This is a genomic window from Novosphingobium profundi, from assembly GCF_020524485.1.
Taxonomy (GTDB): domain Bacteria; phylum Pseudomonadota; class Alphaproteobacteria; order Sphingomonadales; family Sphingomonadaceae; genus Novosphingobium; species Novosphingobium profundi_A.
The window spans coordinates 798,117-853,203 of record NZ_JAIVLF010000003.1 but is presented as its reverse complement, the minus strand read 5'-3'; the positions used below and the strand labels follow the sequence as shown (position 1 = coordinate 853,203).

General features: G+C 64.9%; 58 protein-coding genes, 1 tRNA gene and 2 pseudogenes (2 of these 61 only partly in view). 35 read left to right on the top strand and 26 right to left on the bottom strand.

Annotation, left to right across the window (positions count from 1 at the left end):
* From LC060_RS10190 to leuC, 5 genes are all read right to left on the bottom strand, one after another.
* On the bottom strand, nucleotides 1-121 hold the 5' portion of the coding sequence (locus LC060_RS10190; RefSeq protein ID WP_213499415.1) for a BolA family protein. Its footprint begins 113 nt before the window's first position; the window shows 121 of its 234 coding nt (coding positions 1-121); the start codon lies at nucleotides 119-121; the stop codon falls past the left edge of the window.
* Between the two features lie 133 nt (nucleotides 122-254).
* Nucleotides 255-590 carry a DUF1476 domain-containing protein gene (locus LC060_RS10185; RefSeq protein ID WP_226635179.1) on the bottom strand — a complete coding sequence of 112 codons (336 nt, stop codon included), beginning with the start codon at nucleotides 588-590 and terminating at the stop codon, nucleotides 255-257.
* Between the two features lie 206 nt (nucleotides 591-796).
* Nucleotides 797-1,399, bottom strand: coding sequence for a 3-isopropylmalate dehydratase small subunit (gene leuD / locus LC060_RS10180; protein ID WP_226635177.1), 603 nt, complete (start codon nucleotides 1,397-1,399; stop codon nucleotides 797-799).
* A 13-nt stretch (nucleotides 1,400-1,412) separates the two neighbouring features.
* Nucleotides 1,413-1,580: a hypothetical protein gene (locus LC060_RS10175; protein ID WP_226635175.1), complete on the bottom strand. Its 168-nt coding sequence runs from the start codon at nucleotides 1,578-1,580 to the stop codon at nucleotides 1,413-1,415.
* A gap of 14 nt (nucleotides 1,581-1,594) precedes the next feature.
* The gene (gene leuC, locus LC060_RS10170; protein ID WP_226635173.1) at nucleotides 1,595-3,034 is read right to left on the bottom strand and encodes a 3-isopropylmalate dehydratase large subunit; all 1,440 of its coding nucleotides are present in this window, start codon (nucleotides 3,032-3,034) and stop codon (nucleotides 1,595-1,597) included.
* A gap of 193 nt (nucleotides 3,035-3,227) precedes the next feature.
* On the opposite strand from leuC, the gene LC060_RS10165 reads away from it, so the two are divergent.
* From LC060_RS10165 to LC060_RS10155, 3 genes are all read left to right on the top strand, one after another.
* Nucleotides 3,228-3,746: a sterol desaturase family protein gene (locus LC060_RS10165; protein ID WP_226635171.1), complete on the top strand. Its 519-nt coding sequence runs from the start codon at nucleotides 3,228-3,230 to the stop codon at nucleotides 3,744-3,746.
* A gap of 79 nt (nucleotides 3,747-3,825) precedes the next feature.
* Nucleotides 3,826-4,785, top strand: a complete 960-nt coding sequence (locus LC060_RS10160) for a formate/nitrite transporter family protein (protein WP_226635169.1) — start codon at nucleotides 3,826-3,828, stop codon at nucleotides 4,783-4,785.
* A gap of 8 nt (nucleotides 4,786-4,793) precedes the next feature.
* Nucleotides 4,794-5,363 (top strand): DUF924 family protein, encoded by a 570-nt coding sequence (locus LC060_RS10155; protein WP_226635167.1) that lies wholly within the window; start codon nucleotides 4,794-4,796, stop codon nucleotides 5,361-5,363.
* Nucleotides 5,364-5,367: 4 nt separating this feature from the next.
* On the opposite strand, the gene LC060_RS10150 is transcribed toward LC060_RS10155, so the two are convergent.
* Both LC060_RS10150 and LC060_RS10145 read right to left on the bottom strand, forming a co-directional pair.
* Nucleotides 5,368-5,727, bottom strand: a complete 360-nt coding sequence (locus LC060_RS10150; RefSeq protein ID WP_226635165.1) for a YbaN family protein — start codon at nucleotides 5,725-5,727, stop codon at nucleotides 5,368-5,370.
* Between the two features lie 31 nt (nucleotides 5,728-5,758).
* A complete protein-coding gene (locus LC060_RS10145; protein ID WP_039390515.1) occupies nucleotides 5,759-6,175 on the bottom strand; it encodes a SufE family protein in 417 nt (138 codons plus the stop codon).
* 313 nt (nucleotides 6,176-6,488) lie between these two features.
* On the opposite strand from LC060_RS10145, the gene LC060_RS10140 reads away from it, so the two are divergent.
* The gene (locus tag LC060_RS10140; protein WP_226635163.1) at nucleotides 6,489-8,567 is read left to right on the top strand and encodes an NAD(+) synthase; all 2,079 of its coding nucleotides are present in this window, start codon (nucleotides 6,489-6,491) and stop codon (nucleotides 8,565-8,567) included.
* 223 nt (nucleotides 8,568-8,790) lie between these two features.
* On the opposite strand, the gene LC060_RS10135 is transcribed toward LC060_RS10140, so the two are convergent.
* The 8 genes from LC060_RS10135 to LC060_RS10100 all read right to left on the bottom strand — a co-directional run bounded on the left by LC060_RS10135 (nucleotide 8,791) and on the right by LC060_RS10100 (nucleotide 12,021).
* A complete protein-coding gene (locus LC060_RS10135; RefSeq protein ID WP_039390519.1) occupies nucleotides 8,791-9,042 on the bottom strand; it encodes a hypothetical protein in 252 nt (83 codons plus the stop codon).
* A 12-nt stretch (nucleotides 9,043-9,054) separates the two neighbouring features.
* Nucleotides 9,055-9,336 (bottom strand): hypothetical protein, encoded by a 282-nt coding sequence (locus tag LC060_RS10130; RefSeq protein ID WP_226635161.1) that lies wholly within the window; start codon nucleotides 9,334-9,336, stop codon nucleotides 9,055-9,057.
* Nucleotides 9,333-9,692: a hypothetical protein gene (locus LC060_RS10125; RefSeq protein ID WP_226635160.1), complete on the bottom strand. Its 360-nt coding sequence runs from the start codon at nucleotides 9,690-9,692 to the stop codon at nucleotides 9,333-9,335. Before LC060_RS10125 ends, LC060_RS10130 begins: the two co-directional genes overlap by 4 nt.
* A gap of 32 nt (nucleotides 9,693-9,724) precedes the next feature.
* On the bottom strand, nucleotides 9,725-10,075 hold the full coding sequence (locus LC060_RS10120; RefSeq protein WP_226635158.1) for a hypothetical protein: 351 nt from the start codon (nucleotides 10,073-10,075) through the stop codon (nucleotides 9,725-9,727).
* A gap of 13 nt (nucleotides 10,076-10,088) precedes the next feature.
* Nucleotides 10,089-10,379: a hypothetical protein gene (locus LC060_RS10115; protein WP_226635156.1), complete on the bottom strand. Its 291-nt coding sequence runs from the start codon at nucleotides 10,377-10,379 to the stop codon at nucleotides 10,089-10,091.
* Nucleotides 10,380-10,422: 43 nt separating this feature from the next.
* Entirely contained in the window at nucleotides 10,423-10,809 is a 387-nt protein-coding gene (locus tag LC060_RS10110; protein WP_226635154.1) for a PspC domain-containing protein, read from the bottom strand.
* Nucleotides 10,810-10,963: 154 nt separating this feature from the next.
* Nucleotides 10,964-11,818: a phage shock protein PspA gene (pspA, locus tag LC060_RS10105; protein WP_226635152.1), complete on the bottom strand. Its 855-nt coding sequence runs from the start codon at nucleotides 11,816-11,818 to the stop codon at nucleotides 10,964-10,966.
* Nucleotides 11,815-12,021 (bottom strand): hypothetical protein, encoded by a 207-nt coding sequence (locus tag LC060_RS10100; protein WP_226635150.1) that lies wholly within the window; start codon nucleotides 12,019-12,021, stop codon nucleotides 11,815-11,817. Before LC060_RS10100 ends, pspA begins: the two co-directional genes overlap by 4 nt.
* Nucleotides 12,022-12,188: 167 nt before the next feature.
* Here LC060_RS10100 and pspF point away from each other — a divergent pair, with 167 nt between their 5' ends.
* The 12 genes from pspF (at nucleotide 12,189) to rbfA (ending at nucleotide 23,247) form a co-directional block, all read left to right on the top strand.
* Nucleotides 12,189-13,250, top strand: coding sequence for a phage shock protein operon transcriptional activator (gene pspF, locus LC060_RS10095; RefSeq protein WP_226635148.1), 1,062 nt, complete (start codon nucleotides 12,189-12,191; stop codon nucleotides 13,248-13,250).
* 208 nt (nucleotides 13,251-13,458) lie between these two features.
* Nucleotides 13,459-13,995, top strand: a complete 537-nt coding sequence (locus tag LC060_RS10090; RefSeq protein WP_226635146.1) for a sigma factor-like helix-turn-helix DNA-binding protein — start codon at nucleotides 13,459-13,461, stop codon at nucleotides 13,993-13,995.
* Nucleotides 13,996-14,107: 112 nt separating this feature from the next.
* Complete coding sequence (locus tag LC060_RS10085; RefSeq protein ID WP_226635145.1) at nucleotides 14,108-14,461, top strand: hypothetical protein; 354 nt, start codon at nucleotides 14,108-14,110, stop codon at nucleotides 14,459-14,461.
* 20 nt (nucleotides 14,462-14,481) lie between these two features.
* A complete protein-coding gene (locus tag LC060_RS10080; RefSeq protein WP_162528440.1) occupies nucleotides 14,482-14,958 on the top strand; it encodes a hypothetical protein in 477 nt (158 codons plus the stop codon).
* Nucleotides 14,959-14,972: 14 nt separating this feature from the next.
* Nucleotides 14,973-15,368, top strand: coding sequence for a JAB domain-containing protein (locus LC060_RS10075; protein WP_226635144.1), 396 nt, complete (start codon nucleotides 14,973-14,975; stop codon nucleotides 15,366-15,368).
* Nucleotides 15,369-15,769: 401 nt separating this feature from the next.
* Nucleotides 15,770-16,342 (top strand): ribosome maturation protein RimP, encoded by a 573-nt coding sequence (gene rimP / locus LC060_RS10070; protein ID WP_226635142.1) that lies wholly within the window; start codon nucleotides 15,770-15,772, stop codon nucleotides 16,340-16,342.
* A 3-nt stretch (nucleotides 16,343-16,345) separates the two neighbouring features.
* On the top strand, nucleotides 16,346-18,028 hold the full coding sequence (gene nusA / locus LC060_RS10065) for a transcription termination factor NusA (RefSeq protein WP_226635140.1): 1,683 nt from the start codon (nucleotides 16,346-16,348) through the stop codon (nucleotides 18,026-18,028).
* A complete protein-coding gene (locus LC060_RS10060) occupies nucleotides 18,009-18,788 on the top strand; it encodes a DUF448 domain-containing protein (protein WP_226635138.1) in 780 nt (259 codons plus the stop codon). Before nusA ends, LC060_RS10060 begins: the two co-directional genes overlap by 20 nt.
* A gap of 24 nt (nucleotides 18,789-18,812) precedes the next feature.
* Entirely contained in the window at nucleotides 18,813-21,677 is a 2,865-nt protein-coding gene (infB, locus tag LC060_RS10055) for a translation initiation factor IF-2 (protein ID WP_226635135.1), read from the top strand.
* Between the two features lie 230 nt (nucleotides 21,678-21,907).
* Complete coding sequence (locus LC060_RS10050; protein ID WP_226635133.1) at nucleotides 21,908-22,441, top strand: DUF1697 domain-containing protein; 534 nt, start codon at nucleotides 21,908-21,910, stop codon at nucleotides 22,439-22,441.
* Nucleotides 22,442-22,521: 80 nt separating this feature from the next.
* Nucleotides 22,522-22,683 (top strand): YqaE/Pmp3 family membrane protein, encoded by a 162-nt coding sequence (locus LC060_RS10045; RefSeq protein WP_226635131.1) that lies wholly within the window; start codon nucleotides 22,522-22,524, stop codon nucleotides 22,681-22,683.
* 147 nt (nucleotides 22,684-22,830) lie between these two features.
* Nucleotides 22,831-23,247: a 30S ribosome-binding factor RbfA gene (rbfA, locus tag LC060_RS10040; RefSeq protein ID WP_226635128.1), complete on the top strand. Its 417-nt coding sequence runs from the start codon at nucleotides 22,831-22,833 to the stop codon at nucleotides 23,245-23,247.
* A gap of 88 nt (nucleotides 23,248-23,335) precedes the next feature.
* On the opposite strand, the gene LC060_RS10035 is transcribed toward rbfA, so the two are convergent.
* Nucleotides 23,336-24,976: a DUF1963 domain-containing protein gene (locus tag LC060_RS10035; protein WP_226635127.1), complete on the bottom strand. Its 1,641-nt coding sequence runs from the start codon at nucleotides 24,974-24,976 to the stop codon at nucleotides 23,336-23,338.
* A 156-nt stretch (nucleotides 24,977-25,132) separates the two neighbouring features.
* Between LC060_RS10035 and LC060_RS10030 the strand changes: the two genes are divergently transcribed.
* Both LC060_RS10030 and LC060_RS10025 read left to right on the top strand, forming a co-directional pair.
* Nucleotides 25,133-25,723, top strand: coding sequence for a thymidine kinase (locus LC060_RS10030; protein ID WP_226635125.1), 591 nt, complete (start codon nucleotides 25,133-25,135; stop codon nucleotides 25,721-25,723).
* Nucleotides 25,724-25,786: 63 nt separating this feature from the next.
* Nucleotides 25,787-26,479 (top strand): site-2 protease family protein, encoded by a 693-nt coding sequence (locus tag LC060_RS10025; protein ID WP_226635117.1) that lies wholly within the window; start codon nucleotides 25,787-25,789, stop codon nucleotides 26,477-26,479.
* Here LC060_RS10025 and LC060_RS10020 read toward each other — a convergent pair.
* The 3 genes from LC060_RS10020 to LC060_RS10010 form a co-directional block, all read right to left on the bottom strand.
* Nucleotides 26,476-27,681, bottom strand: a complete 1,206-nt coding sequence (locus tag LC060_RS10020; protein ID WP_226635115.1) for a sensor domain-containing diguanylate cyclase — start codon at nucleotides 27,679-27,681, stop codon at nucleotides 26,476-26,478. The genes LC060_RS10025 and LC060_RS10020 overlap by 4 nt on opposite strands.
* Nucleotides 27,682-27,860: 179 nt before the next feature.
* A complete protein-coding gene (locus LC060_RS10015) occupies nucleotides 27,861-28,613 on the bottom strand; it encodes a peptidylprolyl isomerase (protein ID WP_226635113.1) in 753 nt (250 codons plus the stop codon).
* A gap of 109 nt (nucleotides 28,614-28,722) precedes the next feature.
* Nucleotides 28,723-29,433, bottom strand: a complete 711-nt coding sequence (locus LC060_RS10010; RefSeq protein WP_226635112.1) for a GcrA family cell cycle regulator — start codon at nucleotides 29,431-29,433, stop codon at nucleotides 28,723-28,725.
* Between the two features lie 95 nt (nucleotides 29,434-29,528).
* On the opposite strand from LC060_RS10010, the gene LC060_RS10005 reads away from it, so the two are divergent.
* On the top strand, nucleotides 29,529-30,407 hold the full coding sequence (locus tag LC060_RS10005) for an ABC transporter permease (protein ID WP_226635110.1): 879 nt from the start codon (nucleotides 29,529-29,531) through the stop codon (nucleotides 30,405-30,407).
* A gap of 107 nt (nucleotides 30,408-30,514) precedes the next feature.
* On the top strand, nucleotides 30,515-32,782 hold the full coding sequence (locus tag LC060_RS10000; RefSeq protein ID WP_226635108.1) for a putative bifunctional diguanylate cyclase/phosphodiesterase: 2,268 nt from the start codon (nucleotides 30,515-30,517) through the stop codon (nucleotides 32,780-32,782).
* A gap of 134 nt (nucleotides 32,783-32,916) precedes the next feature.
* Here the strand turns inward: LC060_RS10000 and hspQ are convergent, their stop codons facing one another.
* Nucleotides 32,917-33,297 carry a heat shock protein HspQ gene (gene hspQ, locus LC060_RS09995; protein ID WP_226635106.1) on the bottom strand — a complete coding sequence of 127 codons (381 nt, stop codon included), beginning with the start codon at nucleotides 33,295-33,297 and terminating at the stop codon, nucleotides 32,917-32,919.
* A gap of 155 nt (nucleotides 33,298-33,452) precedes the next feature.
* Between hspQ and LC060_RS09990 the strand changes: the two genes are divergently transcribed.
* The 5 genes from LC060_RS09990 (at nucleotide 33,453) to LC060_RS09970 (ending at nucleotide 37,426) form a co-directional block, all read left to right on the top strand.
* Nucleotides 33,453-33,542 (top strand) — tRNA-Ser (locus LC060_RS09990).
* A gap of 145 nt (nucleotides 33,543-33,687) precedes the next feature.
* Nucleotides 33,688-34,845: a tyrosine-type recombinase/integrase gene (locus tag LC060_RS09985; RefSeq protein WP_226635104.1), complete on the top strand. Its 1,158-nt coding sequence runs from the start codon at nucleotides 33,688-33,690 to the stop codon at nucleotides 34,843-34,845.
* Between the two features lie 398 nt (nucleotides 34,846-35,243).
* The gene (locus LC060_RS09980; protein WP_226635102.1) at nucleotides 35,244-36,131 is read left to right on the top strand and encodes an ArdC family protein; all 888 of its coding nucleotides are present in this window, start codon (nucleotides 35,244-35,246) and stop codon (nucleotides 36,129-36,131) included.
* Nucleotides 36,128-36,412 (top strand): RNA polymerase sigma factor, encoded by a 285-nt coding sequence (locus LC060_RS09975; protein WP_226635087.1) that lies wholly within the window; start codon nucleotides 36,128-36,130, stop codon nucleotides 36,410-36,412. The genes LC060_RS09980 and LC060_RS09975 overlap by 4 nt, the downstream gene beginning before the upstream one ends.
* 84 nt (nucleotides 36,413-36,496) lie before the next feature.
* Nucleotides 36,497-37,426, top strand: a complete 930-nt coding sequence (locus LC060_RS09970; RefSeq protein WP_226635085.1) for a HEPN domain-containing protein — start codon at nucleotides 36,497-36,499, stop codon at nucleotides 37,424-37,426.
* A 21-nt stretch (nucleotides 37,427-37,447) separates the two neighbouring features.
* Here LC060_RS09970 and LC060_RS09965 read toward each other — a convergent pair whose 3' ends face one another.
* Nucleotides 37,448-37,774, bottom strand: coding sequence for a hypothetical protein (locus LC060_RS09965; RefSeq protein ID WP_226635083.1), 327 nt, complete (start codon nucleotides 37,772-37,774; stop codon nucleotides 37,448-37,450).
* A 706-nt stretch (nucleotides 37,775-38,480) separates the two neighbouring features.
* Between LC060_RS09965 and LC060_RS09960 the strand changes: the two genes are divergently transcribed.
* From LC060_RS09960 to LC060_RS09950, 3 genes are all read left to right on the top strand, one after another.
* On the top strand, nucleotides 38,481-38,885 hold the full coding sequence (locus tag LC060_RS09960) for a hypothetical protein (RefSeq protein ID WP_226635081.1): 405 nt from the start codon (nucleotides 38,481-38,483) through the stop codon (nucleotides 38,883-38,885).
* Nucleotides 38,882-39,091, top strand: a complete 210-nt coding sequence (locus tag LC060_RS09955) for a helix-turn-helix domain-containing protein (protein ID WP_226635079.1) — start codon at nucleotides 38,882-38,884, stop codon at nucleotides 39,089-39,091. Before LC060_RS09960 ends, LC060_RS09955 begins: the two co-directional genes overlap by 4 nt.
* 373 nt (nucleotides 39,092-39,464) lie before the next feature.
* On the top strand, nucleotides 39,465-40,790 hold the full coding sequence (locus tag LC060_RS09950; protein ID WP_226635077.1) for a glycoside hydrolase family 1 protein: 1,326 nt from the start codon (nucleotides 39,465-39,467) through the stop codon (nucleotides 40,788-40,790).
* A gap of 44 nt (nucleotides 40,791-40,834) precedes the next feature.
* Here the strand turns inward: LC060_RS09950 and LC060_RS09945 are convergent, their stop codons facing one another.
* A complete protein-coding gene (locus LC060_RS09945) occupies nucleotides 40,835-42,028 on the bottom strand; it encodes an FAD-dependent oxidoreductase (protein WP_226635075.1) in 1,194 nt (397 codons plus the stop codon).
* Between the two features lie 197 nt (nucleotides 42,029-42,225).
* Between LC060_RS09945 and LC060_RS09940 the strand changes: the two genes are divergently transcribed.
* The 5 genes from LC060_RS09940 to LC060_RS09920 all read left to right on the top strand — a co-directional run bounded on the left by LC060_RS09940 (nucleotide 42,226) and on the right by LC060_RS09920 (nucleotide 49,905).
* Entirely contained in the window at nucleotides 42,226-43,059 is an 834-nt protein-coding gene (locus LC060_RS09940; RefSeq protein WP_226635074.1) for a helix-turn-helix domain-containing protein, read from the top strand.
* Between the two features lie 142 nt (nucleotides 43,060-43,201).
* Complete coding sequence (locus LC060_RS09935; RefSeq protein WP_226635072.1) at nucleotides 43,202-43,945, top strand: cupin domain-containing protein; 744 nt, start codon at nucleotides 43,202-43,204, stop codon at nucleotides 43,943-43,945.
* Between the two features lie 266 nt (nucleotides 43,946-44,211).
* The gene (locus LC060_RS09930) at nucleotides 44,212-45,495 is read left to right on the top strand and encodes an MFS transporter (protein ID WP_226635070.1); all 1,284 of its coding nucleotides are present in this window, start codon (nucleotides 44,212-44,214) and stop codon (nucleotides 45,493-45,495) included.
* Nucleotides 45,495-47,483: a glycoside hydrolase family 3 protein gene (locus tag LC060_RS09925; protein WP_226635068.1), complete on the top strand. Its 1,989-nt coding sequence runs from the start codon at nucleotides 45,495-45,497 to the stop codon at nucleotides 47,481-47,483. Before LC060_RS09930 ends, LC060_RS09925 begins: the two co-directional genes overlap by 1 nt.
* A gap of 112 nt (nucleotides 47,484-47,595) precedes the next feature.
* Nucleotides 47,596-49,905: a TonB-dependent receptor gene (locus LC060_RS09920; RefSeq protein ID WP_226635066.1), complete on the top strand. Its 2,310-nt coding sequence runs from the start codon at nucleotides 47,596-47,598 to the stop codon at nucleotides 49,903-49,905.
* Between the two features lie 705 nt (nucleotides 49,906-50,610).
* Here the strand turns inward: LC060_RS09920 and LC060_RS09915 are convergent.
* The 3 genes and pseudogenes from LC060_RS09915 to LC060_RS09905 all read right to left on the bottom strand — a co-directional run.
* Nucleotides 50,611-51,201, bottom strand: coding sequence for a PIN domain-containing protein (locus LC060_RS09915; RefSeq protein ID WP_226635064.1), 591 nt, complete (start codon nucleotides 51,199-51,201; stop codon nucleotides 50,611-50,613).
* Nucleotides 51,202-51,204: 3 nt separating this feature from the next.
* Nucleotides 51,205-51,663: a helix-turn-helix domain-containing protein gene (locus LC060_RS09910; RefSeq protein ID WP_226635062.1), complete on the bottom strand. Its 459-nt coding sequence runs from the start codon at nucleotides 51,661-51,663 to the stop codon at nucleotides 51,205-51,207.
* Nucleotides 51,664-51,789: 126 nt separating this feature from the next.
* Nucleotides 51,790-52,384, bottom strand: a pseudogene (locus LC060_RS09905) (IS5 family transposase); the annotation flags it as partial.
* Nucleotides 52,385-52,547: 163 nt separating this feature from the next.
* Here LC060_RS09905 and istA point away from each other — a divergent pair.
* Entirely contained in the window at nucleotides 52,548-54,089 is a 1,542-nt protein-coding gene (istA, locus tag LC060_RS09900; RefSeq protein ID WP_413465104.1) for an IS21 family transposase, read from the top strand.
* The gene (istB, locus tag LC060_RS09895) at nucleotides 54,086-54,943 is read left to right on the top strand and encodes an IS21-like element helper ATPase IstB (protein ID WP_226635060.1); all 858 of its coding nucleotides are present in this window, start codon (nucleotides 54,086-54,088) and stop codon (nucleotides 54,941-54,943) included. The genes istA and istB overlap by 4 nt, the downstream gene beginning before the upstream one ends.
* Nucleotides 54,944-55,029: 86 nt before the next feature.
* Here the strand turns inward: istB and LC060_RS09890 are convergent.
* Nucleotides 55,030-55,087, bottom strand: a pseudogene (locus tag LC060_RS09890) (transposase); its annotated part runs 266 nt beyond the window's last position; the annotation flags it as partial.

Here is a 55,087-nt window from a genome sequence, read left to right as displayed (position 1 = left end):
GGGGCGCGACGACATGCGCGGCGTAGTGGTCGCCGTCGCCGGCAAGGTCGGTGATCGTGATTTCGCAGCCGGGCAGGGCCTCTGCAATGAGGCGCTCGATCTCGCTGGCGGGCATCGCCATCTGGGCTTCTCCTATGGCCGTCGTTGGGGGGGCAGGGTGCGGCCGGCACCTTGGTCTTGCGCTTCCCCCTAGCACCGCTGGCGCACGGTTTCGAGCCGTTTCGGGCGCGGCGCTCTTGAGGTGGGCGGGGTGGTCAGGCCGCGCCGAGAAAGGCGCGGCGCGCTTCGACCTGCTTGGCTTCGAGGGCGGCGCGCACTTCGCTTTCGGTCGTGTCGACCCCGGCGGCGGTAATGTCGCCCAGGAGCTTGCGGATCACGTCCTCGTCGCCCGCTTCCTCGAAGTCGGCCTGGACCACCGCCTTTGCGTAGGCTTCGGTTTCGGCCTCGGAAAGGCCCATGCGCGCGGCGGCCCATTCGCCCACGAGGCGGTTGCGGCGCGCCTGGATGCGAAAAAGCACCTCGGCGTCATGCTCGAGCCCGGTCGGCTCGCCGCCATCTGCGCCGTGCCCCTTGCTGCTGAAACTCTTCATCACACAATCCCGCAAAAGCGTGAGCCCGGTGCACCTGCGCACCGTGTCACGGTTCGTTCCCATTGCGATAGGGCCGAGCGGGGCCGGGTTCAATCCCGATTCCGGCATCGCGCGCAGGCTCCAAAGGCAACCGGCCCGGCGGGAGAGTCCCGCCGGGCCGGTAAAACGTATCCGAAATGCCGCCTTGCGGTATTTCAGGGCGGCGCTCAGGCCTCGGCCAGCTTCGGGCTGGCGAGGAAGGGCAGTTCCTCGCGCGCCTTGGCTTCGTAAGTGCCGATCTCGGCGTCCTGCGCCAGCGTCAGGCCAACTTCGTCGAGGCCATTCAGCAGGCAGTGCTTGCGGAACGGGTCGATCTCGAAGGTGAAGCGGTCCTGGAAAGGCGTGGTCACCGTCTGGGTTTCCAGGTCGACGCTGATCGGGTCGGTCGTGGCGACCTCCATCAGGCGGTCGATGGCCTCCTGCGGGATCGCGACGGTCAGGATACCGTTCTTGAACGCGTTGCCCGAAAAGATGTCCGAGAAACTGGGCGCGATGACACAGGTCACGCCCATGTCCAGAAGCGCCCAGGCCGCGTGCTCGCGGCTCGAGCCGCAGCCGAAGTTGTCGCCCGCGATCAGGATCGGCGCGCCTTCGTAAGTCGGGTCGGTGAAGACGTTGCCCGGCTCGGCCTTGACCGATTCGAGGCAGCCCTGACCGAGGCCCTCACGGGTCACGGTCTTGAGCCACTGGGCAGGGATGATGACGTCGGTGTCGACGTTCTTGCGGCCGAACGGGTAGGCCCGGCCGGAAACCTGGGAAATCGGGTTCATGGGTGTGCTCGTCTCAATCCGTCTCGGGGGCCTGTTCGGGGTGCGCAGGCGCGTTCTTCTCGGCGCGCGACTTGCGGCGCTTCACGAAGAGCAGCGCGGCGGCAACCGCCGCCGAGCCAATGGCCGCACCGGCCGCGATCGCGGCGCGTCCGGCGAGCGAGGTATCGGGTTCGTCTGCCATCTTGCGTTCGTCCTTCAGGCGTTCTCGGTCAGCTCGCGCACGTCGGCGAGGCGTCCGGTGACGGCGGCCGCGGCCGCCATGGCGGGGCTGACGAGGTGGGTGCGCGCACCCGGACCCTGGCGCCCGGTGAAGTTGCGGTTGCTGGTAGACGCGCAGCGCTCACCGGCGGGCACCTTGTCGGGGTTCATCGCAAGGCACGCCGAGCAGCCCGGCTCGCGCCATTCCAGGCCCGCCTCGATGATGATCTTGTCGAGCCCTTCGGCTTCCGCCTGCGCCTTGACCAGGCCCGAGCCCGGAACGACGATCGCCCAGGTCACGTTGTCGGCCTTCTTGCGCCCCTTGAGGACCTGCGCGGCGGCGCGGATGTCCTCGATGCGGCTGTTGGTGCACGAGCCGATGAAGACGTTCTGGACCTCGATGTCGGTCAGCTTGGTGCCGGGCGTCAGGCCCATGTACTCAAGGCTGTGCGCGACGGCCTGACGCTTGGAGGCGTCGGTGAAATCGTCCGGCGAGGGGACGACGGCACCGATGGGGGCGGTGTCCTCGGGGCTGGTGCCCCAGGTCACGGTGGGCTGGATATCCTCGGCGCGGATGTGGATCGACTTGTCGTAGGTCGCGCCCGGATCGCTCGCCAGGCTCTTCCACCAGGCGACGGCCTTGTCCCAGTCCGCGCCCCTGGGTGCATAGGGGCGTCCCTTGACGTAGGCGAAGGTGGTCTCGTCGGGCGCGATCAGGCCCGCACGTGCGCCTGCCTCGATCGACATGTTCGAGACCGTCAGACGGCCTTCGATAGACATCTCGCGGAACACGTTGCCGGTGTACTCGATGACGTAGCCGGTGCCGCCGGCGGTGCCGACCTGGCCGATGATGTGCAGGATCACGTCCTTGGGCGAGACGCCCGCACCCAGGGTGCCCTCGACGTTGACCTGGAAGGTCTTGGACTGCTTGAGGAGCAGCGTCTGCGTCGCCATGACGTGCTCGACCTCGCTGGTGCCGATGCCGAAGGCCAGTGCGCCCAGGCCGCCGTTGCAGGCGGTGTGGCTGTCGCCGCACACGATGGTGGCGCCAGGTAGCGAGAAGCCCTGCTCGGGGCCCACGACGTGGACGATGCCCTGTTCGGGATCGGCATCGCCGATGTAGCGAATGCCGAATTCAGGCGCGTTCTTTTCCAACATGTCGAGCTGCTGCGCGCTCTGGGGGTCGGCGATGGGAACGCGGTTGCCGCTTGCATCGCGGCGTGCGGTGGTCGGCAGGTTGTGGTCGGGAACCGCGATGTGCAGGTCCGGACGGCGCACCTTGCGCCCGTTCGCGCGTAGCGCCGCGAAGGCCTGCGGGCTCGTCACCTCGTGCACGATGTGCCGGTCGATGTAGATGAGGCAGGTACCGTCGTCGCGGGTGTCGACAACGTGGGCGTCCCAGATCTTCTGGTAGAGTGTGCGCGGCTGTGTGGTCATGATGCGAGCCGATTAGGCCCCTGCGCTTTGCAATTCAAGCAGTACAGCGCAGGGCATGTGTTCGATTTATCCGGCAGGAGGACGAACGGCGTATTTTTCAACCCGCTAAGGGGGCAAGTTGCGCCACGAAGATGCGATGAACGGGATGAGATCAGGCGCTGACACGCGCGCCGCATCGGTCTAGGAGAAGGGGGTGACTGTTCTTATCGCCATTCTCATCGTTCTTGCCAGCGCCGCCGCCATGGAACTGGTCGCCTGGTCGAGCCACAAGTACATCATGCACGGCTTTGGCTGGGGCTGGCACCGCGACCACCACGAGCCCCACGACAAGCTTCTGGAAAAGAACGACCTATATGCGCTGGTGGGGGCGGCCATGAGCATCTCGATGTTCGCGGTTGGCTCGCCGCTCGTCATGGGCCAACACGCCTGGTGGCCGGGAACGTGGATCGGTCTGGGGATCCTCGTGTATGGGATCATCTATACGCTGATTCACGATGGCCTTGTTCACCAGCGCTATTTCCGCTGGGTGCCCAAGCGCGGCTATGCCAAGCGCCTGGTCCAGGCGCACAAGCTGCACCATGCGACCATTGGCAAGGAGGGTGGGGTCAGCTTCGGTTTCGTCGTTGCGCGCGACCCTGTCCGGCTCAAGCAGGAGCTCAAGGAGCAGCGCCGCCGGGGCATCGCGGTGGTGCGCGAGGCGGTGGAGGACTGAGCAGAAGGTCACACAAACGGCAACCTGCCACGATCTGGCGCGTTAGAGGCGTTCCAGATCTTTCAGGAGACATCCGAACGTGATCGATACCGCCGGCTCCGGTGCAGGGACCTCTTCCGGTCCTGCCGAGGCGGAGCAAACCGAGGAAGAACGCGAAGAGGAACTGCGCCGCGCCGAACAGAAGGCCGAGCGTGAGAACGTCGAGCGTGAAATCGAAAGCGGCAATTCCACCCTGACCCGCCGCGAACGCCGCCGTGTGTCCGCGCACAGCCGCCTGTCCGCACTCACCGTCTTTTCGATCATCCGCAGCGAGGGTGAGGAGGAACTACGCCGTCCGACCTCCTCCCTGTGGTGGTCGGGCATCGCCGCCGGGATCGGCATCTCGACCTCTGTCTTCGCCCAGGCGCTTCTCTACGAGGCGCTGGAAGGCAGCCCCAATCGCTGGGTCGTCTCGAGCCTGGGCTATTCGGTAGGCTTCATCCTGGTCATCCTCTCACGCCTCCAGCTTTTCACCGAGAACACGCTGAGCGTGGTCCTGCCGATGCTCTCCGAGCCAAGCTGGGGCAAGCTGGGCCTCTCCGCCCGGCTCTGGACCATTGTCCTGACTGCCAATTTCATCGGCACCTTCCTCACCGCCTTCTTCGTGATGGTGATGTCCGACGGAGGCGATGCCGAGGCGAGCAGCCATGTGACCGCCATGCTCGAGGTCTCGAAACACGCGGCGCAGTCGCAAGGCTGGACCGCGCTGGTAAAGGGCATTCCGGCAGGCTTCTTCATCGCGGGGCTGGTGTGGATGCTGCCCAGTTCCAAGGGTTTCGAGCTGTGGGTCATCATGGTCTTTACAGCGCTGATCGCGGCGGGCGGCTTTACCCACGTCATCGCGGGATCGACCGAGATGTTCATGCTCGTGATCGACGGGCAGAAGTCCATCGAGGCGGCCTTTACCGGCTATCTCCTGCCCACTTTCGCGGGCAACGTGATCGGGGGCACCGGACTTTTCGCGATGCTCTCCTACGGCCAGATCCACGCCGAGATCTGAGGACGCACATGACGCCGCGCACACCTCCGCTCGACGCCGGGGCGACCCGCGTTCTCGACTTCTGGTTTCGCGAACTGACCCCCGGCGACTGGTTCGGGGGCGGTGCGCAGCTCGATGAAAAGGTGCGCGCGCGCTTTGGTGCGGTCCATGCGCAGGCGCTGGAAGGCGCCTGTGATGGCTGGGCCGAGACCCCTCTTGGGCGTCTGGCGCTGGTGATCGTGCTGGACCAGTTCTCGCGCCACATTCACCGCGACACCGCGCAGGCCTTTGCCGCAGATCGCCGGGCGCAGGAGCTCGTGCTGGAGGGGCTGGAGGCAGGGGTGGACGCGCAGCTCGGGTTTGCCCACCGCCACTTCTTCTACATGCCGCTCATGCACGCCGAAGACACAGTGCTTCAGGCCCGAAGCGTGGCATGCTTTGAAGACTTGAATCGCTTTGCCGGGGAGCTTCTCGCCTTCGCGCGTTCGCACGAGGCCGATATTGCCGCCTATGGCCGCTTTCCCTATCGCAACGCGGCCCTGCAGCGCCGATCGACGCACGAGGAAGAGGACTTCCTGAAGACGCGTCAGGGACCCTGAGAGGCTACTCGGGCCGGGTCCAGATCCACGGGCCCAGCACGGCGAGCACGCCCACCGGGATGAAGGCGAGCGGGAAACCCACGACAAACCAGGTGAAGGGGATGCTCGCGCTCATCGCGAGAATGGCCGAGACCTTGCCCTTTCGGCTGATTGCCCGCCGGTCGCGCCAGGCGACGAGATGGGGGCCGTGCTTGGGGTGGTTGTAGAGCCGCTCCGCCCATTCCGGGTGGCTCTTGGAAAAGCACCAGGCGGCGGCGATGTAGAACACGACCGTGGGCATGACCGGCAGGAAGATGCCGATGGTGCCCAGCGCCACGAACAGCACGCCGCCAAGCATCCAGACCGAGCGCTTGACCTTCTTCAAGCTTGCGCGCCCCGGTCGGAGGAAGGATGGGTCAAGACTGCGGGTCCGCGTAGCGCGCCGCAGTTTCCCGGATCAGCGCGATCATGTTGGGAACGCCTTGCGTGCGGTTCGAGGAGAGCTGGTTCCTGAGGTCGAAGGGCTCGAGCGCGGCGACGATGTCGGTCTCGGCGACTTCAGCGGCGGGCTTGTCCTGCACGCCTGCAATGACCAGCGCCACAATGCCCTTGGTGATCGCCGCGTTGCTGTCCGCCAGAAAATGAAGCGTGCCGCCTTCCGCTTCGGTGGGGTAGACCCAGACCGAGGCTGAACACCCGCGCACCTTGGTCGCGTCGGTCTTGAGCGCGTCAGGCATTGGGTCGAGTTCGCGGCCCAACTCGATCAGCAGGCGATAGCGTTCATCGCCCTCAAGGAATTCATACTCTTCGCGGATGTCATCAAGGCTGCGCATGCAACGTCATTTAGGGCCCTGTCGCCACAGGGCAAGGGGGCTTGGACCAGCGGGGCGGCCCGAAGGAGGTGCAATCGAAATAAAGAGACAGTCAAAGAAGAGGAGGGACTGATTCAAGGGGTCATCACCCCTTGACCCCAAAACGGGCGACCTCACCTTCCGCGCGCCACCCTGGCTGAGAAAGGTGAGGCCGCCCGTTTTGGGGAGCCCGAGGGCGATGGCCCTCGGAATTATCTTCCTGCTTCCTCCTGTTTTTCGCCCTCACGCATCACGCCAATTGCACCTGCGCGCGGTTCCTGTCAGGGAAAAGGCCATGAACGCTTCTGCCGCCGCCGACCGCAGCCATCCCTTCTTCTCGCTGCACGAGCATGGTTTCGTGCGCGTCGCGACCTCGACCCCGCACGTGCGGCCTGCCGATGTCGCCTTCAACCGCGATGCGATCCTGGCTGAAGCGCGGCGCGCGCATGAGGCGCATGTCGATCTTCTCGTCTTTCCCGAGCTGTGTCTGTCGGCCTACGCCATCGACGATCTGCACCTGCAGGGCGCGCTGATCGCGGCGGTGGATGCCGCACTCGCCGAGCTTGTCGCGGCCAGCGCCTCGCTTTCGCCGGTGCTGCTGGTGGGCGCCGCGCTGGTCCACGGCTCCAGCCTCTACAACTGCGCGGTGGTGATCGCGCACGGCAAGCTCCTGGGCGTGGTGCCCAAGTCCTTCCTTCCCAACTACCGCGAGTTCTACGAGAAGCGCTGGTTCGCAAGCGGCAAGGCCGTGCGCGGGCAGTCGATCACGGTGGCCGGACAAAACGTGCCGTTCGGTGTCGACCTCGTCTTTGCGTCCGAAGTGCTCAAGGATTTCCGCTTCTTCGTCGAGATCTGTGAAGATGTCTGGGCGCCTACGCCTCCCAGCACGCTGGGCGCGCTCGCCGGGGCGACGATCCTGTGTAACTTGTCTGCCTCCAACATCACCATCGGCAAGTCGGACGAACGCCACGCGCTGTGCAAGGCGCAGTCCGCGCGCACCTCTGCGGCCTATGTCTATTGCGCGGCGGGGCATGGCGAGAGCACGACCGACTTGGCCTGGGACGGGCAGGGTATCGTTTACGAACTGGGCGAGTGCCTCGCGCAGTCCGAGCGTTTTGCGCTCGAGCCGCAGTTGTGCATCGCGGATATCGACTGCGAGCGCATCGTCGGCGACCGGCTGCGCCTGCCGACCTTTGCCGACGCGGCCGAACTTGCCGGATCGCCCGCGCAGACGTTTCGCACCGTCCCCTTCCGCCACGCGCCGGTGCGCGGCGATATCGGTCTTCAGCGCCCGATCCGCCGTTTTCCCTTCGTGCCCAACCGCCCGGAAAAGCTCGACGCGGATTGTTACGAGGCGTTCAACATCCAGGTCGATGGCCTGATGCGGCGCCTGGAATCGACCGGTTCCAAGTCGATGGTGATCGGCATTTCGGGCGGGCTCGATTCGACCCACGCGCTGATCGTCGCCGCGCGCGCCTGCGACCGCCTGGGCCTGCCGCGCACCTTTATCCGGGGTTACACCATGCCCGGCTTCGCGACGAGCGAGGGGACGAAGTCGAACGCCTGGAAGCTGATGGATGCGCTGGGCATCACGGCCGAGGAAATCGATATCCGCCCAGCCGCAACGCGCATGCTGGAGGACATTGGCCACGCCTTCGCCGACGGCGAACCGGTCTACGACGTCACCTTCGAGAACGTCCAGGCGGGCCTTCGCACCGACTACCTCTTCCGCCTTGCCAGCCAGCACAGCGGCTTCGTGATCGGCACCGGGGACTTGTCCGAACTGGCGCTGGGCTGGTGTACCTACGGCGTGGGCGATCAGATGAGCCACTACGCGGTCAACGCGGGCGTGCCCAAGACGCTGATCCAGTATCTCATCCGCTGGTGCGCGGACGGAGAGGATTTCGCGGCCGAGGCCGGGGCGATCCTCCACGCTATCCTCGACACCGAAATCTCGCCCGAACTCGTGCCCGCCGGCGCGGACGGCGCGATCCAGAGCACCGAGGAGAAGATCGGGCCCTACGCCCTCAACGACTTCTTCCTCCACCACATCATGCGCTACGGCCAGACGCCCTCCAAGGTCGCGTTTCTTGCCTGGCACGCCTGGCACAACGCCGCGCAGGGCCAATGGCCCGATGGCTATCCCGCCGACCGGCGCGTGGCCTATGACCTGCCGGTGATCCGCGCGTGGCTGGAGAAGTTCCTGCGCCGCTTCTTCGCCTTCAGCCAGTTCAAGCGCTCGGCGATTCCCAACGGACCCAAGGTCTCCTCGGGCGGAGCGCTCAGCCCGCGCGGCGACTGGCGCGCGCCATCGGATGCCCGCGCCGAGGTGTGGCTGGCGGAGCTGGATGCGAAGGTGCCTTTGGAAGGGTAAGAGGAAAAGGGAGGTTCCGAGGGCCATTGCCCTCGGGCTCCCGGAATCGGTGAGGTTAGCTTTTGCAGGGATTGCTGCGTTGAAGGACGAAGCCACAGGATAAAAAAAAAGGGGGCTTCGCCCCCAACATCTTGTTCCCGACCTCACCATTCCTACGCCACGTGGCCGCGTGAACTGCCCCAGACAGTTATGGGAGCCCGAGGGCGATGGCCCTCGGACTTATTCAATCCCTTAAACTCTCGATCTCTTTCGCAAGATCCTTGCCCCGGCGTTCGTCGGTGGCGATGCGTTCAAGGACATTGATACGTTCGCGCAGCTGGGCGATCTCGTCCTCGAGTTCCTGTTCGTGGGGATCGCGCCGGCCGATGGTGCGGCCATGGTCCGAGCGTTCGGAGGGCAGGTGCAGCTTCTTGGCGCGCAGCCAGGTAATGCAGCCGATGACGAACATGACCACCACGGCCGTCCAGAAACTCATTGTCGTGATACCTTATGTATGGGCGAGGAGGGGCGTGGCCTGCTCCTCGGTCGGGTGGGTCAGCTGGTGTTGGCTATCCTGCGCGCCGCTGCCGGGCAAGGCAAGGTTTTCGAGGTGGCGCAGGCGCTCTTCGAGGTCGCTTTCCCGGGCCTTGAGGGCGTGCGTGTTCGCGGCCAGTTCCAGCTTGCGTTCCAGGTAGGCAAGGTAGCGTTTGTAGGCGCTGGCGAGCGTTGCGAAGAGCAGCACCACCGTTCCCATGACGATGGTGACGGTGAGAAGGTCACCCAGATTCACTGGCGCGTCTCCACAGGTACGTCCGCGCGGGCGAGATCGCGGGCTTCGCGCAGCGATTCGATCTGGCGCGCCACGTCATAGCCCTTGTCGGTGACGATGCTCTCGACTGCGGCGAGGCGGTCCTTGACCGCGCTCATCTCGGCGCGCAGTTCCGCGTTCTCCTGGGTGAGCAACTGGACGCGAGCCTGCGCCTCGCCGTCAGTCTTGGGGTAGATGCTCTTGCCCCAGGAATTCTCGAGCGGATAGCCGTGGCGCATGCGCAGCCAGTTGTTGAAAATCCAGCCTGCGGTGGCGACGGCGGTGCCCACGATGATGACCGGGCTGAGCATTTCGATGGTGGCGATATCGAGAGCCATGGCAGTGTCCTTTCGGGGAAGGGCGGCTGGTTTCAGCGTACGCGAGGAGCAGGGGCGGGCGTTGCGGCCGGGCTGTGGGCGGTGTCGAGCGCGCTCAGCGCCTCGATCTGGCGGGCGACGTCGTAGCCGCTGTCGGTGACGATGGTTTCAAGCGCGGCGGTGCGCTTTTCGAGGTACGCGACGCGTTCGAGAAGTTTGGCATGGGCTTCCTCCTGCTGGCGCGCGGCGTTGCGATCCGCTTTCTTGGCCTTGGGGTAGATGCTCTTGCCCCCCGAATTTTCGAGCGGGTAGCCGTGGCGCATACGCAGCCAATTGTTGAAGAGCCATCCGCCGGTGGACAGGGCGATGATGCTCAGGATAAATTCGGGGCTTCCCCAGTTCATGGTCGCTCTCCCCTCAGTTCACGCGCTTGGTCGGGGCGGGCGCGCGCTGGGCGTCGGCCTCGCGCTGGTCGCGCAGGGCTTCGATCTGGAGCGCGGTGTCGTAGCTGCCATCGGTCACGATGCGTTCGAGGACACGGACGCGTTCTTCCAATTCGCGCGCGTTCGAGGCGTACTGGGCGGCCTTTTCCGCGGTCGCCTCGACCTGGATCTCGGCCATCTTGCGCTGGTGCTTGGTCCAGACGACGAGGGCGCCGACCAGAAACGGTGCAAGGGGAATGAGAAGCGCGAGTGAGCTGGTGTCCATGATGATCGTGTCCCTGTTTGATGCCCGGTGGAAGTGATGCGCCTTAGCGCAGGCTCTCGATCTCGGCTGCGAGGCGCGAGTTGCTGCTGGAATAGTGCGCTTCCATGTCGGCGACGCGCCGGTCGATGTCGCTCAGCTCGCCGCGCAGGCGTTCGCCGCGGCCGATCCCGGCCTTCTTTGCGCGGCGGCGTTCCATGCGGCGCAGCAGGCGCTCTTCCTCGTGCGCGCTGTAGTCGGACAGCGGGCGCTTGTCGGCGATGAGCGCGACCGCGATGTAGATCGCGATGACGATGGGGAAGCCGAAGAGCAGCAGGAGCACGGCACCGAGCCGGATCCAGAGCGCATCGACATCGGTGAAGTCGGCGATGCCCGCGCAAACGCCTGCAAGCTTGGCGTTCGACTTGTCGAGATAGAAATGTCCACGTGACACTGTGCTGATCCCTTTCCTTGGGTTGTCCCTTGCGGGAGATTTTCGTGTCTCCCGCGCCCCCGGACCATGTCCCCTTGCCACAGATGGCTCCGGGGCCTTGATGACGGGCCGGGCGGCGATCCGGGTGTCTGCCGCGCGGCCTCGTGGCCTTGGATTACTGCCCGGTGGTGTCCGAGCTCTGGCCCATCGTCTTCTTCATCTGCGCCAATTCGGCCTCGATCGAGTCGCCATCGGCGAGCGCGGCAATTTCATCGGCGAGCGTCGGCTGGCGGCTGTCGTCGCCGATGTTCATCGCCTCGGCGCGGCCTTCGGCGTAGTCGACCCGGCGTTCGAGCTGGTCGAAGCGGGCCAGTGCCTCGTCGACGCGCTCGCTGGCGAGCAGGGTGCGCAGCTTCACGCGGTTCTCCGCGCTCTTGAGGCGCGCGGCAATCGCGCTCTGGCGGCTGCGGGCTTCGCGCAGGCGGCTTTGCAGCTTCTCGATGTCCTGCTCGTAGGCGCTGAGCGAATCGTCGAGCACCGCGATTTCGGAGCGCAGCTGCTCGGCCATGTCCGAGGCCTTCTTCTTTTCGAGGAGGGCGGCGCGGGCAAGGTCCTCGCGGTTCTTGCTGAGCGCCAGCTGCGCCTTGTCGGCCCAGTCGGCCTGGAGCGCGTCGAGCTTGTCGGCGTGGCGGCGCAGTTCCTTCTGGTCGGCAATCGTGCGGGCCGAGCTGGTGCGCACCTCGACGAGGGTCTCTTCCATTTCCAGGATGATCAGGCGGATCATCTTGGCCGGGTCTTCCGCCTTGTCGAGCATGTCGTTGAAGTTGGCGGCGATGATGTCGCGGGTGCGCGAGAAGATACCCATGCTGGCTATTCCTTTGTTGTGGCTCGGGCGGCGGGTGGAGGTGGTGAACGAGGCGTGGCTGTCGTTGGCGGCGTGCCAGGTGCGACCGCCCTGGCGTTGTCCGCGATCATCGCACGCATCGCTGGAGGCGTGAAGGATTTCGATTTCGGTGTCGAGGCGGCTCATGCGAGGGGTACTCCGCAAATGGGGGCGGCGTAGGCCTTGGCCGGGGCGAGCTGGTCGGCCATCGCCATCAGGTTGAGGGCGCCCATCGCCAGCAGGCTGGCAATGATCGCCCAGTCGAGCTTGGTGCGGGCAAGGGTCGCACGCGGCTGGCGGGCGGCGAGGTCGGAACCGGTCTGGTCGGAGCTGGCGGTACGCAGCGGCATGGCGAAAAATCCCTGTTGCAGTGTGCCTTTCGGCGTGTTGCCCAAGACATTGCAGGAGGCGTGCCAAATGCGAAAAATGGCTGAATTGCAGGCTTTGCTAACTGTCTGGCCGATGAACCACATCTTACGTGTTGCCAAATAATGGTAAAATGCGCCAAATATTCGCAATGGATCGTGACGTTCAGTTCGTTGGCCAGTCGGTCGCCTTTCTCGATGCGGTGGAGCGCACCAGTCGCGCCGCCCCGATCACCCGTCCCGTGCTCGTCATTGGTGAGCGCGGTACGGGCAAGGAGCTGATCGCCCAGCGCCTGCATCGCCTTTCGCCGCGTTGGGGTGAACCGCTGGTTACGCTCAACTGCGCGGCGCTGCCCGAAACTCTCATCGAGGCCGAGCTCTTCGGCCATGAGGCGGGCGCTTTCACCGGCGCGACGCGTGCGCGGGCAGGGCGCTTCGAAGAGGCGGACGGGGGCACGCTGTTCCTCGATGAACTGGGCAATCTCTCGATGGCCGCGCAGGAGCGTCTCCTGCGCGCGATCGAATATGGCGAGGTGGCGCGCATCGGCGCCTCGCGTCCGATCACGGTTGACGTGCGCATCGTTGCGGCGACCAACGCGGACCTGCCGCGCATGGCGCGCGAGGGGGCGTTCCGTTCCGACCTGCTCGACCGGCTGAGTTTCGAGGTGATCACGCTTCCGCCCTTGCGCGCGCGCGAAGGCGATGTCTTCGAACTGGCGGATTACTATGGGCGGCGCATGGCGGCCGAACTGGCCTGGGAGGGGTGGCCCGGCTTTGCCCGCCCGGCGCTGGACGAACTGGAGGCCTACGCCTGGCCGGGCAATGTGCGCGAACTGCGCAACGTGGTCGAGCGGGCGGTCTACCGCTGGGATATCCCGGAGGAGCCGATCGGGCAGGTCGTCTTCGACCCCTTCGGTAGCCCATGGCGGGTGGAGGACGCGTCCGAGGCAGGGCAGTCCGCGCCCACATCTTCTTCGCAGGTGCTGGCTGCAACTTCAGGCGCGGTGGCCCGGAGCGCCGAGGAAAGGGAGCCCGCCTCCGGTCCGCTCCCGGGCGATCTGCGCGCCGCTGTCGATGCGTTCGAGTGCGATCTGCTGTGCCGGGGGCTCGAGGCGAATCGGTGGAACCAGCGGCGCACGGCCAAGGCGCTGGGGCTCAGCTACGACCAGCTGCGCCACGCGATGAAGCGCCATGCGCTGGCCCCGGGTGCCTAGCGCGGAGCGGTTGTGGGCCGGGGTGGATCGGAACAGGGGGCGAATCCGCGCGCTTTGTCGATAGGGATAGCCGTTTTGACGATGATCGGGCAGGGCTGGCTGTTCTTATTGATGGACCTGTTGCAAAATCGGACACGTGGGGAATTTCGGTCCCGTGGCGATTTTGCTACAGTCCATGCCCCGAAGATGAGCGATTGTAACGTGAGCCATGCCTGTTGAGATGGATGAACACCGCGCCCGGGCGCTGCTGGACGGCCTGACCGCAAAGCAGCGCGAGGTGCTCGATCTGCTGGTCCTGCACCGCACGACCAAGGAGATCGCGCGCGAGCTGGGCATCGCGCCCAACACGGTCGACCAGCGCATTGCCGGGGTGCGCGACAAGTGGGGGACCTCCAACCGTAAGGAAACCGCGCGTTTCTACGCCCGTCTGTGCGACCTATGTGGAAAAACCACATGTGATTTTTCGCGTGTCGACGAACCGGGGGCAGACGTTGAAAGTCTGCTTCAGGACCTGCCGGATACGCCGCAGTTCGTTCTCTCCGATGCCCGCCCCATGATGGGGTTTCCCGAGTGGCTGGAGGAAGAGCGCGAGCCTGTCGTGACCGCTCCGGTGGGCCTGGAGACCCTGGACCAGAAGTTCGGGCGTATTGGCCGCGTTGCCGCGATCCTCGTTCTTGCGATGGTCATGGCGATGACGCTGGCCACCTCGCTGGCAGTAGCCGACGCGTTGGAGCGCCTTATCTGAAAGTTCGTGCCGGGGTCTTCGCCAGACCCTGGTCGACCTCATTTCAGGTCGGCCGCTCGCGCCGCGGCCCTGCCTTCTCGTGTGGCCCCGGCATAGGACCGGAGACGACGACATGACCATGACCCCTGAAGTTGCCAGCCTGCGTATCGGCCGTTCGGTGACCTCGCTTGAGGATGCCATGGACGAACTGCTTGCCCGCTCGGGCGATCTCATGGCCGAAATGGCCCGCGCCCGTGTCGCCACCGCCGAAGCTGCGCACGCCGGTCAGCGCCCGATGATGCGCATTGCCGCCATGCAGAAGAACCTGATGGCCGCCCGCGGCGAACTGCTGCGCGCCCACGGCGACCTCTCGCAGCTTGCAGAAACCATGGGTATTCCGGTAGCCGGGTGCCCTGAAGAGGGGAGCCTTGCCAGCACCGCGGGTGAGGATATGGAAGGCGACGCCGCCGTGGAGCGCGCCGCCTGACACCCACGGGTGCGGCTGTAATGGGGGAACCTGCGATGCTCTCGGGCATCTTCCTGCCTGCTTTCTTCCTGCTTCTGGTCGTCAGTCCCGGACTGGCGGCCTGGAAGGGGGGCGAGCCGGAACGCTGGGGCGGCATGGTCATACTGGCCATGTGGGCGCTCCAGTCGGTCGGAGAATTCGTTCTTCCCAGCCAGTATTACGCGGTCGATCCCGTGGCCTTCCTGACCGACGTCGTCGGCATGCTGGGCTTTGGCATCATCGCGCTCAATGCAAGGAGGGTCTGGCCGTTATGGGCAGCCGCGTTGCAATTGCTGAGCCTGAGCGCGCACTTCGCCCGCTGGGCGGACCTCGACATTCCCGCGATTGTCTACGCGCTGATGCGCGATGGTCCGACCTTCGTGGTCATGATCGCGCTCCTGATCGGCACCTTGTGCCACATGCGCCGTGTGCGCCGCGAGGGGACGGACATCGCCTGGCAGAGCTGGCCGACCAGCTAGCCCAGGTGCGGGTGTTGAGCCGGGATTTCCCGCCGCTCCTCGCCGACCTGATGGGCCCGCTGGCGCGTGAGGTCCTGCTGATCGCCTATCTCGATACCCAGGGCCATGCGCTTGGCCACGTGTTTCTGGGGGGCGAGGATGTGAATGCCGTTCATGGCCGCTACCGCCCGTTGATAGCGCCGGCGCTGCGATTGGGGGCTGCGGGCTTCCTTCTCGCGCACAACCACCCCTCGGGTGATCCGCGCCCGAGCGCCGCCGATATTCGCGCGACTCATGGCCTTCAGGCGCTGGGCCGCGCACTTGAACTGGAATTTGCCGATCACCTGGTGGTCGGAGGCCGACAGGTGACGAGCATGCGGGCCTGTGGCCTGCTGGGAGGACGTATCGAGCGCCGCCGCTGCGCGGCGTAATGGAATTTCGCGATCTTCGCGCAGGGACTGCACTTCAGACGCACAGCACCTGCGTGGAGCACATGGGGGAGTGATGACAGGCCCATTTGGATCGGCTTTGGTCGGTTCGGGTCCGTCTCGCTTCGTGGCGGCGGGAGGCCTTCGGGGCGTCTCGCCGCCCTTTTTGTCCGGCGCATGGGGCACGTATGCCCGGAGCCTGGCGGTGCAGGCCCTGCCTTGGCCCGAACGTGGCCCTTGCATCTTTGCGTGAAAGAGCCTATCTGCAGGCTCATCCCGACATTGGTGAAACATGGATCGGGCTGGCGCCGGACAGGGGCCGGCGCGAAACCGCGTTTCCCGATGCGTTTTATCTCGCGACTCGCCTCAGGGCGAATCGCTCTATTCTGTAGCTGGAGTTCCGCTTGGCCGATCTTGCACGCCTTACCGAAGTCATCGAACCGGAGGTCACCGCCCTCGGCTTCGAGCTCGTGCGCGTGCGCCTGTTCGGCAAGAGCGAGGTCGGCGACGACGAGATTGCGCTGCAGATCATGGCCGAGCGTCCCGAGACCGGGCAGCTCGTGCTGGACGATTGTGTGGAGCTCTCGCACCGCATCTCGGACCGCATGGACGCGCTCGAAGAGGCGGGCGACGTGCTGATCGAGGAGGCCTACCGCCTCGAGGTCAGTTCGCCGGGCATCGACCGTCCGCTGACGCGCCCCAAGGACTACGCCAAGTGGGCCGGTCACGAGGCGCGCATCAACCTGACGGTGCCGGTCGATGGCAACCGCAAGGCCCTGAACGGCGATCTCGTCGGCATCGAGGGTGAGGCGGGCGCCGAAGTCGTGACCATCGAGGACAAGAAGTCGGGCCGGGTTTCCTTCCCGCTCGGTGACATCCATTCCGCCAGGCTTGTCCTTACCGACCGCCTGATCGCAGCCACCCGCCCGCTCGACACCGACGGTGCGGACGACATTCTTGAGGAACAGGAAGACTAAGCCATGGCCAGTGCGATTTCCGCCAACCGCGCCGAGCTGCTCGCGATCGCGAATGCCGTTGCCTCCGAGAAGATGATCGACAAGGCGATCGTCATCGAGGCGATGGAGGAAGCCATCCAGAAGTCGGCGCGCAACCGCTACGGCGCCGAGAATGACATCCGCGCCAAGCTCGATCCGCGCACCGGCGACCTGCGCCTGTGGCGTGTCGTCGAGGTGGTCGAGGAAGTCGACGACTACTTCAAGCAGGTCGACCTCAAGCAGGCGCAGAAGCTCGACAAGGAAGCCAAGCTGGGCGACTTCATCGTCGATCCGCTGCCCCCTGTCGATCTCGGCCGTATCGATGCGCAGTCGGCCAAGCAGGTCATCTTCCAGAAGGTGCGCGACGCCGAGCGCGACCGCCAGTACGAGGAATTCAAGGACCGCGCGGGTGAAATCATCACGGGCGTCATCAAGTCCGTCGAATTCGGCCACGTGATCGTGAACCTGGGCCGCGCCGAAGGCGTGATCCGCCGCGACCAGCAGATCCCGCGCGAAGCCGCCCGTGTCGGCGAGCGCGTGCGTGCCCTGGTCCTGCGCGTCGAGCGCCAGAACCGCGGTCCCCAGATCTTCCTTTCGCGCGCCCACCCGGACTTCATGAAGAAGCTCTTCGCGCAGGAAGTCCCCGAGATCTACGACGGCATCATCGAGATCAAGGCTGCGGCCCGTGACCCGGGTTCGCGCGCCAAGATCGGCGTGATCAGCCACGACCACTCGATCGACCCCGTGGGCGCCTGCGTCGGCATGAAGGGCAGCCGCGTTCAGGCGGTCGTCCAGGAAATGCAGGGCGAGAAGATCGACATCATTCCCTGGAGCGAGGACACCGCGACCTTCGTCGTCAACGCGCTCCAGCCCGCGACTGTCAGCCGCGTCGTCATCGACGAGGAAGAAAGCCGCATCGAGGTCGTCGTGCCCGATGACCAGCTTTCGCTCGCCATTGGCCGCCGCGGCCAGAACGTGCGCCTCGCCTCGCAGCTCACCGGCTCGCAGATCGACATCATGACCGAGGCCGAATCCTCGGAGAAGCGCCAGAAGGAATTCACCGAGCGCTCGACCATGTTCGAGAACGAACTGGATCTCGACGAGACGCTTTCGCAGCTGCTGGTGGCCGAAGGCTTCACCGAGCTGGAGGAAGTCGCCTACATCGACATGAGCGAACTCGCCTCGATCGAGGGCCTCGACGAGGAACTCGCCGAAGAGCTCCAGAACCGTGCCCACGAGGCACTCGAGCGCCGCGAGGACGCCTACCGCGAGGAGCGCCGTGCGCTTGGCGTCGAGGACGGCCTGGCCGAACTCCCGCACCTCACCGAAGGCATGCTGGTCGTGCTCGGCAAGGGCGGCATCAAGACGCTCGACGATCTGGCGGACCTTGCCACCGACGAGCTCATCGCCAAGAAGCGCACCGAGCAGCGTCGCCGCGACGGTTCGGTGAACCGCCGCGCCCGCGACGAGGACAAGGGCGGCGTGCTCGGCGAGTATGGCCTGACCGAAGAGCAGGGCAACGAGATCATCATGGCTGCGCGTGCGCACTGGTTCGAGGACGAGGAGCCGGTGGAAGCCGACGCCACGACCGAAGCCGAAGCGGACACGGCCGACACGGCCGCTGCGCCCGAAACCGAGGAGGCCGCCGATGCGGAATCCTCGCAATGAGCGCGTAAGCTCCGACATCGATAGCACCGGGACGGAGAGGACCTGCATCCTCTCCGGCCGGAAAGGTGCGCGCGAGGACTTCATCCGTCTGGCGATCTCGCCGGACGGCTTGGTCCTTCCCGATATCCACGCACGTGCCCCCGGGCGCGGGGCGTGGATCGGCGTTTCGCGCGACACCCTTGAAAATGCACTCGCGAAGGGCAAACTAAAGGGAGCGATGGCGCGTGCCTACAAGGGCGCGCCCCTGTCGATCCCCGAGGACCTTGGCGCGCGCATCGCGCAGGGGCTCGAGAAAGCCCTGACCGAACGCCTGGGACTGGAATTGAAGTCCGGGCGCCTCCTCATGGGATCGGACCGGATCGCGCAGAACGCGCGTGAGGGCAAGGTGGCCTGGCTGGCCCATGCCGCCGACGCCCGCGAGGATGGATCGCGTAAACTGGACCAGGCCTGGCGTGTCGGCCGCGATGCCGAAGGCTCGGGCCTGAAGGGCACGCGCTTGCCACTGGACCGCACCACACTGTCTGTGGCATTGGGCCGCGACAATGTCGTGCACCTGGCGCTGAATGATCGCGGCGCGGCCCAGAGGGTCGATTCGCTGCTGACGCGCCTCCTGCAATTCCAGGGGCAGGACCCACCTGATGACGGGCCCGATGACGGGGCGCCGACACCAGACGTTGGCGCAGAAATAGATGGCAAGGGGCAGGCCCAAGACGCTGTGCCCACGACGACACCCGACATGGGTCGGGCACACGCAGATTGAGATTTGAAGGGCAAAACGAGAATTATGAGCGAGACCGATAACAAACCGACCCTGGGCCGCAAGCCGCTTGGGCTGAAGCGTTCCGTGGAAGCCGGTGAGGTCAAGCAGACCTTCAGCCACGGCCGCACCAACAAGGTCGTGGTGGAAGTCAAGCGTCGCAAGGTGATTGGCAAGCCGGGCGCGGACACCGCGAGCGAAAGCAAGGCGGCCGAGACCAAGGCCCCCGAAGCGAAGGCTCCCGAGCCCAAGGCCGAGGCCCCGGCGCCTGCGCCGACCCCGACCCCTGCTCCGGCACCCACTCCGGCCCCGGCCCCCGAAGCCAAGGCTGAAGCTCCGGCCCCGGCGCCTGCGCCCGCTCCCAAGGCGGAAGCGGCTCCGGCACCCGAGGCGAAGGCTGCTCCGGAACCTGAGGCAAAGAGCGCTCCGGCCCCCAAGCCCGCTCCGGCACCTGCTGCAAAGGCGGCGCCTGCACCCAAGGCCGCTCCGGCGCCCCGCCCGCGCAAGCCCGCGCCGCCGCGCAAGGGCCCTCCCGGTGAAACGCCGCAGGAGCGCGTGAAGCGTCTCCAGCGCGAGGCCGAGGAAGATCGCCTGCGCATGGCCGAGGAAAACCGTCGCCGTGAGGAAGAAGCCAAGCTTCAGGCGATCGAGGAAGAAAAGCGCCGCGCCGAAGACAACCGCCGCGCCGAGGAAGAAGCCGCGGTGAAGGCCGCTGCCGACGCCAAGGCCAAGGCGGAAGCCGAAGCACAGGCCAAGGCCGAAGCCGAGGCGGCTGCCAAGGCTGCGCCTGCGCAGGACAGCAAGCCCGCCGCCGCAACGCCGGCATCGGGCAACGGCGCTGCCGCGCCCGGTCCGCGCCGCTTCACCCCGGTCAAGCGTCCCGAACCCGCGCGCAAGCCCGATGGGGCCGGTGCTGCTGGCGGTGCCAAGCCGGCGGCCGCCAAGAAGGGCGGCGCGCCTGCACGCGGCGCTGAACGCAAGAACGACCGTCGCCAGTCGGGCAAGCTCACCGTCAACCGTGCGCTGAACGACGACGAGGGTGCACGTGCACGTTCGCTCGCCGCGCTCAAGCGTGCGCGTGAGAAGGAGCGCCGTGCGCAGTTCTCGGGCCGTTCGCAGCCGCGCGAGAAGCAGGTACGCGATGTCATCGTGCCCGAGGCGATCACCGTTCAGGAACTCGCCAACCGCATGGCCGAGAAGGGCGCTGACCTTGTGAAGGCGCTGTTCAACATGGGCATGATGGTCACCGTCAACCAGACGATCGACCAGGACACCGCCGAGCTGCTGGTCGAGGAATTCGGCCACAACATCGAGCGTGTCTCCTCGAGCGACGTGGACATCAACGTTGACAGCGACGTCGATGCACCCGAGACGCTGAAGCCGCGTGCGCCGGTCGTGACCATCATGGGCCACGTCGACCACGGCAAGACCTCGCTGCTCGATGCCCTTCGCGGCACCGATGTGGTGCGCGGCGAAGCTGGCGGCATCACGCAGCACATGGGCGCCTACCAGATCAAGACGAAGGGCGGGGACAAGATCACCTTCCTCGACACGCCGGGTCACGCGGCCTTCACCCAGATGCGTATGCGCGGTGCCAACGTCACCGACATCGTCATCCTGGTCGTGGCGGCGGACGACGGCATCATGCCGCAGACGATCGAGGCCATCAATCACACCAAGGCCGCGGGCGTTCCCATGATCGTCGCGATCAACAAGTGCGACAAGGAAGAGGCGAATGCCCAGAAGGTGCGCGAGCGTCTGCTTGAGCACGAGGTCATCGTCGAGGCCATGTCGGGCGATGTGCAGGACGTCGAAGTCTCGGCCAAGACTGGCAAGGGCCTCGATGAACTGATCGAGAAGCTGCTGCTCCAGGCCGAGTTCATGGAACTCAAGGCCAACCCGGACCGCAACGCGGTGGGCACCGTGATCGAAGCCAAGCTCGACAAGGGCAAGGGGCCGGTCGCCACGGTTCTCGTCAACCGCGGTACGCTCAAGCGCGGCGACATCTTCGTCGTCGGCACCGAGAGCGGCCGTGTGCGCGCCATGAACGATGACAAGGGCAAGCAGGTCAAGGAAGCTGGCCCCTCGATGCCGATCGAGGTGCTGGGGCTTGGCGGCGTGCCGATGGCCGGCGACGTGCTGACCGTGGTCGAGAGCGAACAGCGTGCCCGCGAGGTCTCCTCGTGGCGCCAGGAGCAGGCGACCGCCAAGCGCACTGCCACCGCGCCTGCCTCGCTCGACACGATGTTCTCTGCGCTCAAGGCCAAGCAGGACGTCATCGAGTACCCCGTCGTCATCAAGGCCGACGTGCAGGGCTCGGTGGAAGCGATTGCAGCTGCGCTCCACAATCTCTCGAACGACGAGATCAAGGTGCGCATCCTGCACTCGGGCGTGGGCGCCATCACCGAGACCGACGTCTCGCTGGCGTCCGCTTCGGGCGCTCCGATCATCGGCTTCAACGTCCGCCCGAACGCCAAGGCGCGCGAGCAGATCGAGAAGAGCAAGACCGCGATGATGTACTACGACGTCATCTACGAGCTCACCGAGGAAGTCGCCAAGCAGATGGCCGGCATCTGGGGCCCCGAGAAGATCGAAACCGTCGTCGGCCGCGCCGAGGTCAAGCAGGTCTTCCCGGCGGGCAAGAAGGACAAGGCGGCGGGTCTCCTCGTTGTCGAGGGCGCGATCCGCAAGGGTCTCCACGCCCGTCTTACCCGCAACGACGTCATCGTTTCGGCAACGACCATCGCCTCGCTGCGTCGCTTCAAGGACGACGTGGACGAAGTGCGCACCGGCCTCGAGTGCGGTGTGGTCCTGGCCGATACGAACGACATTCGAGCGGGTGACCAGCTCGAAGTCTTCGAGGTCAGCCATCGCGAGCGTACGCTGGGCTGATAGGCCTTGCCCGTTTCGCGCAAGCGACACAGACAGCCGCGGCCCGCGTCGGACACCACGTCCGGCGCGGGCCGTCGCCGTTTGGGGCGCGGCAAAAGGAGGATTGGGGGAAAACTAGCTGGCGGACTTGCCGATGCAGCTGTCTCCTAGGGGCTGGAACGGCTAGGCTGCGGGTGTTTTTCCGCGCTGGCCTGTCTGGGCGGCGTGGCCCTGTTCGGAGTTCTTCGCTGATGCCCCGCTACTGCGCCTTCTTCAGTTCGCTCAACGTAGGCGGCAATCGCCTGACGATGGAGGAACTGCGCCACGCGCTGCGGCGCGAGGAGATCGACAACGTCGAGACCGTCATCGCCAGCGGCAACGTCCTGTTCGACTACGAGGACCGTCCGACCGAAGGCCTGGAGGAACTGTTCGCCTTCATCATGGCCGAGCGCTTCGACATCGACAGCTTCGTTGCGATCCGCACCAAGGACGAGGTGCGCGCGGCGCTGGAGGAGAACCCCTTCGTGGGCTTTGGCGAGGACGCACAGGTCCACACCCATTTCCTGCAGTCCCAGCCCCCGCAGGAGAACTTCGAGGCGCTTCTGGCCGCCTACAAGGGCCGGGGCGAGGAGAAGTTCGCGCTCGGCGAACGCTGCCTTTTCGTCGATTACGTGGACGGCGTGGGCCGCAGCCGCCTGACCCCGGCCTTCATCGAGCGGCGCCTGGGCTGCCGCACGACCGCGCGCAACGCGCGCTCGCTGGGGCGCATTCTCGCCAAGATGTGATGAAAACCATCCGGGGCCGGTTTCGCAGCTGCGGAACGAGTCGCCGGATGCCGGGTTGTCCCTGCAAAGGAGATACCCCGATGATGTCACTGATAACCCTGGTCGCGACCGTTCTCTTGCCCCCACTCGGCGTCGCCCTGAAGCATGGGCTGGGCAAAACTTTCCTGCTCAACCTGATCCTGACGATCATCCTGTTCCTGCCCGGCTTGCTGCACGGCATCTACGTCAACTACATGCGTTGAGGCCCCTCGCGGGTGGGCGTGATGCCCCCATTGCCGGGGATGTCGGGACAGCGATGAACGGCCAAACCGTCTTTTCCCGGGCTCTGCGACGATCTGGCGCAATCAATTGTTGCAAAATGCCGTGTTCGGCCCACATGGAGGACAACCATGGCTCGACAGCAATTCACTCCCGAACAGCACTCGGTCCGCCTGCTCAAGGTGGGCGAGCAGGTGCGCCACGTCATTTCCGAGATCCTCACCCGCCAGCAGGTGCATGACGCCACGCTGAGCGGTCATTCGGTCTCGGTCACCGAAGTGCGCATGACCCCGGACCTCCGGCAGGCGACCGTCTACGTGAAGCCCCTGCTCGGCGAGGACGAAGAGGCGGTGCTCAAGGCGCTGCGCACGAACACGGCCTATTTCCAGAAGGAAGTGGCCCAGCGTCTCAAGCTCAGGTTTGCGGCCAAGATCCGTTTCCGCGCCGACGAGACCTTCGACGAAGCCAGCCGGATCGACGCGCTTCTCAACGACCCGCGCGTCCAGCGCGACCTTGATGACGAGGAAAAGGACGGCGACGACGACTGATCGCGCCATCGCCTTGCACATACGAAAAGAGGCCCGGACGCTGTGTCCGGGCCTCTTTTCGTATGTGGGGCTGGAATGCCTGAACCTATCAGCTGGGCACGAACAGTGCGCGGGCACGCTCCCACTTGCCCTGCGCGGCGTCCTCGGGCGCGATGCGGATCTGGAAGCGGGCTTCCTCGGGCCAGCACCATTCGATCATGTCATCCCAGGCGAGGTCGACGAGTACGATCTCGTCGCTGTCCTCGGCAGGCACGAACAGGCGGTGCGTGCCTTCGGCGGGGAGGCGGTACTCGGCGTTGAGGCGCGCGAGCATGGCTTCGGGAATCGCCGCGACCGCTTCGGGGGGGCCTGAAATCGCCGCGCGCAGCGAGACGGTCGCCATTTCGCCGAGCGAGCCGGGAATGCTCTGGCCGATCAGTTCGCCATAGCGCTCGTGCGCTTCGGGCAGAAGGTCGCGCACGATCTCGAGTTCCTGCTCGCTCAGCACACCCCAGGGGGCGCGGCCCTCGGTGAAGCTTTCGAGGGCGGCCAGCATGTCGGGCAGCGAGCCGCGTTGCTCCTCGATCCGTGCGAGGTCGGCTTCCAGACCTTCGATGTCCTCGCGCGCGTCTTCCAGCTCGTAGGGGTCGGTGTCGGGATCGTTCTCGATCCGCTTCAGTTCCTCGCGGGCCTGAAGCAGGTTCGCGCGGTGCGCCGCGATCGGCGCATCGGCCTGTTCAAGACCTTCGCGCAGGCGGTCGGCGAAATGCTGGACCGAATGCCACCACAGCGTCTCGACCGGCTCGCCCACGCCCACCGCGTAGAAGGGATGGTCACGTTCGAGCGCGGTGCCGATGGCGTTTCCGGCGTGGACTTCGATGGGCCAGTAGGGAAAGAGCCAGCGGGTGAGGCGCGAGGTGTGCTGCGGGAAGGGCATGGCTGCACCTTCCTCGAAGGCGGGCGGCAGGTCCTGCGGGGGATCGGTGAAGTCGGCGGTGACGTCTGCGGCCAGGGGCACGAGGCCGCCGTCGCCGAGGAACACCGCCAGCGAGCCAGTGCCGGGCAGCGAGCCTTCCGGGCTACAGGCGGCGATGTCGGCCAGGTCGATCTGGGCGAGGAAGGGCAGGGCGATGCCGGAAAGGTCGCGCGGCCAGGGCGTATCGCCAAGGCGCGGGAGGCCGCCGAACCAGCTGCTGTCGCCGAACCAGTCGCGGCCCGGTTCACGCACCTTGCGCACCAGGGTGAGCGGGGTGGCGGTGAAGGGAGCGGGCGTGGGCTGCGCAGGCAGGGGCTCTGCCGGTACGGGCTCGGCGGGGACCGGTGCAGGCTGTACTTCGCGCGTGATCTCGGGGGCGGGCTCTGGCCGGGGAGCGGGCGCGGGCGCTTGGGCAGGCTCGACTTCGTCGTGTTCGTCCTCGATCAGGTCCTGCGCGCCGGGGGCCTGGGGGTAATGGTCGAGATCGAGTTCGTCGGACGGGCTGAAGAAGGGCTCGCCCTCCTCCGCGTAGCGCGTGCGGGTGGGGACCAGCGCCAGGACAAGCGAGAGCGCCAGGCCAATCCCGATCGCGATGAGGGCGCCGGTGCTGCGCCCCACTGCGGCCTCGATGCCGTCGACCAGGCCATCGAGCCCGGCGAGGAAGCCGTTGAGCGCGCCATCCGCCGTCGGCGAGGCGACCGGGGCCATCGCGATGTAGATCGCGACCGCTATCGCCAGTCCCATCAGGACGAAGGCGGCGATCATTCGTTTCATGGCGTGCTCCACTGCCGTGCTGTGCTCTGTCAACGGCCGCGCAGGCCGCCGTGCGGACGCGCGCGCCCGGTGCAACTTGGCGTTGATCCTTCCTGCCGGGGAGAACGCAGGGCAAGCCCGTAGACAGCGGCGTGGGCCCTGTTATCCCCAGCAGCGATGGCCAAGCTCTACTTTTACTACGCCAGCATGAACGCCGGGAAGTCGGCGACCCTGCTCCAGGCGAACTTCAACTACAACGAACGCGGCATGCGCACGATGCTCTGGACCGCCGCGCTCGATAGCCGCTCGGGCGGGCTCGACGATGCCCACGCGATCGAGAGCCGGATCGGCCTTCATGCCAGCGCGCACCGCTTTGCGCCCGAGACCGACCTCTATGCGCGGGTGAGCGCCGCGCATGCGGCCGAACCGCTGTCCTGCATCCTCATCGACGAAGCGCAGTTCCTGACAGCGGAGCAGGTCTGGCAATGCGCGCACCTGGCCGACAAGGCCAATATTCCGGTGCTGTGCTATGGCCTGCGCACCGATTTTCAGGGCGCGCTCTTTCCGGGCTCGGCGGTGCTCCTGGGCATCGCGGATACCCTGGTGGAGCTCAAGGGGGTATGCCATTGCGGGCGCAAGGCCTCGATGAACCTGCGGGTCGATGCCACCGGCGGCGCGGTGAGCGAAGGCGCGCAGACCGAGATCGGCGGCAACGAGCGCTACGTGGCCTTGTGCCGCAAGCACTTCAGCGAGGCCTTGGGGCACTGATTACGCGCGCTTTCGGGCGGGCGTTCAGCGCCCGGCCATGGGGCCGAGGGTAGGGACGGTAATATGGAACTTACGGCCTTGCAGATGGCGGCGATCCCTCTGCCACTGATCCTTGCCATCGTCTTTCACGAAGTCTCGCACGGCGCCGTGGCGCGCCTGCTCGGTGATCCCACGGCGCACGCGGCCGGGCGCCTGACGCTGAACCCGCTGCGCCATGTCGATCCGGTGGGGACCCTGCTGGTTCCCGGTTTCCTGGCGCTGGTCCACGCGCCGGTGTTCGGGTGGGCGCGGCCGGTTCCCGTGAACAAGCGCCAGCTGAACCATCCGCGCCGCGACATGATGCTGGTGGCTGCGGCAGGGCCGGGGAGCAATCTGGTGCTGGCCGCGCTTTCGGCGGTGCTGTTCGGCCTTCTGGCCCGATTCCTGCCCGAAGAGGGTGGCGGCGTGAGCGAATTCGCCGCGCTCAGCCTGTCGCTCTTCATCCAGTTCAACGTCTTCCTCGCGCTCTTCAATCTGCTGCCGGTGCCGCCCTTCGATGGCTCGCACATCGTTGAGGGCTTGCTGCCCCCGGCCGCCGCGCGCGTCTACGCCCGGGCGCGGCCCTTCGGCCTGGGGCTGATGTTCCTGCTCCTGCTGGGCGTGCCCTATGTCTTTCCCGACTGGAACATCGTCGAGCGGGTGGTCGTCCCGCCCTTCCTGTGGGTGATGGAGCAGTTCTTCACGCTCGCGCAGGCGGTGGCGGGGCTGACCGGCTAGGCCGCGGTCCCGGAGGCGGGATCGGGAGGAATGACGCGAAAGCCGTTCCAGTCGTCCTGTCCTGCAGCAATCACCCGGTTGCGTCCCGCCAGCTTGGCGCGGAATAGCGCCTCGTCGGCCGCGCGCAGGGCGCTCTTGCGGTTGGGGTAGGCGTGGACGTCGGCGACCCCGGCTGAGAAGCTGATGCGTCCGAAGGGCGTGTTGGTGGCGCGGTTGACGAGACGGCGGGAGGCGATCGTCTCGCGCGTCTCGTCGAGGATCGTACACGCCGTGGCGAGGTTCGATCCACGCAGAAGCACCACGAATTCCTCGCCGCCATGACGTGCGACATGGCACTTGTCATTGGACAGTTCGGCCAGCGCCTGGGCGACGGTGCGCAGCACGCGGTCCCCGGCCTCGTGGCCGTGGGTGTCGTTGACGCGCTTGAAGCGGTCGATGTCACAGAAGGCAACGCACAGCGGCTCGTTCTTGGCTTGCGCCTGGGCCAGTTCGTCCTCGAACACGGCCTCGAAGGCGCGGCGGTTGGGAAGGCCGGTGAGGTGGTCGATCTCGGCCTCGCGCCGGGCATCTTCGAGGCTGCGCTGGAGAGCTTCTGTTTCGCGCTCGGAGCGGGATATCTCGCGCTCCATGTCGCGCGTGCGGCGCAGCATCTCGCGCGCAACGCTGGTGAGTGCCTCGATGGCGCTGCTGGCCTCCTGGCACGGCGCGATGCCGCCCAGAGCATCGACCTGCTCGGCCAGGGTCTCGTTATAGCTGGTGGTGGCCGAGCGCGCGGCGGTGGCGGTACATCCGAACTGGGCAATGGCGCCCTCCAGCTTGCGGACGAGGGCGTGGATCTGGCGTGCGCCGCTTTCCTCCTCGTCGCAGCGCACCGTCTCCTCGAGCCATTCGACGGTGAGCGGCGCTCCGCTCGCGACATGTTCTCCGACCAGGCGCACCAGCGCGGGGTTGGCGCCGGTCACGACATCGTGCGCGATGGTGAGCGTGTGGGGGCTGACCGGCAATCCGTGCCCCATGAGAAAGCGGGTGATGTCCTCCAGGACATGGCGCCGACGCTTGTCGGCAGGACTTTCCGCAGGTCCCGGCGGTGTGTCCGTGGTCTGCGCGGGTGGGGGAGGAGGTTCCTCTTCGCGCGCAGCGCCGAGGCCAAGCCAGCGGGCCCAGCCGGGGCTTCGGGAGGTGCCGGGATCGTGCGCGTTCATGGGCGAGGCTGACCGATAGCTGCGTTGCTCCAGTCCATTGGCGGGCCTTTGCGGGATCGCCTCCGGGGAGAGGGCAGACTAGCCCGGCACGGTTTCGCCTCAGTTGCGCGCGGGTGCAGGGATTTCCCCTGCGTTGGTGGCGGCGGTGGTTGCGGCGCTGTGTCCCGTGCGGGCGCAGGTTAGCTGGTCGGAGTGGGCGTTTCCGCTTCGGTGGGGGGAGATTGGGGTGTCTCGGGCGCCTTGGGCGGGGCGGAGGTGCGCCGGGCGCTCAGGATGGGCACCTCGTTCTCGAGGATATCGCCCTTCATGACGCCTTCGCCCTTGGTGGCCGAACGCGGCTGCGACCAGATCGCCTTGACCACGTCCATACCCGCAGCGACGTGGCCGAACGCGGCGAAGCCTGCGCCCGGGTCCTCGCCGCTGTTGCCCTCCTCGGCGTCAAGGGCGGGCATGTCCGAAAGCATGATCATGAAGTCGGCCGTGGCCGTGCCGGGCGCGAAGCGGGCCATCGAGATCGTGCCCGTAGTGTGCTTGATGCCGGTTTCGTTGGTGCTCTCATGCGCGACGGGGTCGAAGAGCTTGGCGGCGTTGCGCACGCCGCCCTGGAGCAGGCCCTGATCCTCACCCTCCCCGTAAGGCAGGTGCATGGCGCGGTAGAACAGCGCGCCATCGAGGTTCTTCGCATCGACGTACTTGAGAAAGTTCGCCGAGGTCTTGGGGGCATGGGTGGTGTCGAGCGCGAGGGTGATCGTGCCCTTCGCGGTCTTGAGCGCGACGTAGGCGTATTCTGCCGGTTCCGGCGCGGGCTCGGCCGGGGCTTCGTCCGCAGGGGGCGCCGCGCTGGGCGCAGGAGCGGTTTCCTGGGCGGCAAGGCCCGCCGGCACGAGGGCCAATGCGGCGGCAAGGCTGGCGCAGAAGGTCAGGCGGCCCATGGTCGAACTCCCGGTGGCAGTGATCTCGCTGGCTGGGTTTCGGGCCCGGCCCGACGCTCGGGAGCATGGGGCCGGATCCGGAATTTTTCAGAAGTGGCGGGCGCGTGCCTCAGCGCACGCGCGGACCGCCGAAGGGCAGCGGCGGCGGGGGACGGCGCGAACCGCGCGGCAGCTGCGCCTGGTAGGCCCGGCCGCAATGCTCGACGCAATACGGGAAGCCCGGATTGACCTTGTCGCCGCAGAAGTGGAAGTCCGGCTCGCCCGGGTGCCCCATCGGCCAGCGGCAGATGCGGTCGTTAAGGTCGAGCAGGCTGGTCTTGTCTGCGATCTCGGGGCTCGGCTTGGCGGGCACGAGGCGGCGCGGCGGGGCCGGCGGGATCGGCGGCTGCTGGTCGCCGGGACCCTGGCGCAGGAAGCCGCCGGGGCCGACCGAGACGATTCGCGGCTTGTCCGAAGCGGGCGTGTCGGACGCCTCTTCGGTTTCCGGCTCGGGCGCGGGGGCAGGGGCCTGCGGACGCGCGGCGGCCGGTGCGCGCGGCGGAGCCGCAGGCGCGGGACGCGCTTCGCTGGGCGCGGCCGGGGCCGCGGCTGGCGCAGGCGGTGCCTCGCTCGCCGGTTTCGCCTTCTTGGGCGCGGGCGCGCGGGCGGGCTTCTCGTTGGCCTTCACCGGGGAAGGGCGCGCCTTCAGACCCAGGCGGTGGGCCTTGCCGATGACCGCATTGCGGCTGACGCCCCCGAGTTCTTCCGCGATCTGACTGGCGGTGGACCCGCTTTCCCACATCTTGGTCAGCTTCTCGATGCGCTCGTCCGTCCAGCTCATTCCTGTTCCGTTCCTCACAGGACAACCGCGCGGGTTGTCCGAAATTCAAAAGGTGGCGCTTGCCATGCCAAACGTCAGCCGATAGTCGCCGGGGCATGGACGATCAAACGAATTCGACCGAACTCCACAGTGCCGAGAGGCCCGTTGAGCCCCGCCGTTTCCCGGCCAAGGGCGAGCCCATCATCCACACGGTGAACTGGGTCGGGCTCGGAACCCTCTATATGAAGGAGGTGCGCCGTTTCTTCAAGGTCCAGACGCAGACGATCTGGGCGCCTGCGGTGACCACGCTCCTGTTCCTGGTGATCTTCTCGCTGGCGATGGGCCGCGGGGATCGCATGGTGCTGGGCGTGAACTTTGCGACTTTCGTGGCACCGGGCCTGATCGTGATGGGCATGATGCAGAACTCGTTCGCCAATTCCAGCTTCTCGTTCCTGGCCGGCAAGATCCAGGGCACGATCATCGACTACCTCATGCCGCCCCTGAGCGAAGCCGAGCTGATGGCCGCGATGGTGGGGGCTGCGGTCACCCGTGCGGTGATGGTGGGCCTGGCGCTGTCGATCGCGATGCTGCTCTGGCCCGGGGTCGACCTCTCGATGGCGCACCCCTGGGCGGTCCTGTGGTTCGGCCTCATCGGAGCGGTGTTCCTGGCGCTGCTGGGCCTCCTGTCCTCGATCTGGGCGGAAAAGTTCGACCATAACGCGGCGGTGACAAACTTTGTCATTGCGCCTCTCTCGCTGCTTTCGGGTACGTTCTATGTCATCGACAACCTGGCGCCTGCCTTCCAGGTCATCAGCCGCATCAATCCCTTCTTCTACGTGATCTCGGGCTTTCGCTTCGGGTTCCTGGGCGAAAGCGACATCGGCGATACCAACATGGACGTGCTGCACAGCGCGCTGGGCATGACGCTGGTTGACGCCGTTCTGGCCGTAGTGGTCTACATGATCCTGCGCTCGGGCTGGAAGCTCAAGGGATAGATCTCGTTCATGCCGAATCTGCCACACACGAGGATTTGTTGGGGAAGGCAGAAGGTGGCTTGGGACATTAACCAAATTGCATCCCTTGCGGGGGCAGTCTGGCGCCCGTGAAGGAACGGCGTGCCCATCCCCCCGGGGCAGGTTCGGACCGAAGCGGTTCGGCCTTTGCCTTGTCGCTGGCTCTCGCCATCATGGTTCTGGGCACGATGCTGGTCGCGCTGCTCCAGTGGTCCGGCGGCCAGGTCGACCGGATCGCGCGCGAGCGCGACCAGGCGACCGCGAAGACCGTGGTGGCGCAAAGTGTCGAGCAGATGAGCCATGGCCTCGAGGTCGGCGCGTCCTCCCGTGCGCTGCTGGGCCAGCTGTCCAGCGGCGAGCCAGACCTTGAATGGCTCGACGTTTTCGCCGAGCGCTGGTTTACCGACTACGCGGGCCTCGCCGAGACCTATCTCCTGTCGCCCGAAGGCGCGCCGCTCTACGCGATTCGGGGCAACGCGCGGGTCGCGGCGCGCAGCTACATCGGGATTGAGCAATACGCCGCCCCGCTGGCCGAACAGATGCGCGCGGCCACCATCCGCAACCGCACCCAGAACGATGGTTCGAGCACGCGCACGCCGGTCGTGGCGGATCTGCGTTTCCTGCGCGGCCGTCCCGCGATCCTCTCGGTAAAGCCGGTCCTGGCGGGCCGGGCGTCCGATGGCGAACGCGTGGGCGCGGTGCCGATGGTGGTGGGGGTCGCCTATCTCGACGGCCCCTTTTTCGAGCGTCTGGCAGAGCACTTCGGGTTGGCCGAAATGCGCTACCAGTCCGGTCCCCAGACCGGACCGGGTGAGACCTCCGCGCCGCTGCGCGACCGTTCCAGGCAGGTCATGGGCTATCTCGTCTGGCGGGCCTTCACGCCGGGCCAGCAGGTCGTCTCCGCGCTCGGCCCCGTTTCGATGCTGTTGGTGGTGCTCGTTGCCTCGGTGGTCTTTTTCCTCGCCAACCGCCTGACCCGGCGGACCCGCGACCTGGCCGTCAGCCGCAGCGAAGCCCACTATCAGGCTCTCCACGATCCGCTGACGGGGCTGGCCAACCGCATGATGTTCGAGGCCTGGCTCGATGAGGCGCTGGAGCGCTGCGAGCAGGGGCCGGACGGGACGGGGCACCTGGCGCTGCTGTGCATCGACCTCGATCGCTTCAAGCTGATCAACGACACCCTGGGCCATCCGGCGGGTGATGAACTGATCCGCCAGGTGGCCGCGCGCCTGCGCGCCGAGGTGCGCGACTACGACATGGTTGCGCGCATGGCGGGGGACGAGTTTGCCATTGCCATCTGCGAGCCCGAGGACCGCGCGGCCGTCGAGGGGATCTGCGCGCGCATTGTCGAGCAACTGGCCCGGCCCTTCGACCTGTTCGGCGCGCGCGCCTATATCGGCGGCAGCATTGGCGTCGCTCTCGCTCCCGATGACAGCCGTGAGCGGACCGAGCTGACCCGCCGGGTCGACATCGCACTCACTACGGCCAAGGCCGAGGGGCGCGGGCGTTACCTGTTCTTCACTCCGGCGATGGATGCGGACATCCGTGCGCGCGAAGAGTTGGTGCAGGCGCTGCGCTACGCCGTGCACGAAGACCCGGCGCAATTGCACGTCCATTACCAGCCCATGTACTGTGCCCGGACCGGCGTAATTCTGGCGGTCGAGGCCTTGTTGCGCTGGGAGCATCCCGAGCGCGGTTTCATCGGCCCGGGCACTTTCATTCCGCAGGCCGAGGAATCGGGGCTGATCGAGGCGCTGGGCAACTTCGTCCTGCGCCGCGCGCTCGAGGACGCGCGGGCCTGGCCCGACGTGCGGGTCAGCGTCAACATCTCGCCTTCGCAGATGCGGTGTACCGATTTCGTAGCCCGTGTCCGGGACCTGCTCGAGGAGACCGGAGTCGCCCCGCAGCGTCTTGAACTGGAGATGACCGAGACCGCGCTCATGGCTTCCTCACGCGATGTGCGCAGCACGATCGCGGCCCTGCGTGACCTGGAGGTGGCCTGTGCCCTCGACGATTTCGGGACGGGCTATTCCTCGCTCAGCCACATCCGCGACATGGCGGTCGACCGCATCAAGGTCGACAAGTCCTTCGTTGCGGCGATTTCAACGCCGCAAGGGGCAGGGTTGGTGGAGGCCATCGTCAGCGTGGCGCGGGTGCACGGCATGGCCGTAACGGCCGAAGGGGTGGAAACCCCGATGCAACTGGCATTCCTGCGCGACCTGGGATGCCATGAGTTGCAGGGCTTTCTGCTTTCACATCCGGTCTGTGCGGCAAGCCTGTCCGCGCTCCTGGTGGAAAGCCGGGCCGGAGAGGGCCCGGCGCTGCAATGGGCGGGAAGTGGTAGCTGGGCGATCTGAGATCGCCGGACAGGGCCGCGAACCGCCGCGCTTGGAGCATTTTCCAGGCAGATGGAATCATCTGCTGGTTCAGAAAAAGCGTCAAACCCATGATCTAGAGCGGTTGATCCGATGTAATCGAATCGGAAGCCGCTCTAATGCGCGAGGCTGCGACGAAGCTGGTAGCGGCCGTTGCGGTAGTCTTCGAAGATCTGCGAGAGCGAGGGGTGATCAACCGGACCGCCTTCGTTATCGGCCGTCAGGTTCTGCTGGCTGACGTAGGCGACGTAGCTCGAATCGTCGGCTTCGGCGAGTAGGTGGTAGAAGGGCTGCTCGCGCAGGGGGCGGATCTCGGCCGGGATCGATTCGTACCATTCCTCGCTGTTGGCGAAGACAGGGTCGATGTCGAAGACGACGCCGCGGAAGTCGTGATCGCGGTGGCGCACGATGTCGCCGATGGCAAAACGGGCGCGCATCTGGCGCGGCGCATCGATCACGCGTCCGGCCTGAGGCGAGAAAAAGGACGCTCTGTTCATATATGCAATATAGGCCCCGCGAGGGGGGCGGACAAGCAAGCTGAAAAAATGTTCCCCTTTTTTGTCATTTAGGGGCTTGGCAAGCCCGCAAAGTTGGATTAATGGCGCGCTTCTTCCTGACCTCGCAGGCATATCCTGCAGATGGCACTTCGAGCGGAGAGGTGGCAGAGAGGTCGAATGCGCCGCACTCGAAATGCGGTGTACGGGCAACCGTACCGTGGGTTCGAATCCCACCCTCTCCGCCACTAGCCACTTTTTCTACATCCAGCCGAACACCGAAAAGTCCAAGGGTTTCCTTGGTTTGATTGGTGATTCGCGTCCTTCTGCATCCAGCCCCATCCACCGGTGACCGATTGGAAATGTGGGAAAGAATGTGGGAGAATTTTGGTCATGGGAAAGCTCTCCGCAACGGCTGTGAAGGCAGCCCGGCGTCCAGGCCGGTTGGGCGATGGTGACGGCCTCTACCTCGTCGTCCAGCCTACTGGTTCGAAAAGCTGGGTGTGCCGAGTACAGAAGCATGGAATGCGCCGCGACTTCGGGCTCGGCAGCGCCGCGAAGGTATCGCTTGCCGATGCGCGCGAACGAGCCCGGGAGATCCGAAGTTGGGTTGAACTTGGACTCGATCCGATCTTCGAGCGGCGAAAGGCGCAGGGGATCCCGACTTTTCGCGAAGCCGCAGCCAAGGTTCTGGCCGCACATCGCAAGACCTGGCGCAACGAGAAGCACGAAGCCCAATGGTCGAGTACGCTAGAGGCATATGCCTTCCCCCATATCGGGCATCTTCAAGTCAATGACATCACGGGACCCATGATTCGCGGTTTGCTCGCAGAGATATGGCTTTCCAAGCCCGAGACCGCGCGGCGGGTCCGCCAACGGATCGGAACGATACTCGATTGGGCCTACGCGTCGGGCTACCGCGAGTCAGAGGCGCCCATGCGTGCGGTTACGCGCGGTCTGCCGCGCCAACCCAAGAAGGACGGCCATTTCGCGGCCATGCCCTATGACAAGGTGCCCGCGTTCGTTTTTCGTCTACGAGAGCGCGAATCGTTCAGTCGTCTGGCCCTTCAATTTGCGATCCTGACAGCGGCACGTTCTGGCGAAGTGCGGCACGCGACCTGGGACGAGATCGACTTGAAAGTTGGACTTTGGACACTGCCGAAAGAGCGAATGAAGGCCCAGCGCGAGCATGTCGTGCCACTCACGCGCCCTGCCCTTTGTATCCTCGAACGTTGCCTCGAACTTCGTATAGCCAATTGCCCGCTGATTTTTCCGGGGGCACGCCGCAATGCGCCCTTGTCCGATATGACTCTGACCAAGCTCCTCAAGGAAATGAAAGAGCCTTATACCGCTCACGGCTTTCGCTCGGCCTTTCGCGATTGGGTGAGCGAGACGACCAATCACTCGGGCGACGTTGCCGAGGCGGCCCTCGCCCATGCCGTCAAGGACAAGACCGAGGCGGCCTATCGGCGCGGCAACTTGCTGGAGAAGCGTCGGATCATGATGAACGATTGGGCGTCTTTTTGCACCTCACCACGGATAAGCCGCTAAGGGCGTGCCAGGCCTTTAGCCTTGCCGGGCTCAACCTCCGCTCGCATGCCGGTCGAGCCGCTCTTTAGCGTCTCGGCAGCACAGCCATAACGATCCCTCAGTGCGTTCCGGCCCGCCTTTGGCGGGGCGGGATGCGGCTTGCATCCCTTCAAGTGTCGCCGCGCTGACCCGCGCGGCGGCGTTGGCCTTTGTCGGCTCCAAGGTGACGGGGGGCGTCGCTGCCCGATAGCCCCGCCTCGACGGGGCGCAACCCGTCCGCTGCGCTCCCGGGTCCTTCACGGTGTTACGGCCTTGCCAGGTGCGCCCCGCCTTTTGCCGGCGGTGCTGCTGGTTCGCTCCTGCCGCCCCCCGCCACCCTGGCGCCGGTCAATGGCGGTTGAAGGAAGGAGTGAAGGAGCATGGCCAAGGACAACCGTCAGAGCCTCTATGGAGAGGTCACGAACCGGATCATTGCCGAGCTGGAGGAAGGCCGCGTGCCGTGGGTGCAGCCGTGGGACGCGGCGCGGTGCCCGGTGACGATGCCTCAGAATGGAGTAACCGGGCGAATCTATAGCGGCATTAACGTGCTGATCCTGTGGGCAGCCGGGATCGGAGGCGGCTATTCCTCGCAGCGCTGGCTTACCTACAAGCAGGCCGAGAAGGCAGGCGGCAACGTCAAGCGCGGGGAGAAGGGAACGGTCATTTGTTACGCCGACCGTTTCACGCCCAAGGACGAGGCGCAAAAGGCTCGGAGCGAGGACCGCGACGCGCGCACCGTGGCGTTTCTCAAGCGGTTCACGGTCTTTAATCTCGACCAGTGTGAAGGGCTTCCCATCGAGGCCGGGGTGGCCCCGAGCGTGCCCGATCCGGTCATGACGCGGATCGAGGCCGACCGGATCATAAAGCTTTCGGGCGCAGACTTCCGGATAGGTGGGCGCGAGGCCTACTATGCCCCGGCCGAAGACTTCGTGATGGTCCCGCCGCAGGTCGCTTTCCCCGATCCGATCAACTGGTACCGCACCGCGCTTCATGAACTGGGGCATTGGACCGGGCATCCCACCCGCCTCAACCGGGACCAGTCGGGCCGTTATCGCTCCTCGAAGTATGGCCGGGAGGAACTGGTCGCCGAGATGACTAGCGCCTTTGTTTGCGCCTCGTTGGGGATCGCGCCGACCGTCCGGCACGCCGATTACATCGGGGCGTGGCTTGCCGTTTTGCGCGAGGACGAAAAGGCGATCTTTCGTGCGGCCAGTGCCGCCAGCAAGGCCGCCGATTACCTCCTTGCCTTCGGGGAGGAGGCGGCATGATCCGGCCTCTTGCCTTCCTCGTCCAGCGTATCCGGGAGGTGTCGCTCAGGGGCGCCTTTACCGAGATCACTGATCCCCGGAACCGGCGCTATATGCGGGCGATGGCCTCGCTTCCCGATGCCGAGCACGCGGCCTTTCGTCTGGCCCGCATCGAAGGGTTGAACGTGCCCCGGATCGCGGCCGAGCTTGGCATCTCGAACGTGCAGGCCGAGACCCATCTGGCCCATGCAATCGAAATGATCGCCAGTTCTCTGCGCCGTCAGGAACGCAAGGGATGGTGATATGCGCGCGGCCGGAGCCCACAGGGCCCCGGCCGCCATCATTTTGCACTTGGCAGCAAGGATGTTAGGCGCGAGTCTGTGCCCATGAAAACGAGCCTCGACCATCTCCCGGCGAACAAGCAGCGCGAGCTCGAACGCGTGGTGCAGATCGTCTTCGAGGAATTCGAGGACGCCTTCGCGCTCTCGACGCAGAACTGGAAGAAGAAGGGGCGTATCCTCAAGATCGTGCTCTACGGCAGCTATGCCCGGGGCAACTGGATCGACGAGCCGCACACCGCCAAGGGCTACAAGTCGGACTACGATCTGCTGGTGATCGTCAGCGACAAGCGGCTGACCGACCGGGTCAAGTACTGGACCCGTGTCGACGAGCGGCTGATGCGCGAATACGGCATCACCGAGAGCCTCAAGACGCCGGTCAATTTCATCGTCCACACCATGCAGGAAGTGAACGACGGGCTCGCCCAGGGCCGCTACTTCTTCATGGACATCGCCCGCGACGGCATCGCGCTCTACGAGGCCGACGACAGCGAGCTGACGACCCCCAAGCCCAAGACCCCGCATGCGGCGCTGGATCTGGCGAAGGAGTACTTCGAGGAATGGTTTCCAACTGCAGCTGGCCGCCTCGACACCTCTAGATATACGATGTCTCAAGGTCGATTTCGGGAAGCTGCTTTTGACCTGCACCAGTCAGCAGAGTTTCTCTACCACTGCGTCCTTCTGGTCTCTACCTTCTACACCCCGCACGTCCACAATCTGGCGTTCCTGCGCACCCAGGCCGAGCGTCTCGATCCCCGGCTGGTCTACGCCTGGCCGCGTGAGAACCGCTGGCAGCGCGGCATGTTCGAGAAGCTCAAGGAAGCCTACGTCAAGGCGCGCTACTCCAAGCACTACACCGTCAGCGAGGAAGAGCTGACCTGGCTCGGCGAACAGGTCGAGGAACTCGGCCGCGTCGTCCAGACCGTGTGCTCGGCGCGCATCGCCCAGCTCGAAGAGACCGCCCGCGAAGCCAGCTGACCGGCTGGCTTCCATTCCCCTTTAGACGCTCTCCTCGACCACGATGTCGAGCGTCAATTGCAGCACATCCTCGTCCGCATCGGCGGCTTCCGGCTGTAAGGTTTCCTGGCCGCAAGCGAGCGTGATCCACTCAAAATTCCAGTTCAGATCGACCCCGTCACCGTCTTCGTGACGCGTGATGCGAACCTGGGCCGCACCCTCGACCGCGAGGGCAAAACGGCAGCTGGAAGCATCGTCCAGGAACGCCCCACGCAGCAAGGTTCCATCCGAAAACGCCAGCGAAAACCCCTCGGCAATCCCGCGTGCAGGGACATCGAGACGCGTATCGATATCGCCCGTCAGGACCAAGCTCGATCGGCCTCCAGCCTCCATGTGAACACCCATGCTGTCATGCCTCCATGCGACTCAAGTTCGACCACAAAGACAGAACATATAGCGAGCATATGAAAGATGGAGGGTTTGGGAGGGGGAGGTAATTGGAGGCAAGGCGGGGAAAAGCACGAGGGAAGGAAATGGTGGCGAGGGCAAGAGAAAAGGGTGTCTCGCGCCACCCGTAAGCATCTGTCTGCACATCGTTTTTTAGAGAGATAGTGACTGTTTGGGCGAGACACTTGCGAGACATGGCGTGAAGCCGGTTCACATGGCCCATTCGGCTGTCAGCGATGCGGGCTGATACCGGATATGCGGCAGCGCCCGCGCCTGGAGGTCGATCCGCTTTTGTGCCGGGCCTTTGCGACGGGAGACCCCGTCGATCCGCACTGGTAAAGCACGGGCAATAACGTCTCGAAAGAACGAGGCGGCGAGGCGGAATTTTGTCCACCAGTCGCGTCCTTACTCTGGACAGGGCAGTCATCGATTGACGCGGCCTGCGGGGCAGCCGGGACTGCGCTCAAACAAGCACTCGAAATGGCCTTGCAAAAGTGCGCGTCACGGGTGCGTTTGGGGCCGGTGGTTGGCAAGCTTGCCTGGCTCAGGAATTGCGGTTCGACAAAGGTACCGATCGGCACCGGACAGGCCCTGCCGAACAGGCGCGGCATGGTGCAATCTCGCTTGCATGCCGACAGCCAAAACACGCCATCAGTTCTACTTGCCCGAAGGCCTTTCCGCGAGCCTTGCGAAGGCGGCTGCCGAGCCCGGCAACTCGAAGACCCTCATCCTGAGCAAAGCATTGGCCGCCTGGTTCGAGCAGGACGCTCAAACTCCGACTATGGGCGTATGCGATCGCCAAGACTGCCAAGCCATGCAGCTTGAGGCCAAGCTCGATCGGATCATCAATCTCCTTTTAGACGCCCAGTTGTCCGCTGCGTTGGAAGGGCATTCTCATGGCGAGGTGCGAGCACACGTCGGTTCCGAAAAGTCCGGCCAATCGATGCGCAAAACCTTGGAGCGGGACGAGGCAAGTGCTCGGCAAATGACCAGCCCATCCGGGGGCGCGGACCAACAGGAGTTTGATCTATGATCCAGAAAACCAGCTTGCCGATCGAGCCGATTTCTGTTCGCATTCCGGAGGCCTGCCGACTGACCGGCATCGGCCGTTCGAAACTCTACGAGCTGATTGCAGAGGGCCGCATCGAAGTCGTCAAGGTCGGGGCCATGACGCTTGTGCCGTATGCCAGCTTGAAGGACCTGATCGACCAGGCTCGACGCTCTGAAAATAGGCATTGAGTTAGCATTCCCGAATGCCAGCTCCTGGGACCTAGCCGACAGTCGCCTTTGGAGCGGCCGGCCAAGGTAAGCCGACGCTCACTCCGCTGCTGAAGAGAGCCTATTTTTTTGGGGGCAGCCCCTGTGCGCTTGGTTCAGATCCATCATTCTGGCTCGCCGCCGCATCCGGCCCTCAATGTTGCAGGTTTCGGCCGAGCCCGACCGGACATCGAGCCAGAAGTCGGCCTTATACAAGCTTCCTCGATACCGCCGCGGCACTGGCAGCCTGTCAAATTGCCGCATGGCGGAAAGGCAGGGCAGGCGTGTTTTGTCTTTTGGGCGCTTGGGGGCATGTCGCAGGGACCTGACAATACCAGCTCCCGAAAGGCTGCCGATGCACTTGAAACGACGTACGCTCCTGACAGGAGCCTTGGCCGGACTGGTCCCCGGCACCGTTGGTCGGGCTTCTGCAGCCTCCAGGCGCGTCTTTCCCGAGGAGTTTCGGTGGGGCGCGGCTACGGCCGCCTACCAGGTGGAAGGCAACAATACGAACTCCGATACCTGGGCGCTCGAACATGCCGATCCCACGACTTTCACCGACATGTCGGGCGATGCCGCCAACAGCTTTGAACTGTGGCCGCGCGATCTGGATCTTGTCATCACCCTGGGCCTCGACACGTATCGCTTCAGCCTTGAATGGGCGCGGATCGAGCCTGCGCGCGGCCAGTTCTCGGTCGCCATGCTTGACCATTACAAGCGCATCATCGAAGGCTGCCATGCCCGCGGCATCACCCCGGTCGTGACCTTCAACCACTTCACGACGCCGATCTGGTTCGCCGCCAAAGGTGGTTGGAGCAGCCCCGAGGCGGTCGATCTCTTTGCCCGCTTCTGCGAGACGGCCGCGCGGCATCTGACCGATGGCATGGCATTCGCTACCACCCTCAACGAGCCCAATCTTGTCGGCATGCTCGAAGTCGCCTTGCCCGGCGGCCGGGGCAGGAAGCTGATGGGGCCCGACAAGAAGATGAGCGAGGCGGTTGCCCGGCGCTTGGGCGTTGATCTGTTCCTGGCCGGAAATCCGATCTACGTGCCCGACCGCCATGTGGTGCAGGCCAATCTCATTGCCGGGCACAAGGCCGGGCGCGCCGCGATCAAGTCTGTGCGCGGTGATCTGCCCGTCGGAGTGAGCCTGGCCATCAATGACGATCAGGCTATCGCGGGCGGCGAGCCCTTGCGTGATTCGATGCGACGTGAACTCTACGACCCCTGGCTGGAGGCAGCGCGCGACGACGATTTCCTGGGCGTACAGAACTATTACCGCGCGGTCTGGGGGCCCGATGGCAAGGTCCCGATCCCCGACGACGCGATCGTCAATTCCAGCGGCTCGGAAATCTACGCCGCCTCGCTCGCCGGTGCGGTGCGCTATGCCTATTCACGCTGCCCCCGCCCGGTCTTCGTGACCGAACATGGCGTAGCAACCGATGACGATGCGCAGCGCGCGGCCTTCATTCCGGCTGCGCTGCGCGCGCTGCACGACGTGATGCAGGAGGGGATCCCGCTCAAGGGCTATCTGCACTGGTCCCTGCTCGACAATTACGAGTGGTTCCACGGCTATGGGCCGCGCTACGGGCTGTGCGATGTGGACCGTACCAGCTTTGCGCGCACCCCCAAGCCGAGCGCCCATGTGCTGGGCGCGCTGGCGCGGGCGAACGCGGTCTGAACCGCTGTCGGGCGCCGGGCGGGCATGGCCCGGCGCCGCGCGGGTCAGGTGATCTCTTTTTCCTGCTCAAGGCTGGCAAAGAGCGACTGACGCATGAGGAATGCGCGCCGCGCGTCCGGATCTGCGTGAACCGCGCGCATCTTGGCACGCTTGGCCTCGAGGATCTCGCCTTCGGCGCGGCCCATGTTCTCCATGTTCTCGATGGTCTGCGCCTGGATCACCGAGCGGGTAACGGCCTGGCGCTGCCGTTCGAACAGGTCGAGCGCCTCGCGTCCAGCGTCCTTGCGCAGGATCTGCCACAGCTTGTTGGCCAGGTTCCAGCCATCGTGGATACCCGAGTTCATGCCAAAGCCGCCCAATGGGTTGTTGAGGTGGGCGGCATCGCCGATGATGATCATGCGCCCCTTCACGAACTCCTGCGCAACGCGCTGGTGGACCCGGTAGATCGTGCGGTGGGTCGTCTCCACGTCGCCGTGCCCGACGATGCGGCGGAACACCGCGTCGCGGTTGGCATCGCTGATGAGGTCCTCGTCGCTGAGGTTGCCGTCCGCGGGTACCAGCACGCGCCAGACGCTGGGCACCTTGAGCAGAACCAGCCATTCTTCCGGGTCGGAGATGTAGTTGACGTAGCTGAGATCGGTGATGACCTCGTTGATCGGGAAGGTCGTCGACATCGAGACGAACTTCTCCTCGTAGGTGAAGCCGTCAAAGCCCGTGCCGATCTGCTTGCGCACCGCCGAACGCGATCCGTCCGCGCCCACCACGAAGCGGGCTTCGACTTCAATCGTCTCGTCGCCCTGCTCCAGCGTCGCGATGACCCCGTCGCCTGTCTCGTGGGCCGAGATGAAGCGGCAATTGAAGCGCAGGTCCACATTGGGAAGCGCGTCAAGCCGCTCGCTCAGCAGCCGTGCCATGTTGTACTGTTCGCACTGAAGGCGGAAGGGAAAGCGCGTGAAATCGGCCAGTTCGCCCAGGTCGAAAAGCAGCTTTTCGCCCGTGCGGCGATCGCGCATCTGGTAGACCGGTGCCTTCAGACCAATGTCGATCAGCGGCTGGGCGGCGTCGATCTCGTCCAGCATCTCCAGCGTGGAGGCATGGATCGTGGTGGCCCGAAGATCGTGGGTGCTGGTGGCCTCGGCCTCGATGATCATGACATCCAGGCCCATCGCCGCAAGGCGCGAGGCACAGGTGGTCCCGACCGGCCCGGCCCCGACAACCAGGACTTCGCATTTCTTCATGGTGATATTGAACTCCCGCTCACATCAGGTCGGGAGTTCCGACCTCGCGAAGCCGGGCAAATGGCACCGGGGAGTAGCCCGGGGGAAGCAACGGCCGCGCATACTTCCGTATCGCGGATGCCTGCTTGACAGGAACGCGGGGCGATTCCTAGCATCACGGTGCGGGCACAAAGACCCGGCAAAGGGTTCGCAACAAGATGACAGAGTCCCACCATGGCTTCGGCGAGGCGCGACCGCGCGGCGAAAAGGACACGATACGCTCGTTATCGCGCTCGATTCATGTCATTCAGGCCATCAATCGCTATGGCTCTCTGGGCCTGTCTGAAATTGCCAAGGCTGCGAACGTGCCGATGCCCACCGCCTTTCGCATCATCAACACCCTGATCGAGGAAGGGTTGGTCGAACGGGAGCGGGAGCGCCGCAAGTATCGTCCCACCGCGCTCATCCAGACACTGGCCTGCGGCTTTCAGAACCATGATCGCCTGGTGAATGCCGCACGCACGGTGATGTCCGATTTCACGCACCTGCATCACTGGCCACTGTCCATCGTGACCCGCGTGGGCAACCGGATGGTGGTGCGCTACCACACGGCTGCGCAGACCACGCTTACCTACAACAACTACTATCCTGGCTGGCAGGTGCCGATTCTCGCGTCGGCTTCGGGACAGGTCTATGTCGCCTACACCGATGAGCTGACCCGTGCCCGGCTGATCGACAGCGCCGCCGAACTGGAAGAGGCCTATGGCCAGTACATGCTCGAGCAGTTCCAGTCCGGCGCGGCCACCCGGCGCATTCGCGCCGACGGCTACGCCACGGTCGAGAAGTCCTGGTACTCGGCCAATCCGGGCAAGACGTCCGCGGTCGCGGTGCCGATCTTCGATGGCGAGGAGCTCATTGGTGCGCTGGCGGTCGTCTTCTTTGCCGCCGGCCTGTCGGTCGACGCGGCGGTCGAGCGCTACCTCGCGCCGATCCAGGAGGTTTCGCGCACCATTCGCGCGAACCTCGCGGCGGGGAAATGCCCGGTCCCGTAGGGGACTAAGCCCCAGTGCGAGGCTCTGCGGGGAGAGCGGGCCTGAGCATCCGCCATGCGAAAGGGGAGGACGCGTCGAGTTGCCTTGAGGCGGCCAGAGCTTCCATCTGCAGGCCCTATTCGGTGCCAGGGAGGCAAACACCATGAGGCCGCACATTGTCGATCTTGCCGTGGATGAACTGGCCTGGGAGCCGCTTGGCCCGGCGGGTCTCTATTCCCGACTGCTGAGCCGCGACGCCGAGACCGGCGCACGCACCGCGCTCCAGAAGCTCGTCCCCGAGGATGGCTACACGCCGCCGCAGACCGCGCACTACCACCACACGTACGAAGAGATCATCGGGATCTCGGGCTGCTTCAGCTTTGATTCGCGCCGCTGGGTGGAAAAGGGCACGTATGTCTTCCACCCGCCCCAGACGGTCCATGGCTTTGCCAGCGCCATCCGGACCGAGTCGACCTTCCTCTCCCGCGTGGGGCGCGATCTGGATTTCAATTTCGTGGAAGAACCCGAGCACGACGACCTCTACCCTGTCGAAGGGGCGAACCCGGCGCGCGCGGCCGTTGCACTCGATCATGAGGACGTGCTGACCAACCTTGCGGCAGGCTCTTTCCTGGAGAGCGAGGCGAAAGTGCGCCTGTTGAGCCGTCATCCCGAGCATGGCGAGGGCTCGGCCATAGTCCGGCTTTCGGCGGGCTGGAGCTCGCAGATCAGACGTCTCCCGCATTACCTCGAAATGTTTGTCATGGAGGGGAGCGTGGGCGTTGATGGGGCGCGTATCGAGCCCCGCCGAGCGTACTTCTTCTACCCTCCAGAAACCCCGATCAACGCTCTTTCCTGCCACACCGACGCGCTGGTCTACGTCAATTTCGGAGGGCCACTCAACCTTTGAGCCACCGCGTCTCGCGGTCTGGCAACAAGTGCAAACGGGCGGTTCCGGCGGACGGGACCGCCCGTTTGTCGTCTTGCACGCCCGAAACGGATTTCGGCAGGAGGAGCTCAAGCCGCAATTTCAGTCTGTGGTTCAGGGTATCCCGTTCCGCCATCCGGAGTTTCCCCCGAGCCGCCCTCGCCTTGCTCCCCCAGCTTGATAGCCTCCTTGGCGACAGAACGCATCCGATGAGGTGCGCGATGAATGAGAAGCGCAGGGTAAACGACATGACACGCCAAGGCACCGGCACGAGCGGTTTCGACGAATTCAGACGCGCCTGGAAACCCCTGGTGGCGTCTGCCCTTGGCATGGGGCTGGGTCTCTCGCCGATCCCGCCCTATTCCTCGGGGATCATGGCCAAGGCGCTGGAAGCCGAATTCGGCTGGGGACGCGGCGATATCCTGGGCGTGCTCATGCTGGTGCCCGTCGCTCTGCTCCTGCTGGGGCGCTATGTCGGTCGGCTGGTCGACAAGGTCGGCCCGCGCAAGGTTGCCATCACCTCGACCATCGCGCTGGCCCTGGGTCAGCTGCTTATCGCGCTGATCGGGACCTCGCTTGTCGGTTTCTACATTGGCTGGGGCATCATGGCGGTCGTCGCGCTGGGCACCTTGCCGATGACCTACCTCAAGGTCATCAACGGCTGGTTTATCGAGGCACGAGGTCTCGCGCTCGGCCTTTCGCTCGCTTGCACCGGCCTTGCCGGCGCGGTCTTTCCCTTCGTCCTCACCGCCATGATCGAGCGCTTTGGCTGGCGTGGGGGCTATGTCGGGCTGGCGGCGATGCCGCTGCTGATTGCCGTACCGATTCTCATCGCCTGGCTGCGTGAACCTGATGTGGGCGACGATCGCCCGGCGGCGGCGCGCGCCGCGGAAAACGCGGGCCTCGAAGTGGCCACAGCCCTGCGCAGCTACCGCTTCTGGGCGATCGCGCTTGGCTCGCTCATGCTGGCCTTCGGGATCTCGGGACTGCTGCCCAATCTGTTCCCGCTGTTGACGGACCGCGGTGTGTCGAGCGCGGCGGCCTCGTCCGCGCTCGCCGCGCTGGCGCTCAGCGTGACCGGCGGTCGCATCCTGTCGGGTTTCCTGCTCGACCGGCTCTGGGCGCCGGTGGTCTGCGCAATTCTCGTGATCCCGGCGATGGCCGCACTGGTGCTGCTGTCCAATCCGGGAATGACGGGCTCGATCATGGTTGCAAGCGTTGTCACGCTAGGGCTGGTCGCCGGCGCAGAGTTCGACCTCGTCGCCTTCATGACCGCGCGCTATTTCGGCCAGCGCCACTTCAGCGAGCTTTACGGGATGCAGTACGCCGCCTTCGGCATGGGCGCGGGCTTTGCGCCTGCGGCATACGGGGCGCTTTACGATCATTTTGGCAACTACGAGATCGTGATCTACCTCTCGATTGGCCTCCTGACGGCCGCCGTCGCCATCAATTTCACGCTGGGCCGCTATCCGCGCGGCTTTAGCGAGGACGCCGAGGGTGCCGAAGGCGCCGTACTGGAAGGGGCCGCCTGATGGCCGCGCGTCTCTGCCTGCGGCTGACCGCCGGGCTGTCGAGCCTGGCCCTGGCGACAGGAGCGCTGGCATCCGCGCATGGTTCCTCCTCACAACCCGAGATCGCAGCGCGCAGCAAGCCTGCGATCACGGTGGATGGGCACAGCTTTCACGACCTTTCCGGCGATGGGCGCCTCCAGCCTTACGAGGATTGGCGTCTCTCCGCCGAGGAACGCGCCCGCGATCTGGTGGCGCGCATGACCTTGCGCGAAAAGGCCGGGCTGATGATGCACGGTACGCCGCCCACCGCCGATGGCAGTTTCCGGGGCAACTGGGACGTGGAAGGCATGCGCGCGGCTATCGAGGCCGACGATATCCGCTTCTTCATCCATCGCATGAGCGGTGATGTGAAGGAGATGGCGCAGCTGACGAACGCGGCGCAGGAAATCGCCGAGGGCACGCGCCTTGGCGTGCCGCTCGTCTTCAGCAGCGACAGCCGCAACACCTTGCGCGAAGTGCTGGGCGTCAGCGTCGCGCCCAAGGCCTTCACCCGCTGGCCTGAGGCGCTGGGCCTTTCGGCCATCGGCGACCTGGATCTCATCCGCGATCTCTCCCGCATTGCCGCGCGCGAGTACAAGGCGATCGGCATTCGCATGGCGCTTTCGCCGCAGGCCGACCTGTTCACCGAGCCGCGCTGGTTTCGGGGCAACGCCACCTTCGGGGATCGGCCCGAGCAGGTCGCACCGATGGTGCAGGCCTATATCGAAGGGTTCCAGGGTGGGCCTGACGGCCTGCAGCGCGGAGGCGTCGCGACGGTGGTCAAGCACTGGGGCGGCTATGGCGCACAAGTCGACGGCCTCGATTCGCACAATCCTTACGGCAAGTACATGAAGCTGACCGACGCCACCCTGGCGCAGCACCTCGCCGCCTTCGAGGGCGCCTTCAAGGTGCGTTCGGCTGCGGTCATGCCGACCTATTCGCTGCCCGCCCCCGGGCTCACCGTGAACGGCACGCCAGTCGAGCCGGTCGGGGTCGGTTTCAACCGGCAACTTTTGGACAAAAGCCTGCGTGGCCAGCATGGTTTCGAAGGCTTCGTGATGAGCGACTGGCTGATCACTGCGGACTGCCCCGAGGCCTGTCTCAAGGGCACGTTTGATGTCGACAAGCTGGGCATGCCCTGGGGCGTCGAGGATCTCACCGTGCCCGAACGCTTCGCCAAGGGGATCGAAGCGGGGATCGACCAGTTCGGCGGAGTGATGGAAACCGACGTTGTGATCGATCTGGTGCGCCGCGGCGCGCTGGACGAGGCCCGCGTCGATCGCTCCGCGCGCCGTATTGCCAAGGTCATGTTCCAGTTGGGTCTGTTCGAGAGCGCCTACGTCGATGCCGAAGCCTCGGCACAGCAGGTAGGGACGGACGACGCGCGTGCGCTGGCGCTCGAGGCGCAGCATCGTTCGGTCGTGCTGCTGGCGAACAAGGACGGTATCCTGCCACTTGCACCGGCTTCGGCGCGGCGCGCCTGGCTGGTGGGCGTGGACGCCGACGCAGCGCGCTCGGCGGGCTTCACGCCCGTAGAGGCCCCCGAACAGGCCGACGTTGCGCTGCTGCGTCTGGCCGCGCCCTTCACCAGTCATCCGGACTATTTCTTCGGCTCGTCCGCGCATGAGGGCCCCCTGACCATGGGGCCCGCCGATCCGGGATACGAGGCCGTGGCGAAGGCGCACGCGGCCGGAATTACGATCATCGCGGACGTCTATCTTGATCGTCCGGCCGTGCTGACCCCGGTTCAGCCGATGGTGGACGCACTGATGGGCAATTACGGCATCACCGACGCGGCCTTCCTCGACATCGTGACCGGGCGCGCACGCCCTGAAGGCAAGCTGCCGGTGGAATTGCCGCGCTCGGATGCGGCGGTGGCCGCGCAGCGTGGCGATGTGCCGTCCGACAGCGTCGACCCGCTCTATCCGCAAGGGTTCGGCATGGAATTGCGCCGCGGTCCGACACCGTGACCGACGGCCCGTAAAGTTTTGGGCGAGGTTCAATGAAAACAAGAAAAACAGAAATGTAGCTCTGGCTTGAGGCGGAGCTGCACCACCACTGGGGACACTTCACGAGGGCAATATGAAAACATCTGCTTCCATTTTCGCAATCTGCACGTCGCTGGCCATTTCGACAGGGGCGCTGGCCCAGAGCAACAGCGCATCTCCGTCGGCTCCTGAGGCCCGTGCGGGCGACATCATCGTCACCGGCACCCGGCGCGAGACGACGCTGCAGGACACCGCCGTCTCGATTACCGCGATCTCGGCAGAAGACCTTGCCAACGCGGGCTACAAGTCGCCCAGCGAATTGCAGTATTCGGTGCCCGGCCTCAGCTACAACGTGCAGCTTGGTGCCGGCTTCCTGATCCGCGGCATCGGTACGCAGGGCTTCGACTACAGTCTTGAGCGCGCCGTGGGCGTGGTGATCGACGATGTGGTGCAGGGCCAGCCCCGCAGCCTGGGCTTCAACACCTTCGGCGACATCGACCACGTCGAGGTCATGAAGGGCCCGCAGGGCACGCTGTTCGGCAAGAACGCCTCGGCGGGCGTGGTCTATGTCCAGACCAAGCGCCCGGAATTCAACGTGGCCGAAACCAGTGGCAGCCTGCGCTACGGTGAGCGCAACGAGATCCGCATCGATAACACCGTCAACATCCCGATCTCCGACACGCTGGCCGCGCGCGTCACCGGCGTCTACCAGCGCCAGGACGGCTACCTCACCAACCTCTATGACGGGGAAAGCGGTGGCGACTATCGCGACTACGCCCTGCGCGGCAAGGTGCTGTGGCAGCCCACCGACAACTTCGAGCTCTACGTGATCGGCGCGATCCAGGATCACACCGACGGCGGCATCGGCGGTCTTGCCACGATCCGCAACATCAACGGCGACACGTCCAACGGCTGGCCGACCAACCCCGATGCCGACTTCAACATGGACTTCGATGCCCTGCTCGATGAATACGGCATCGTTCCCGGGCCCGACAACGACCAGTACGCCCAGAACGGCCGCAACGAGGTGTTCATCAAGCAGAAGGACATCCAGGCCAACATGAAGCTGGACCTGGGTGACTACACGCTCACCTCGATCACGGCCTATTCGGAATCGAACACCGGATCGTGGTTTGACCAGGACTACACCCAGAGCAATTTCTACGACATCAACAACTCGGAACTCTGGGCGCACCAGTTCAGCCAGGAAGTGCGCGTCAACTCGCCGCTTGGCGGATTCGTCGACTACGTCGTGGGCGCCTTCTTCTGGGACCAGAAGACCGACGCGATCGAGCGTTCGGCGGGCAAGCGCGGGCGTGACTACCCGGAAGACACCTATTTCAGCTTCAGCGGCGCTATGTCGAACTACGAAGCGCATATGCGCAGCTATGCCGCTTTTGGTGAGGCGAACTTCCACTTTACCGATCGCCTGACCCTGACCGGTGGCCTGCGCCTTACCCATGACAACGTGTTCGGCGCCTACTTCCCCTCCGAGGATATCCGCTACGACTTCGAAGGTACGCCCGCACCGGCCACGTCGGGTCGTAACAAGAAGACCAACCTTTCGGGCAAGGTCACGCTGAAGTACGAAGCCACGCCGGACCTCATGTTCTACGGGACCTACGCGCGCGGCTACAAGGCGCCTGCCGTAGGCACTTCGGGCGGTACGCTGCGGATGGTCGATGCGGAAACAGTCGACAGCTTCGAGGCGGGCGTGCGCGCCCAGCTCCTCGACCGTCTGCTGACGGTCAACGCCACCGCCTTCTATTCGAAGTTCAAGAACTTCCAGTCGACCGTGGTCGAGATCGGCGATGACAACGTGGCCCGTTCGGTGCTTTCGAATGCCCCGGGTGTGATCACCAAAGGCTTCGAACTGGGGCTGTCCCTGCAACCCACGCCTGACTTGCGTCTTGCTGGTAACATCTCCTACGCGCCGACCGAGTACGAGGACTTCATCGCCCCGTGCTACTCGGGTCAGCCCGTGGTCGACAACGCCGGGATCGGTGAGTGCGGCGCGCTGGGCGGCACGGGCATGAATGTGGACGGTTTCCCCTCGATCCACGCACCTGACACCACGCTGAACATCACCGGGGCATACACTCCGCTTCTGACCGATAACCTGCGCCTCTTCGCCAACGCGAACTACTACTACCGCTCCTCCACCTTCGGCCAGGCGGGCAACCCCAATTCGCGGGTCGATGGCTATGGCCTGGTCAATGCGAACCTGGGCGTGGGCAACGATGATGGCTCGATCAAGCTCTCGGTCTATGCGCGCAACCTGTTCGATAAACAGTTCGTGGCGCGCATTCACACGATGACCTTCGCACCGGCGGGAAGCTACCAGCAGTACTTCTCAGGCGAAGGCGCCCGCACCGTCGGCGTGCGGCTCGACTACGCGTTCTGATCAAGGGAGCCGGCTTCGTCCCGGCCCCACACCCTTCTGGCTGGAGTGGTGTGGGGCCGTTGGGCGAAGATGCCAACGACGGGTAGGCGGCTCATCCCAAGCGGCCTCCCGGTTCTAGTAACGCCTGGAAATCGTCCGAAAATGCGACCTCCTTCTGGCGATCTCGAACATCGCACCGGGTCTAGCACTTCAGGGAAGCTTTGCGCCGCGCGCCGGGATAGGCCGTGAGGCCAGCTCAGATGTCGATCGAGACCAAGACGCTCCAAGTGGCAGCCGGAAGAGAGGGAAACATGGGTCACTCTTCAGTGCCAATCCACAGCGATCGAGGCGGCGCCTCGAGGGGCATAAGGCGTCTAGCTAGGGTCCGGTCTGGTTTTCGTTTGCGGTCTGCCTGCTCCAGGGGAGAGGATGTCGGCGGCAGAGCATCTCACAAGGGTCGGAGCTTCGATTCAATGTTGACGTTGAAAGCGTTTTCTATCAGGCGCGCGATTGAGGATGGTGAGCACAATCATACCAGCGACCTTGAGGGCGCTCACCATCTTTACCTCACGACGCAGGTGCGCCGTTTCGTGTTTTGAGCGCCGGCCTCCTCTACTGGCAAACTCTGATAATCGAGGACGCAACCATAGCGGGCTGTCGACTCCGAAGAAGCATGACGCTGCGTCTGAACGGCCAACTAGGGTCGAAGATGTTGGAAACGAGCCCTCAAATCGAGCCGAGGTGGTGCGTGATGACGGAAGCTGTTTCGAGCAGGCCGTTGGCTTCCAAGGCCCGTAAAAAATCTTCAGGGGACATTTCAGGTCGCTTCAGGCGCTCGCGCATTTTTCGGATGGCAGCGATCGCCCGCCCTTCTTCAAGGGCAATGGTGTCGGCAATGAAGTCGTCGGCACTTCGTGCCTCGATGTTGAGTTGGCCGAGGATGTCAGCCGGAAAATCTTTCAGATTCTCGGTCACGAGGGCCTGGGCTTGCGTTTTGACGGCAGCGGCGATGACGTGTTCGTCGCCAGGGTCGGGCAAGCCAAACTGAGCGCTGCCAATCAGCGTGAAGTCTTCCACTATGGCTTCCGGGAAGGCTGTCTGCATGGCCTTTACCGCTCGTACTCCTCGCGCCTCAGGGTCAGCGAGACCGCGCTCTCGTGCCATTTTGATCAGGGCAGCCTTGGTCTCGGTCAGAATGGGCTCTGACCAGCGGATGCGGAAAAATTCGGCTTCCGCAAGCGACAGCAGCAAGTTGCGCCGCCAGACACTGACGAGCGTACAGGCATCAATCAGGGCGGTGTAGCGGTTCGCGAACACGGGTCAGACCAGGTCGGCATCGCCGCTGATGAGTTCGTCGAGGGCCCGCGAACGTTCATCATCGCGCTGCGCCTTGTAGCGAAACACGTCATCGGCCCGGATACGGCGATGACGTCCGACCAGAGTGTGGGGCATCGCATCCTGCTCAAGCAGCTTGATCAAGTAGGGACGTGACACATTGAGGAGGTCGGCGGCTTGCTGCGTCGTCAGCATTTCCTGGATTGGCACGAGTGTGACCGCGCTGCCGCTGCCGATATGGCGCAGCAATTCCAAAAACAGATCAGACATGGCGGGCGTGAGCGTAATTTCGACCGGCCTTTTCGATTCCGGTTCGTGGACACGCAAGGTTGCTTCACCTGACTTTTGAGCCGCAAGCATGCGACGAAGCTGGTTCGCGATCTGGCGGTCATCAGCCGACGGCATATGGCCGCCAAACGGCTCGGAATGCGCAGGCAATGTCATGGAAACTCTCCGTGGTAGAGCAATTCAGTAGCGCATATTCGAAATAAACGCAACGAAAATTGGTTCCTTTGGACTTTGTTGCATAGATCGATCACAGGGCAGCAGTTGGCCTTTGAAGGCCCACGATCACGCGACACGCTGAGTTTGGGGCCTTCCGAGTGCGGTGAAACGGTTGAGGATGGCGGCGCGGATTTGGATTTCCGCGACTTGGCGATCAAAGTCACGAGCCATGATGCGTTCGCCCAGCAGCTTGAAGCAATGCATTTTCGTCTCGACCAGACTGCGCTGATGATAGCCGCTCCAGCGTTTCCAGATTGGCCTGCCGAACCGCCGGTTTGAGCGAACGATTTCATTGCGGACGGCAACGCCCGGTGTGCTCCCGGGCCAGGCTTTTGCATTGCTGCGGGCGGGGATGATCGCACAGGCATCGCGTGCGGCAATGGCTTCGTGACAGGCCCTTGGTGTCAAAAGCACCATCGGCGCTGACGGTCGCGATCGCTTGGTCGGGTAGTATCTGCTCCAGCAGTTCGGGAAGCATGGGCGCATCTCCAACCCGGCTCCCGGTCACTTCGATGGCGCGGATCTCAAGCGATCCGGCGTCCACGCCCAGGTGGACCTTTCGCCACTGGCGGCGCTTGGAAGGACCATGCTTGCGTCGGCACCATTCCCCGTCGCCCACCGCCTTGATGCCCGTGCTGTCGATCAGCAGGTAAAACGGCCCGGAACGGGGCTGGCAGGTGTCGCGCGACATTCAGGGTGAGAAAGCGCGACAAACAAGATGAGAATCCAGCGTTGCGGGATTGGCGAAGGGCGTAGCCCGTAGCCGATGCCGCAACGCTGGAGGCGCCTTTTGAAGGGTGCCTGTGATGGTCGTGGCGACCGCTATGCATTGGGTTTTCCTGGGAAGGAGGACCTGGCGTGTGGCGGGCCGACACATCAACGATCATCAGGTGAGACTTTTCATGACCCACAGACGTAACGATCCCGTCGCCCTGGCAGCGGCGAAGGCCGGTTTCAGCCCGGCGACTGGCTATCGGGTGCTGCAGGATGCGCGCCTGCCTTCCCAGCGACAGGCCCCGCGCGGCCGACGGCGCCCTGATCCGTTATCGGGCATTTTCGAGGAGGTTGTCGTGCCGATGCTGGAGGCCGCTCCGGGTCTTCGTCCTGTCGCGATCTTCGAGGAACTGCGCCGTCGGTACCCGGATACCGAGTTCGGCTCACGACGAACCCTGGAGAGGCGTATTCGCGACTGGCGCGCTCTTAACGGCCAGGATCGGGAAGTCATCTTCAGGCAGGTTCATGAGCCGGGGCGGCTCGGCATGTCCGATTTTACGTGCATGAACGATCTGGAGGTCGCCATCGCCGGGGCGCCCTTGGACCACTTGCTCTATCACTTCCGCCTACCTTGCGGCGGCTTTGAACATGGACACGTCATTCTGGGCGGCGAGAGTTTCGTCGCCTTGGCCGAAGGGCTGCAGAATGCGCTCTGGTCTGCTGGCGGAGCGCCCAGGCTCCACCGCACCGACAGCCTGTCGGCCGCCTTCCGCAATCTGGACGCCGATACGAAGGCTGACCTGACCAGGCGCTATGACGCCCTATGCGCCCATTATGGAATGGAGCCGACGCGCAACAACACAGGCATTGCCCACGAGAACGGTGCGATCGAGAGCGCCCACGGCCATATCAAGGCCGCAGTGAAGGACGCGCTGTTGCTGCGCGGAACCACGGACTTCACCGACCTTGCCGCTTATCGCCGCTTCATCGACGAAGTCGTGACCGCAAGGAACCGGCGCCACGGTCCCGGCATCGATGCTGAGCGCAAGACGCTGCAATCCCTCCCGAACGCAAGGACTACCGATTACGAGGAAGTCCTCGTGACAGTGACGTCCTCGGGCGGTTCCACCCTGCGCAAGGTGTTCTACACGGTCCCCTCGCGCCTGATCGGTCATCGCCTGCGCGTGCGCCTTTACGACGACCGTCTCGATGTCATCATCGGCGGCACAAGGCTCATGACCCTGCAGCGCGGCCGCGCCGGTGTGAACGGTAAGCACGGCCACGTGGTCGATTATCGCCATGTCATTCATTCCCTGCGCCGCAAGCCGATGGCACTGCGGGGACTGGTCTATCGTGACAGCCTGTTCCCCCGCGCGCCCTACCGCCTCATGTTCGAACACTTGCTGGAAGCGGTGGGCGAGAAAGAAGCCTGCCGGATCATGGTCGAGCTTCTGGCCATGGCCCACGAGCGCGCCTGTGAGGCAGAGCTCGCCCATATCCTGGAGGAGGATCTGGCAATCCGCAGGACCCCATGCCTGTCGGCACTTCGGGCCCGCTTCAGCCCCGATCCCGCCACTTTGCCTGAAGTTGTGGTCGAGATGGTCTCGCTCTCGATCTACGACGGGCTGATCGAACAGGGAGAAGCGGCATGAGCACGGCTCCCATGATCGACGCACAGCGCCTGGGCCTGATGCTCAATGAACTGCGCTTGCCAACCATCAAACATATCTGGGGAGATTTTGCAGCCCAGGCGGACAAGGAAGGATGGCCCGCGAGCCGGTTCCTTGCAGCTCTCGCCGAACACGAACTCGCCGAACGCGATCGTCGCCGGATCGGGCGTCATCTGGTTGAAGCCCATCTGCCGGCGGGCAAGACGTTGGACTGCTTCGCCTTCGAGGCCGTGCCGATGATCTCCAAGGCACAGGTCATGGCTCTGTGCGCCGGCGATGGCTGGCTCGACCAGGGTTCCAATCTCATCCTGTTCGGCCCGCCAGGCGGCGGCAAAAGCCATCTGGCGGCGGCGATCGGCCTGGCATTGGTGGAAAATGGCTGGCGAGCACTGTTCACCCGCACCTCTGACCTCGTCCAGCGTCTGCAGGTCACTCGCCGCGAACTGACGCTGGAATCCGCAATCGCCAAGCTCGACAAATATCATCTGCTCATTCTCGACGACTTTGCCTACGTTTCACGCGATCAGGCGGAGACCTCCGTCCTCTTCGAACTGATTAGTGCTCGATACGAGCGCAGATCCCTGCTCATCACCGCCAACCAGCCCTTTGGCGAATGGAACCGCGTCTTCCCGGACCCGGCAATGACGCTCGCTGCGGTCGACAGGCTCGTGCATCACGCCACGATCTTCGAGATGAACGTCGAAAGTTATCGCCGGCGCACGGCTCAGGCCCGCCGCACCGGGGCTGGACGTCCTGCCGCCTACACCACTCCGAAAGTCCTCGAGACCATCCGCGACAATCAGGATGAGAACGAGGTCCTTGCCAGCGACAATTAAAATCGGCACTGAATGACGCGCCGCGACAATCACATTCTCATCCTGATTGACGCGCAATTCTCATCCTGTTTGTCGCGCTACAGGCAGGGGATCTCGACAAGCAAGGTCTTCTGCCTTCGGCTCAGGGTGCTGAAATCCGGCACT

Coding starts and splice junctions, on each gene's coding strand:
- LC060_RS10185 (WP_226635179.1), bottom strand. CDS start 590: ATGAAGAGTTTCAGCAGCAAGGGGCACGGCGCAGATGGCGGCGAGCCG.
- leuD (WP_226635177.1), bottom strand. CDS start 1,399: ATGAACCCGATTTCCCAGGTTTCCGGCCGGGCCTACCCGTTCGGCCGC.
- LC060_RS10175 (WP_226635175.1), bottom strand. CDS start 1,580: ATGGCAGACGAACCCGATACCTCGCTCGCCGGACGCGCCGCGATCGCG.
- leuC (WP_226635173.1), bottom strand. CDS start 3,034: ATGACCACACAGCCGCGCACACTCTACCAGAAGATCTGGGACGCCCAC.
- LC060_RS10155 (WP_226635167.1), top strand. CDS start 4,794: ATGACGCCGCGCACACCTCCGCTCGACGCCGGGGCGACCCGCGTTCTC.
- LC060_RS10145 (WP_039390515.1), bottom strand. CDS start 6,175: ATGCGCAGCCTTGATGACATCCGCGAAGAGTATGAATTCCTTGAGGGC.
- LC060_RS10140 (WP_226635163.1), top strand. CDS start 6,489: ATGAACGCTTCTGCCGCCGCCGACCGCAGCCATCCCTTCTTCTCGCTG.
- LC060_RS10135 (WP_039390519.1), bottom strand. CDS start 9,042: ATGAGTTTCTGGACGGCCGTGGTGGTCATGTTCGTCATCGGCTGCATT.
- LC060_RS10125 (WP_226635160.1), bottom strand. CDS start 9,692: ATGGCTCTCGATATCGCCACCATCGAAATGCTCAGCCCGGTCATCATC.
- LC060_RS10120 (WP_226635158.1), bottom strand. CDS start 10,075: ATGAACTGGGGAAGCCCCGAATTTATCCTGAGCATCATCGCCCTGTCC.
- LC060_RS10115 (WP_226635156.1), bottom strand. CDS start 10,379: ATGGACACCAGCTCACTCGCGCTTCTCATTCCCCTTGCACCGTTTCTG.
- pspA (WP_226635152.1), bottom strand. CDS start 11,818: ATGAGCCGCCTCGACACCGAAATCGAAATCCTTCACGCCTCCAGCGAT.
- LC060_RS10100 (WP_226635150.1), bottom strand. CDS start 12,021: ATGCCGCTGCGTACCGCCAGCTCCGACCAGACCGGTTCCGACCTCGCC.
- pspF (WP_226635148.1), top strand. CDS start 12,189: ATGGATCGTGACGTTCAGTTCGTTGGCCAGTCGGTCGCCTTTCTCGAT.
- LC060_RS10090 (WP_226635146.1), top strand. CDS start 13,459: ATGCCTGTTGAGATGGATGAACACCGCGCCCGGGCGCTGCTGGACGGC.
- LC060_RS10085 (WP_226635145.1), top strand. CDS start 14,108: ATGACCATGACCCCTGAAGTTGCCAGCCTGCGTATCGGCCGTTCGGTG.
- LC060_RS10080 (WP_162528440.1), top strand. CDS start 14,482: ATGGGGGAACCTGCGATGCTCTCGGGCATCTTCCTGCCTGCTTTCTTC.
- nusA (WP_226635140.1), top strand. CDS start 16,346: ATGGCCAGTGCGATTTCCGCCAACCGCGCCGAGCTGCTCGCGATCGCG.
- LC060_RS10060 (WP_226635138.1), top strand. CDS start 18,009: ATGCGGAATCCTCGCAATGAGCGCGTAAGCTCCGACATCGATAGCACC.
- infB (WP_226635135.1), top strand. CDS start 18,813: ATGAGCGAGACCGATAACAAACCGACCCTGGGCCGCAAGCCGCTTGGG.
- LC060_RS10050 (WP_226635133.1), top strand. CDS start 21,908: ATGCCCCGCTACTGCGCCTTCTTCAGTTCGCTCAACGTAGGCGGCAAT.
- LC060_RS10045 (WP_226635131.1), top strand. CDS start 22,522: ATGATGTCACTGATAACCCTGGTCGCGACCGTTCTCTTGCCCCCACTC.
- rbfA (WP_226635128.1), top strand. CDS start 22,831: ATGGCTCGACAGCAATTCACTCCCGAACAGCACTCGGTCCGCCTGCTC.
- LC060_RS10035 (WP_226635127.1), bottom strand. CDS start 24,976: ATGAAACGAATGATCGCCGCCTTCGTCCTGATGGGACTGGCGATAGCG.
- LC060_RS10030 (WP_226635125.1), top strand. CDS start 25,133: ATGGCCAAGCTCTACTTTTACTACGCCAGCATGAACGCCGGGAAGTCG.
- LC060_RS10025 (WP_226635117.1), top strand. CDS start 25,787: ATGGAACTTACGGCCTTGCAGATGGCGGCGATCCCTCTGCCACTGATC.
- LC060_RS10020 (WP_226635115.1), bottom strand. CDS start 27,681: ATGAACGCGCACGATCCCGGCACCTCCCGAAGCCCCGGCTGGGCCCGC.
- LC060_RS10015 (WP_226635113.1), bottom strand. CDS start 28,613: ATGGGCCGCCTGACCTTCTGCGCCAGCCTTGCCGCCGCATTGGCCCTC.
- LC060_RS10010 (WP_226635112.1), bottom strand. CDS start 29,433: ATGAGCTGGACGGACGAGCGCATCGAGAAGCTGACCAAGATGTGGGAA.
- LC060_RS10005 (WP_226635110.1), top strand. CDS start 29,529: ATGGACGATCAAACGAATTCGACCGAACTCCACAGTGCCGAGAGGCCC.
- hspQ (WP_226635106.1), bottom strand. CDS start 33,297: ATGAACAGAGCGTCCTTTTTCTCGCCTCAGGCCGGACGCGTGATCGAT.
- LC060_RS09985 (WP_226635104.1), top strand. CDS start 33,688: ATGGGAAAGCTCTCCGCAACGGCTGTGAAGGCAGCCCGGCGTCCAGGC.
- LC060_RS09980 (WP_226635102.1), top strand. CDS start 35,244: ATGGCCAAGGACAACCGTCAGAGCCTCTATGGAGAGGTCACGAACCGG.
- LC060_RS09975 (WP_226635087.1), top strand. CDS start 36,128: ATGATCCGGCCTCTTGCCTTCCTCGTCCAGCGTATCCGGGAGGTGTCG.
- LC060_RS09970 (WP_226635085.1), top strand. CDS start 36,497: ATGAAAACGAGCCTCGACCATCTCCCGGCGAACAAGCAGCGCGAGCTC.
- LC060_RS09960 (WP_226635081.1), top strand. CDS start 38,481: ATGCCGACAGCCAAAACACGCCATCAGTTCTACTTGCCCGAAGGCCTT.
- LC060_RS09955 (WP_226635079.1), top strand. CDS start 38,882: ATGATCCAGAAAACCAGCTTGCCGATCGAGCCGATTTCTGTTCGCATT.
- LC060_RS09950 (WP_226635077.1), top strand. CDS start 39,465: ATGCACTTGAAACGACGTACGCTCCTGACAGGAGCCTTGGCCGGACTG.
- LC060_RS09945 (WP_226635075.1), bottom strand. CDS start 42,028: ATGAAGAAATGCGAAGTCCTGGTTGTCGGGGCCGGGCCGGTCGGGACC.
- LC060_RS09940 (WP_226635074.1), top strand. CDS start 42,226: ATGACAGAGTCCCACCATGGCTTCGGCGAGGCGCGACCGCGCGGCGAA.
- LC060_RS09935 (WP_226635072.1), top strand. CDS start 43,202: ATGAGGCCGCACATTGTCGATCTTGCCGTGGATGAACTGGCCTGGGAG.
- LC060_RS09930 (WP_226635070.1), top strand. CDS start 44,212: ATGACACGCCAAGGCACCGGCACGAGCGGTTTCGACGAATTCAGACGC.
- LC060_RS09925 (WP_226635068.1), top strand. CDS start 45,495: ATGGCCGCGCGTCTCTGCCTGCGGCTGACCGCCGGGCTGTCGAGCCTG.
- LC060_RS09920 (WP_226635066.1), top strand. CDS start 47,596: ATGAAAACATCTGCTTCCATTTTCGCAATCTGCACGTCGCTGGCCATT.
- LC060_RS09910 (WP_226635062.1), bottom strand. CDS start 51,663: ATGACATTGCCTGCGCATTCCGAGCCGTTTGGCGGCCATATGCCGTCG.
- istA (WP_413465104.1), top strand. CDS start 52,548: ATGCATTGGGTTTTCCTGGGAAGGAGGACCTGGCGTGTGGCGGGCCGA.
- istB (WP_226635060.1), top strand. CDS start 54,086: ATGAGCACGGCTCCCATGATCGACGCACAGCGCCTGGGCCTGATGCTC.